Source organism: Edwardsiella anguillarum ET080813, assembly GCF_000264765.2.
Classification (GTDB): Bacteria; Pseudomonadota; Gammaproteobacteria; order Enterobacterales; family Enterobacteriaceae; genus Edwardsiella; species Edwardsiella anguillarum.
Genome location: NZ_CP006664.1, coordinates 3,327,643 through 3,385,313 on the forward strand (window position 1 = coordinate 3,327,643; position 57,671 = coordinate 3,385,313).

General features: G+C 58.0%; 49 protein-coding genes and 2 pseudogenes (2 of these 51 only partly in view). 29 read left to right on the forward strand and 22 right to left on the reverse strand.

Features of this window, described 5'->3' with window-relative positions:
- Positions 1–448, forward strand: the 3' portion of a protein-coding gene (locus ETEE_RS14980; RefSeq protein ID WP_034164329.1) for a helix-turn-helix transcriptional regulator. The gene continues 284 nt to the left of window position 1, outside the view; only the last 448 of its 732 coding nucleotides appear in the window; its start codon lies off the left edge, out of view; its stop codon occupies positions 446–448.
- Here the strand turns inward: ETEE_RS14980 and ETEE_RS14985 are convergent.
- Positions 392–811: a universal stress protein gene (locus ETEE_RS14985; RefSeq protein ID WP_034164328.1), complete on the reverse strand. Its 420-nt coding sequence runs from the start codon at positions 809–811 to the stop codon at positions 392–394. The two genes, ETEE_RS14980 and ETEE_RS14985, sit on opposite strands and share 57 nt — an antisense overlap.
- A 288-nt stretch (positions 812–1,099) precedes the next feature.
- Positions 1,100–2,254, reverse strand: a complete 1,155-nt coding sequence (locus ETEE_RS14990) for an iron-containing alcohol dehydrogenase (RefSeq protein WP_034164327.1) — start codon at positions 2,252–2,254, stop codon at positions 1,100–1,102.
- Between the two features lie 944 nt (positions 2,255–3,198).
- Here ETEE_RS14990 and flhD point away from each other — a divergent pair.
- The 13 genes and pseudogenes from flhD to ETEE_RS15055 all read left to right on the forward strand — a co-directional run bounded on the left by flhD (position 3,199) and on the right by ETEE_RS15055 (position 16,521).
- Complete coding sequence (flhD, locus tag ETEE_RS14995) at positions 3,199–3,546, forward strand: flagellar transcriptional regulator FlhD (protein WP_012848192.1); 348 nt, start codon at positions 3,199–3,201, stop codon at positions 3,544–3,546.
- A 1-nt stretch (position 3,547) separates the two neighbouring features.
- Positions 3,548–4,129 carry a flagellar transcriptional regulator FlhC gene (gene flhC / locus ETEE_RS15000; protein WP_034164326.1) on the forward strand — a complete coding sequence of 194 codons (582 nt, stop codon included), beginning with the start codon at positions 3,548–3,550 and terminating at the stop codon, positions 4,127–4,129.
- A 153-nt stretch (positions 4,130–4,282) separates the two neighbouring features.
- Positions 4,283–5,173 (forward strand): flagellar motor stator protein MotA, encoded by an 891-nt coding sequence (gene motA / locus ETEE_RS15005; protein ID WP_015461304.1) that lies wholly within the window; start codon positions 4,283–4,285, stop codon positions 5,171–5,173.
- Positions 5,170–6,168 carry a flagellar motor protein MotB gene (gene motB, locus ETEE_RS15010; protein WP_034164325.1) on the forward strand — a complete coding sequence of 333 codons (999 nt, stop codon included), beginning with the start codon at positions 5,170–5,172 and terminating at the stop codon, positions 6,166–6,168. Before motA ends, motB begins: the two co-directional genes overlap by 4 nt.
- A gap of 9 nt (positions 6,169–6,177) precedes the next feature.
- A complete protein-coding gene (gene cheA / locus ETEE_RS15015) occupies positions 6,178–8,250 on the forward strand; it encodes a chemotaxis protein CheA (protein ID WP_034164324.1) in 2,073 nt (690 codons plus the stop codon).
- Positions 8,251–8,319: 69 nt separating this feature from the next.
- Positions 8,320–8,814 carry a chemotaxis protein CheW gene (cheW, locus tag ETEE_RS15020; protein WP_034164323.1) on the forward strand — a complete coding sequence of 165 codons (495 nt, stop codon included), beginning with the start codon at positions 8,320–8,322 and terminating at the stop codon, positions 8,812–8,814.
- Positions 8,815–8,992: 178 nt separating this feature from the next.
- Positions 8,993–10,663, forward strand: coding sequence for a methyl-accepting chemotaxis protein (gene tsr / locus ETEE_RS15025; protein WP_034164322.1), 1,671 nt, complete (start codon positions 8,993–8,995; stop codon positions 10,661–10,663).
- Positions 10,664–10,810: 147 nt separating this feature from the next.
- Positions 10,811–12,403 carry a methyl-accepting chemotaxis protein gene (locus ETEE_RS15030; protein WP_034164321.1) on the forward strand — a complete coding sequence of 531 codons (1,593 nt, stop codon included), beginning with the start codon at positions 10,811–10,813 and terminating at the stop codon, positions 12,401–12,403.
- A 56-nt stretch (positions 12,404–12,459) separates the two neighbouring features.
- On the forward strand, positions 12,460–13,335 hold the full coding sequence (gene cheR, locus ETEE_RS15035; protein ID WP_034164320.1) for a protein-glutamate O-methyltransferase CheR: 876 nt from the start codon (positions 12,460–12,462) through the stop codon (positions 13,333–13,335).
- Complete coding sequence (locus tag ETEE_RS15040; RefSeq protein ID WP_034164319.1) at positions 13,332–14,384, forward strand: protein-glutamate methylesterase/protein-glutamine glutaminase; 1,053 nt, start codon at positions 13,332–13,334, stop codon at positions 14,382–14,384. Before cheR ends, ETEE_RS15040 begins: the two co-directional genes overlap by 4 nt.
- 95 nt (positions 14,385–14,479) lie before the next feature.
- Entirely contained in the window at positions 14,480–14,869 is a 390-nt protein-coding gene (gene cheY / locus ETEE_RS15045) for a chemotaxis response regulator CheY (RefSeq protein WP_012848203.1), read from the forward strand.
- 9 nt (positions 14,870–14,878) lie between these two features.
- The gene (gene cheZ, locus ETEE_RS15050; RefSeq protein ID WP_012848204.1) at positions 14,879–15,514 is read left to right on the forward strand and encodes a protein phosphatase CheZ; all 636 of its coding nucleotides are present in this window, start codon (positions 14,879–14,881) and stop codon (positions 15,512–15,514) included.
- 179 nt (positions 15,515–15,693) lie between these two features.
- Positions 15,694–16,521 (forward strand): annotated as a pseudogene (locus ETEE_RS15055) (EamA family transporter).
- Positions 16,522–16,526: 5 nt separating this feature from the next.
- On the opposite strand, the gene chaA reads toward ETEE_RS15055, so the two are convergent.
- Entirely contained in the window at positions 16,527–17,633 is a 1,107-nt protein-coding gene (gene chaA, locus ETEE_RS15060) for a sodium-potassium/proton antiporter ChaA (protein WP_034164318.1), read from the reverse strand.
- 220 nt (positions 17,634–17,853) lie between these two features.
- Between chaA and ETEE_RS15065 the strand changes: the two genes are divergently transcribed.
- A complete protein-coding gene (locus ETEE_RS15065; protein WP_034164317.1) occupies positions 17,854–18,417 on the forward strand; it encodes a DedA family protein in 564 nt (187 codons plus the stop codon).
- A 107-nt stretch (positions 18,418–18,524) separates the two neighbouring features.
- Positions 18,525–18,830, forward strand: a complete 306-nt coding sequence (locus ETEE_RS15070; protein ID WP_034164316.1) for a YceK/YidQ family lipoprotein — start codon at positions 18,525–18,527, stop codon at positions 18,828–18,830.
- Positions 18,831–18,887: 57 nt separating this feature from the next.
- Here the strand turns inward: ETEE_RS15070 and ETEE_RS15075 are convergent, their stop codons facing one another.
- The gene (locus tag ETEE_RS15075) at positions 18,888–20,168 is read right to left on the reverse strand and encodes a M20 family metallo-hydrolase (RefSeq protein WP_034164315.1); all 1,281 of its coding nucleotides are present in this window, start codon (positions 20,166–20,168) and stop codon (positions 18,888–18,890) included.
- An 18-nt stretch (positions 20,169–20,186) separates the two neighbouring features.
- Complete coding sequence (dcuC, locus tag ETEE_RS15080; protein WP_034164314.1) at positions 20,187–21,464, reverse strand: C4-dicarboxylate transporter DcuC; 1,278 nt, start codon at positions 21,462–21,464, stop codon at positions 20,187–20,189.
- 139 nt (positions 21,465–21,603) lie between these two features.
- Here dcuC (ETEE_RS15080) and ETEE_RS15085 point away from each other — a divergent pair, with 139 nt between their 5' ends.
- Both ETEE_RS15085 and ETEE_RS15090 read left to right on the forward strand, forming a co-directional pair.
- Entirely contained in the window at positions 21,604–22,530 is a 927-nt protein-coding gene (locus tag ETEE_RS15085) for a LysR substrate-binding domain-containing protein (protein WP_034164313.1), read from the forward strand.
- 33 nt (positions 22,531–22,563) lie between these two features.
- Entirely contained in the window at positions 22,564–22,887 is a 324-nt protein-coding gene (locus tag ETEE_RS15090) for a hypothetical protein (protein WP_034164312.1), read from the forward strand.
- Between the two features lie 45 nt (positions 22,888–22,932).
- Here ETEE_RS15090 and ETEE_RS15095 read toward each other — a convergent pair whose 3' ends face one another.
- From ETEE_RS15095 to iadA, 5 genes are all read right to left on the reverse strand, one after another.
- Positions 22,933–23,661, reverse strand: a complete 729-nt coding sequence (locus ETEE_RS15095; RefSeq protein ID WP_034164311.1) for an acid phosphatase — start codon at positions 23,659–23,661, stop codon at positions 22,933–22,935.
- Positions 23,662–23,781: 120 nt separating this feature from the next.
- Complete coding sequence (locus tag ETEE_RS15100; protein ID WP_034164310.1) at positions 23,782–24,624, reverse strand: fumarylacetoacetate hydrolase family protein; 843 nt, start codon at positions 24,622–24,624, stop codon at positions 23,782–23,784.
- A gap of 40 nt (positions 24,625–24,664) precedes the next feature.
- Complete coding sequence (locus ETEE_RS15105) at positions 24,665–26,023, reverse strand: 2-hydroxycarboxylate transporter family protein (RefSeq protein WP_034164309.1); 1,359 nt, start codon at positions 26,021–26,023, stop codon at positions 24,665–24,667.
- Positions 26,024–26,312: 289 nt separating this feature from the next.
- A complete protein-coding gene (dcuC, locus tag ETEE_RS15110; protein WP_034164308.1) occupies positions 26,313–27,782 on the reverse strand; it encodes a C4-dicarboxylate transporter DcuC in 1,470 nt (489 codons plus the stop codon).
- Positions 27,783–27,786: 4 nt separating this feature from the next.
- Positions 27,787–28,935, reverse strand: a complete 1,149-nt coding sequence (gene iadA, locus ETEE_RS15115) for a beta-aspartyl-peptidase (RefSeq protein WP_034164307.1) — start codon at positions 28,933–28,935, stop codon at positions 27,787–27,789.
- A gap of 271 nt (positions 28,936–29,206) precedes the next feature.
- Here iadA and ETEE_RS15120 point away from each other — a divergent pair, with 271 nt between their 5' ends.
- Positions 29,207–30,106, forward strand: a complete 900-nt coding sequence (locus ETEE_RS15120) for a LysR family transcriptional regulator (protein ID WP_034164306.1) — start codon at positions 29,207–29,209, stop codon at positions 30,104–30,106.
- Positions 30,107–30,139: 33 nt separating this feature from the next.
- Here ETEE_RS15120 and ETEE_RS15125 read toward each other — a convergent pair whose 3' ends face one another.
- The 4 genes from ETEE_RS15125 to ETEE_RS15140 form a co-directional block, all read right to left on the reverse strand.
- Entirely contained in the window at positions 30,140–32,302 is a 2,163-nt protein-coding gene (locus tag ETEE_RS15125) for an FAD-dependent oxidoreductase (protein WP_034164305.1), read from the reverse strand.
- 527 nt (positions 32,303–32,829) lie between these two features.
- Positions 32,830–33,381 carry an ankyrin repeat domain-containing protein gene (locus tag ETEE_RS15130; RefSeq protein WP_034164304.1) on the reverse strand — a complete coding sequence of 184 codons (552 nt, stop codon included), beginning with the start codon at positions 33,379–33,381 and terminating at the stop codon, positions 32,830–32,832.
- Positions 33,382–33,444: 63 nt separating this feature from the next.
- Positions 33,445–34,992, reverse strand: coding sequence for a catalase (locus ETEE_RS15135; protein ID WP_034164303.1), 1,548 nt, complete (start codon positions 34,990–34,992; stop codon positions 33,445–33,447).
- 818 nt (positions 34,993–35,810) lie between these two features.
- Positions 35,811–36,350 (reverse strand): DUF2058 domain-containing protein, encoded by a 540-nt coding sequence (locus tag ETEE_RS15140; protein WP_034164302.1) that lies wholly within the window; start codon positions 36,348–36,350, stop codon positions 35,811–35,813.
- Between the two features lie 277 nt (positions 36,351–36,627).
- On the opposite strand from ETEE_RS15140, the gene dbpA reads away from it, so the two are divergent.
- From dbpA to ETEE_RS15170, 6 genes are all read left to right on the forward strand, one after another.
- Positions 36,628–38,001, forward strand: coding sequence for an ATP-dependent RNA helicase DbpA (dbpA, locus tag ETEE_RS15145; RefSeq protein ID WP_034164301.1), 1,374 nt, complete (start codon positions 36,628–36,630; stop codon positions 37,999–38,001).
- Between the two features lie 978 nt (positions 38,002–38,979).
- Positions 38,980–39,621: a GNAT family N-acetyltransferase gene (locus ETEE_RS15150; protein ID WP_034164300.1), complete on the forward strand. Its 642-nt coding sequence runs from the start codon at positions 38,980–38,982 to the stop codon at positions 39,619–39,621.
- 30 nt (positions 39,622–39,651) lie between these two features.
- Positions 39,652–40,260: an NAD(P)H oxidoreductase gene (locus ETEE_RS15155; RefSeq protein ID WP_005294013.1), complete on the forward strand. Its 609-nt coding sequence runs from the start codon at positions 39,652–39,654 to the stop codon at positions 40,258–40,260.
- 42 nt (positions 40,261–40,302) lie between these two features.
- Positions 40,303–41,424, forward strand: coding sequence for an alkene reductase (locus ETEE_RS15160; RefSeq protein ID WP_034164299.1), 1,122 nt, complete (start codon positions 40,303–40,305; stop codon positions 41,422–41,424).
- A 135-nt stretch (positions 41,425–41,559) separates the two neighbouring features.
- A complete protein-coding gene (locus tag ETEE_RS15165) occupies positions 41,560–42,012 on the forward strand; it encodes a cupin domain-containing protein (RefSeq protein WP_049703754.1) in 453 nt (150 codons plus the stop codon).
- Positions 42,013–42,058: 46 nt separating this feature from the next.
- Positions 42,059–43,534, forward strand: coding sequence for an MFS transporter (locus tag ETEE_RS15170; protein WP_034164298.1), 1,476 nt, complete (start codon positions 42,059–42,061; stop codon positions 43,532–43,534).
- A gap of 10 nt (positions 43,535–43,544) precedes the next feature.
- Here ETEE_RS15170 and ETEE_RS15175 read toward each other — a convergent pair whose 3' ends face one another.
- The 8 genes from ETEE_RS15175 to ETEE_RS15210 form a co-directional block, all read right to left on the reverse strand.
- Positions 43,545–44,450 carry a LysR substrate-binding domain-containing protein gene (locus ETEE_RS15175; RefSeq protein WP_034164297.1) on the reverse strand — a complete coding sequence of 302 codons (906 nt, stop codon included), beginning with the start codon at positions 44,448–44,450 and terminating at the stop codon, positions 43,545–43,547.
- 75 nt (positions 44,451–44,525) lie between these two features.
- Positions 44,526–45,749 (reverse strand): cytosine permease, encoded by a 1,224-nt coding sequence (locus tag ETEE_RS15180; protein WP_034164296.1) that lies wholly within the window; start codon positions 45,747–45,749, stop codon positions 44,526–44,528.
- Between the two features lie 24 nt (positions 45,750–45,773).
- Positions 45,774–46,166: an allophanate hydrolase-related protein gene (locus ETEE_RS15185; protein ID WP_034164295.1), complete on the reverse strand. Its 393-nt coding sequence runs from the start codon at positions 46,164–46,166 to the stop codon at positions 45,774–45,776.
- Positions 46,167–46,184: 18 nt separating this feature from the next.
- On the reverse strand, positions 46,185–47,144 hold the full coding sequence (locus tag ETEE_RS15190; protein ID WP_034164294.1) for a carbamate kinase: 960 nt from the start codon (positions 47,142–47,144) through the stop codon (positions 46,185–46,187).
- Positions 47,141–48,562, reverse strand: a complete 1,422-nt coding sequence (locus ETEE_RS15195; protein WP_034164293.1) for a YlbE family protein — start codon at positions 48,560–48,562, stop codon at positions 47,141–47,143. Before ETEE_RS15195 ends, ETEE_RS15190 begins: the two co-directional genes overlap by 4 nt.
- A complete protein-coding gene (gene fdrA / locus ETEE_RS15200; RefSeq protein WP_034164292.1) occupies positions 48,559–50,121 on the reverse strand; it encodes an acyl-CoA synthetase FdrA in 1,563 nt (520 codons plus the stop codon). The genes ETEE_RS15195 and fdrA overlap by 4 nt, the downstream gene beginning before the upstream one ends.
- A gap of 100 nt (positions 50,122–50,221) precedes the next feature.
- Positions 50,222–51,079: an oxamate carbamoyltransferase subunit AllH family protein gene (locus ETEE_RS15205; protein WP_034164291.1), complete on the reverse strand. Its 858-nt coding sequence runs from the start codon at positions 51,077–51,079 to the stop codon at positions 50,222–50,224.
- Positions 51,080–51,084: 5 nt separating this feature from the next.
- Positions 51,085–51,753 carry a cysteine hydrolase family protein gene (locus tag ETEE_RS15210; protein WP_034164290.1) on the reverse strand — a complete coding sequence of 223 codons (669 nt, stop codon included), beginning with the start codon at positions 51,751–51,753 and terminating at the stop codon, positions 51,085–51,087.
- Between the two features lie 300 nt (positions 51,754–52,053).
- On the opposite strand from ETEE_RS15210, the pseudogene ETEE_RS22010 reads away from it, so the two are divergent.
- The 4 genes and pseudogenes from ETEE_RS22010 to ETEE_RS15230 form a co-directional block, all read left to right on the forward strand.
- Positions 52,054–52,227, forward strand: a pseudogene (locus ETEE_RS22010) (transposase); the annotation flags it as partial.
- A gap of 514 nt (positions 52,228–52,741) precedes the next feature.
- Positions 52,742–55,651: a BapA/Bap/LapF family large adhesin gene (locus ETEE_RS21550; RefSeq protein WP_158407650.1), complete on the forward strand. Its 2,910-nt coding sequence runs from the start codon at positions 52,742–52,744 to the stop codon at positions 55,649–55,651.
- An 80-nt stretch (positions 55,652–55,731) separates the two neighbouring features.
- Positions 55,732–57,144, forward strand: coding sequence for a TolC family outer membrane protein (locus ETEE_RS15225; protein WP_081926433.1), 1,413 nt, complete (start codon positions 55,732–55,734; stop codon positions 57,142–57,144).
- On the forward strand, positions 57,141–57,671 hold the start of the coding sequence (locus ETEE_RS15230) for a type I secretion system permease/ATPase (RefSeq protein WP_049703756.1). It continues 1,605 nt past the right edge of the window; 531 of the gene's 2,136 nt are visible here — the first part of the coding sequence; its start codon is at positions 57,141–57,143; the stop codon falls past the right edge of the window. The genes ETEE_RS15225 and ETEE_RS15230 overlap by 4 nt, the downstream gene beginning before the upstream one ends.

Below are 57,671 nucleotides of genomic sequence, written 5' to 3' on the forward strand. Positions count from 1 at the left end.
GATTACGGTGATGACGGATATCACCCATCCGACGGTGCTGGCGGCGGTTCACAGCCTGGGTCAGGTGAGCCTGATCTCCAAACGGGAGCCGCTGCCCCGTCTCGCCGAGGCCTACCGGCACTCGTTGCGTCAGGCGTATCTCAGCCCGCGGATGAAACGCAAGATGCAGGCACAGCCTGAGATGGCCGGCATGTCGTTTCCCGAGTGGAAGGTGGTGGCCATTCGCAGCCGCGGCGGCGATAACTATCAGGTCGCCAGCTACCTTGGGATCCACCATAAGAGCGTTAACTATCGCCAGCGCTGCATCATGCAGAAGCTGGCATTTGCCAGTAAGCCGGAGTTTTTGCGCTTTCTCAGCGCAATGAGCGATAACCCGGTGCATGCTCCCCGCTTACAGCGGCACCAGCAGCACATCGGTGTGGGTGCGATCGATCAGAGCCCCTGCTGAGCTGAGCAGGCGCTTGATGAAGCCTGCGCAGTGGTTGCCGCAGATCAGCAGATCGACGCGCTGGCGGCGACAGGTGTCGATGATGCAGTCGATCAGCTCCCCGTGGCCGATGTGGGTGTGGGCGATAGGGTAATCGGCCCGGCGGCAGAGCTGCTCCAGAAACAGGGCGGTCTCCTCGTGCAGCAGGTGACGCGTCTGTGCGAGCAGGGGGCCTGCGTAGCTGCCGCACAGATCGGGCTCATTGCACAGCGTCAGCAGGCTGATGCTCGCACCCGACGGGCGGGCGATGGCAATGGCTTTATCCAGCAGAATATGGCTGTCCGGATCCGGGGCAACGGCGACCAGAATCGTATGGTAGCTCATGGGGTTCCTCCTCGTGATGGGCTGGCCTCCGATGGGGCGAATGGCCAGCGCGGCCGGATCGGCGGGGGTATCCGGTTAGTTGCCGTGCGGCATCCCCGTCGCGCGGGTCTTGGCGCCGCGTTGCGCCGCGCCAATCGAAAGAGGCCGCATCCGCGTCAGGCGGTTTTTGACGGCGACGGCGTATGACGGTCGGCGTTAGCCTTTCTGCGTTAGCGCGCTTTCTATAGTATAAAATGCGCGGCGCGGGCGATGTGGCGTCTATCACAGCGTCTCCCGCGCTGGACGGACTCAGTAGCTTAGGCTCAGAATACGACGGGCCACCGTCTCATCGATGTTCTGCCGCTCGCCTAGCGGCAGCAGTTGAAAACGCCGCAGGTTATCGATAACGGCATCGATGCAGCTCTCCTCAAGACCACAGGCGCTGAGCCGGGTCTGCATCCCCATATCGCTGAAGAAGCGCTCGGTATGCTCGATGGCCGAGGCGATTCGCTCCTCTTCGCTGCCGCTGCACAGTCCCCATACCCGCTCGGCATACTGCAGCAGCTTCAGGCGTTTATCCTGCTGCTGCACCCGCATGACGGCCGGCAGCAGAATGGCCAGCGTCAGGGCATGATCCATTCCGTACAGCGCGGTCAGCTGGTGGCCGATACGATGGCTTGACCAGTCCTGCGGCACCCCGGCGCCGGCCATGCCATTCAGCGCCATACTGGCGCCCCACATGACGCTGGCGCGGACGTCGTAGTTATGGGGCTCGCTGAGCGCTCGCGGTCCCTCCTCCAGCAGCGTCAGCAGCAGCCCTTCGGCCAGGCGATCCTGAACTCGGGCGTAGACCGGATAGGTAAGGTATTGCTCCATGACATGGACGAAGGCATCCACGACGCCGTTGGCAACCTGGCGCGCGGGCAGGGTATAGGATTTGTGGGGATCCAGCACGGAGAAGCGCGGGAACAGCGCGGGATGGGAGTAGCCAACCTTGGCGCCGAGGCGGCGATGACTGACGACGGCGGTCGGGTTCATTTCTGACCCGGTGCCGGGCAGGGTCAGAATGCAGCCCAGCGGCAACACCCGCTGCGGCGGCAGCTTTTGGCACCACATCTCCCAGGGATCGCCCGGATAGTGCGCTGCGGCGGCGATAAACTTGCTGCCGTCGATCGCCGAGCCGCCGCCGATGGCCAGCAGAAAATCGATGCGCTGCTCGCGCACCTGCTGTACCGCCCTGAGCAGCGTCTCCAGCTGGGGGTTGGCTTCGATGCCGCCAAACTCGCCGACGATGCGGGGCCCCAGTACGCGCCGGACTTCGTCCAGGTAGCCAAACTGGCGGGCGCTGTTGCCACCGTAGGTGAGCAGAATGCGCGCCTCGGCGGGAATATGCTGCGGGATATCTGCGATGCGTTCGCCGCCAAACAGAATGCGGGTGGGATTGTAGTAGTCAAAGTTGAACATGTGCGGGGCTCCTCAGTCGTGGCAGGGGAATACGGTTTTCCCTGACGGATCGGTCGTGTCCGTGATGTGCGACGAACGCCGGCGTAGCCGGGCGTGATAGCACACAGCCTACCATGCCCCCTCTTGGGCCCACAGGCGTGAAATGTGGCAATGCGCACTTTTGGTCATAAAAACCATTAACCACGCGCGTAATGTCTACGGGTAGCGCAATTTATTCTGTTAAATGATGAATACCGAGAATAACCTCGTTGAATAGTTATATCGATATTACTGAATAAAGAGAAATAGGGACTCGACGACGGGATGGATATACCCGCATTAATTGAGATATATCAGAATTTAGCTCAGGAAGTATTCTATGGCGCCACTTCACCTATCAAGGCTATCTATTTTTATTCTATGGTTTTGCTCATCGTTTAGTTTTTTATGTGACCGTTGAATTATTATTCAGAGTTTAAATCTGATAATATACATTACTGCAATATTAAAAACTGAAAATGCAAAAATCAGTTTATTTTTTCCACAAAAATTTTGCTTGCTATTCAAAAAGTTAAACGGATAGCTCGTGCAGATTGCGCGCCAGGTTAAAATGTGAGCCAATACAGCAAAAGTCATACTTTTCCTGCTGTTTTTTGTGATATGGATCACACTTTTCTCAAATTTGACGCTTTGCCGCGTTGTACATTTCGGTCATTCAGGGGTAGAGTTGCAGCGTTTTAAGAATAGTCTTAATGGCGTCTGTTATTCACCCTCAGGGTGCCTAACCTCCATTTGTATATCAAAAGTACAACGTCGGGTCATATAACACGCAGTAAACATGGCCGTTATGCTCCAATTCACATTAGTTGAGCGGTTATCAGGTACCTCGTTCTCCTGCGCTTCGCGCAGTTATAGTAAAGGTACGTTTCATTGTGTTGGCCGATTGAGTCAAGCAGGGTGAGATAATGAGTACCTCGGAAATACTCAAGCATATTTATGACATTAACTTGTCATATTTGTTATTAGCACAGCGATTAATTCATGACGACAAAGCCTCCGCCATGTTCCGGCTGGGGATTGACGCTGAAATGGCGGAAACGTTGGTTCAGCTGACGCTGCCGCAGATGGTAAAACTGGCTGAAACCAATCAGTTAGTATGCCAGTTTCGCTTTGAAGATCATCAGACGATCCAACGCCTGACCCAAGAGTCGCGCGTGGACGATCTGCAACAGATTCATACCGGAATTCTTTTGTCCAGCCATCTGCTTCAGCAGCTGTCGGCGGACGGAAATGATTCGGGGAAACGGGGCTGACATGAGCGAAAAAAGCATCATTCAGGAAGCACGCGACATACAGCTGGCGATGGAACTTATCTCTCTGGGGGCGCGTCTGCAGATGTTGGAGAGCGAAACCCAGCTGAGCCGGGGACGCCTGATCAAGCTGTACAAGGAGCTGCGCGGCAGTCCGCCGCCGAAGGGGATGCTGCCATTCTCCACCGACTGGTTTATGACATGGGAGCAGAATATTCACTCTTCCATGTTCTATAATATTTATGCGTTTATGTTGACCAGCGGCGCCTGCCACGGGGTAGAGGCGGTGATCCGCGCCTACAAACTCTACCTGGAGCAGTGTCCGCCGGCGGATAGCGATCTGCCCGTGTTGGCGCTGACGCGCGCCTGGACGTTGGTGCGCTTCGTCGAGAGCGGCATGCTGGAGCCTGCCCACTGCAACAGCTGCGGTGGCAGCTTTGTTGCCCACGCTCATCAGCCGGTGCACAGTTTTGTCTGCAGTTTGTGCCAACCGCCGTCGCGAGCGATAAAAAGACGTAAACTTTCTGAGAATCCTGCCGATATCTTTCCACACTTGCTCGGTGAGCAAGAGAAACGTGTGGTGTAACTGATTGAGGCAATCAGTCCAATAGCGTGCGGTGCAGCGGTAGTGCTGCCGCACGCTGTCTTCGGGCAGCATTCTGTCATCGACCTTCCTCTTTCCGGCTTTGCGCCGGCAGATTACATCCGACTGTTCACTCCGATCATGTAAGGAATTCACGTGCTGATTCTACTGGGATATGCCGTTGTGCTAATCGCGGTTTTTGGCGGTTACACGCTTGTTGGGGGCCATCTGGGAGCGTTGTATCAGCCATCTGAGTTATTGATTATCGGGGGAGCGGGCATCGGCGCTTTCATCGTAGGCAACAATGGCAAGGCGATTAAGTCGACGCTGCGTACCCTGCCCAAGCTTGCCCGCGGCTCTAAGTACAACAAGGCGTTGTATATGGATGTGATGGGGCTGATGTATCAGCTCCTGGCCAAATCGCGCCAGCAGGGCATGCTCTCCCTGGAGCGGGATATCGAAGATCCTAAGGCGAGCGAAATTTTTTCTAATTATCCCCGCCTGATTGCCGATAACACTCTCATTGAGTTTATTACCGACTATATGCGGCTGATTATCAGCGGCAACATGAACGCCTTTGAGATCGAGTCCCTGATGGACGAAGAGATCGAGACCTTCGAACAGGAAGCTGAGGTGCCGGCAGGCAGCCTGGCTGCGGTGGGCGACTCCCTGCCCGCGTTCGGTATCGTGGCGGCGGTGATGGGGGTTGTTCATGCGCTGGCTTCGGCCGATCGCCCCGCGGCGGAGCTGGGCGCGCTGATCGCCCACGCCATGGTCGGGACGTTTCTGGGTATCCTGCTGGCCTATGGGTTTATCTCCCCGCTGGCTTCGCTGATGCGTCAGAAGAGCGCCGAAACCACCAAAATGATGCACTGCATCAAGACGACGCTGCTCTCCAGTCTGAACGGCTATGCCCCGCAGATCGCGGTGGAGTTTGGCCGTAAGACGCTGTACTCCACCGAGCGGCCGTCGTTCATTGAGCTGGAAGAGCACGTGCGTCAGGTGAAAACCCCGGCGAAACAGGCGGCAACGGAAGAAGAAGTATGAAGGGCGGTAAACACCCGGTCATTCTGGTCAAAAAGAAACGCGGCGGCCACGGTCAGGCCAGCCATGGCGGCGCTTGGAAGATAGCCTATGCCGATTTTATGACCGCCATGATGGCGTTCTTTCTGGTGATGTGGCTGCTGGCGATCGCCAGCCCGCAGGAGCTGACCCGCATCGCCGAATATTTTCGTACCCCGCTGAAGGTTGCCCTGAGCGGGGGACAGCGCTCCAGCGATAGCTTTAGCCCGATCCCCGGCGGCGGCGATGATGTGACGCAGAAAGAGGGCGAGGTGCGTAAGTTTGCCGAAGATCCCGATCCGCAGACGCGCGCCGAGCAGATGCGCCTGAAGCGACTGCGCGAGCGTTTGGAGCAGGTGATCATCAACGATCCGCGCCTGAAGGCGCTGCGACCACACCTGATGATCAACATGATGGATGAAGGGCTGCGGATTCAAATTATTGACAGCCAGAACCGCCCCATGTTCCAGAACGGCAGCGCCCAGGTTGAGCCCTATATGCGCAATATTCTGCGCGCTATCGCCCCGATCCTGAATGAGCTGCCGAACAAGATTAGCCTGTCCGGGCATACGGACGATCTGCCCTACGCCAACGGTGAGCGTGGATACAGCAACTGGGAGCTCTCGGCCGACCGCGCCAATGCCTCGCGGCGCGAGCTGATCGCCGGCGGGCTGGCGGGCGACAAGATCCTACGCGTGGTCGGCATGGCCGATACCATGAATCTGCGCAATCTGGCCGGCAATGCGGCGGTCAACCGCCGGATCAGTATTCTGGTGCTGAATAAAGCCGCACAGAATCGGATTGAACACGAGGATGCGGAAGGGGGAGACGCCGTTGATATGCGTCAGCCGACGGCCTCGGATCAGTGGCAGCGCATCGGCGCCGCCAGCGGCCAACCGGCGGTAACGCCCTTTATTCCGACGCCGATGGCGCCAATGAACGACCACGTCAAAATACCGAGCGCGATAGACAAGAGGTGACCTGTGAGCATGGATATTAGCGCGTTTTATCAAACGTTCTTTGATGAAGCGGATGAACTGTTGGCTGATATGGAACAGCACCTGTTGGCGCTGGATCCTCAGGAGCCGGATAACGAACAACTGAACGCCATCTTTCGCGCTGCCCACTCGATCAAGGGGGGGGCGGCCACTTTCGGTTTTACCGTACTGCAGGAGACCACGCATCTGCTGGAGAACCTGCTCGACGGTGCCCGCCGTGGTGAAATGCGGCTGAGTACCGAGATCATCAACCTGTTTCTGGAAACCAAAGATATTATGCAGGATCAGCTCGATGCCTATAAGTCCGCTCAGGACCCCGATGCCGATAGCTTCGAATATATTTGCCAAGCGCTAAGACAGCTGGCGCTAGAGGCTAAAGGGGAGGCGCCTGCCGCCGTGGCCGCGCCTGCACCTGCGCCGGCCGCAGAGCCGGCTACGCCTGTCGCGGCGGCGAGCGCCGCGCCGCAGGGCGGACTGACCATCTCGTTAACCGGGCTCAAGGCGGCGGAAATCCCTCTGATGCTGGAAGAGCTGGGCAATCTGGGCACGGTACAGCAGCATCAGGAAAGCGACAGCTCGCTGGATGTGGTGCTGGATACCACGGTCAGTGAGGATGATATTACGGCGGTGCTGTGCTTTGTGCTGGAGCCGGAGCAGATCCACTTTATCCGCCCGACGGCGGAGGTCGCGCCGCAGGTCAGCCTAGAGGAGTCGGCCCTGCCGCCCGCCGAGGTCGTCAGCGAGGCGCCGGCGGACGCACCGATTCCTGAGCCGGCCTCTGAGCCCGCGCCCGCGCCAGCGACGCCGGCGGATGCGACGACCGCCGCCGCGCCCCATGTCCCGCGCCACAACCCGCGCGCGGCTAAAGGGGCAGAGAACAGCACCAGCATCCGCGTCGCCGTGGAGAAAGTCGATCAGCTGATCAACCTGGTCGGCGAGCTGGTGATCACCCAGTCGATGCTGGCGCAGCGCTCCAATATGCTGGATCCGGTCGATCATGGCGATCTGCTCAACAGCCTGGGCCAGCTTGAGCGCAACGCCCGGGATCTGCAGGAGTCGGTCATGTCGATCCGCATGATGCCGATGGAGTACGTCTTTAGCCGCTTCCCGCGCCTGGTGCGTGACCTGGCCAGCAAGCTCGACAAGCAGGTAGAGCTGACGCTGCTGGGCAGCTCTACCGAACTGGATAAGAGCCTGATCGAGCGCATTATCGATCCGCTGACCCACCTGGTGCGCAACAGCCTGGATCACGGCATCGAATCGCCGCAGGTACGCCAGGCGGCGGGCAAGAGCAGCGTCGGCAATCTGACCCTCTCTGCGGAGCACCAGGGGGGCAATATCTATATTGAGGTCATCGACGACGGCGCCGGGCTGAACCACCAGAAGATCCTGGATAAAGCGCGCTCCCAGGGGATGGCGGTACACGACAACATGACCGACGAAGAGATCGGCCTGCTGATCTTTGCGCCGGGCTTCTCCACCGCCGAGAAGGTCACCGATGTCTCCGGGCGCGGCGTCGGGATGGATGTGGTGAAGCGAAATATCCAGGAGATGGGCGGCCACGTTGAGATCGCGTCGCGTGAGGGGAAAGGCACGACGATCCGTATCGTCCTGCCGCTGACCCTGGCGATTCTGGACGGCATGTCGGTCAAAGTCAGCAACGAGGTTTTCATTCTGCCGCTGAACGCCGTGATGGAGTCGCTGCAGCCGAACGATGAGGATATCTACCCGCTGGCCGGCGGCGAGCGCGTGCTGCAGGTGCGCGGCGAATACCTGCCGCTGGTAGAGCTGCACCGCGTCTTTGACGTCGCCGATGCCAAGACCGACGCTACTCAGGGCATTGTGGTGATCCTGCAAAGCGCCGGACGCCGCTATGCGCTGTTGGTCGATCAGCTGATCGGCCAGCATCAGGTGGTGGTGAAAAACCTGGAAACTAACTACCGCAAGGTGCCGGGCATTTCCGCGGCGACGATCCTCGGCGACGGCAGCGTGGCGCTGATCGTCGACGTCGCGGCGCTGCAGAGCATTAACCGGGAAAAACGGGTCGCCGGCGCGGCCGCCTGACTCTTAACCATGCAACCGGCGCCGCCGCAGGCGGCGCTGATGACGATGAATAAATAAAGGTGAACTGACATGACTGGACTGGCTTCCGTAAGCAAACTGGCGGGTGAAACCGTAGGCCAGGAATTCCTGGTATTTACGCTGGGGGATGAGGAGTACGGTATCGATATCCTCAAGGTGCAGGAGATCCGTGGCTACGACCAGGTTACCCGTATTGCCAACACGCCCTCCTTTATTAAAGGGGTGACCAACCTGCGCGGTGTGATCGTCCCGATCATCGATCTGCGGGTGAAGTTTTCTCAGCAGGACGTCAGCTATAACGAGAATACCGTGGTTATCGTGCTGAACTTCAGCCAGCGCGTCGTAGGGATTGTGGTGGACGGTGTCTCCGATGTGCTATCCCTGAGCGCGGATCAGATCCGTCCGGCGCCGGAGTTTGCGGTAACGCTGTCGACCGAGTACCTGACCGGCCTCGGCGCGCTCGGCGAGCGAATGCTGATCCTGGTGGATATCGAAAAGCTGCTCAGCAGCGAGGAGATGGCGCTGGTCGACAGCGTCACCGCCTGATATCAGGCCCGCCGCGGCGGCGGCGGGCCGGTGCCCCGCGCGATTCACGGGACTCATGATTAGTACAATATGCTGCTATAGTGGACAAAAAAGATGATTTGACTGTCCTCCTCGCCATAAAGTTTTATCGCCGCGCGCCGATATCTCTGACATCTGATGCAGCAAAAATGAGACGCCCATGTTAAACCGCATAAAAGTAGTTACCAGTTTGCTACTGGTGCTGGGGTTATTTGGCATTTTGCAGATGACTTCCGGAGGAGTGTTCTTTGACGCCCTGAAAAGCGACAAGGAAAGTATTACCGTTTTGCAAACCATTCGCCAACAGCAGGCCGCGCTTAACGCCAGCTGGGTAGCTTTGCTCCAGACACGCAATACCTTAAACCGTGCCGGGATCCGCTATATGGCCGATCTGAATAAAACCGGTTCCGGTGCCACCGTACCCGATCTGATGCAGCTGGCCGGCGCCGAGCTGAAAGAGGCGGAGCGCGAGTGGGAGCGCTATCAGGGCCTACCGCGCGATCCGAATCAGAGCGATGAGGCCGCGCAGGCCATGAACCAAAGCTACGATACGCTGCACAGCGCGCTGGGGGAGCTGATCCAGATGCTCTCCGCCGGCCGGATTAACGACTTCTTCGAACAGCCGACGCAAAGCTATCAGGACAGCTTTGAAAAAGCCTATGAGGCCTATCTGGCGCAGAACGACCGCCTATACCATCAGGCCGTGACATCGAATAACGACTCCTACCATATGGCGCTGTGGATCCTACTGGCCGTGATGGTGGTCGTGGCCGCGGTGATTGTGCTGGTGTGGATGGGGATCCACCACACGCTGATCCGCCCGCTCAACAGCCTAATGGGCAATATCCGTCAGTTCGCCGTCGGCGATCTCTCCGGGCGTATCGAGGTACACGGCAGCAACGAAATGGGGCAGCTGGCCGACAGCCTGCGCCATATGCAGACCGAGTTTGTCCGCACCGTCAGCGACGTCCGTCAGGGGGCCAATGCCATCTACAGCGGCGCCAGCGAAATCTCTGCCGGAAATAACGATCTCTCCTCGCGTACCGAACAGCAGGCGGCCTCACTGGAAGAAACCGCGGCCAGCATGGAACAGCTGACGGCGACCGTGAAACAGAACGCCGAAAACGCCCGGCAGGCCAGTCAGCTAGCGCTGAGCGCCTCCGAAACGGCCCAGCGCGGCGGTAAGGTTGTCGCCAACGTCGTGCAGACCATGCATGACATCGCCAGCAGCTCGCAGAAGATCGCCGACATTACCGGGGTTATCGACGGTATCGCCTTCCAGACCAATATCCTGGCGCTGAACGCGGCGGTAGAGGCGGCGCGTGCCGGTGAGCAGGGGCGTGGCTTTGCCGTGGTGGCGGGCGAGGTGCGTAACCTGGCCCAGCGCAGCGCCCAGGCAGCGAAAGAGATTAAAGGGCTGATTGAGGATTCCGTCAGCAAGGTCGATACCGGCTCGGTATTGGTCGAAAGCGCCGGCGATACCATGGGCGACATCGTTAACGCGGTGACCCGGGTCACCGACATCATGGGTGAGATTGCCTCGGCCTCTGACGAACAGAGCCGCGGCATCGAGCAGGTGGGTCAGGCCGTTTCCGAGATGGATCGGGTGACGCAGCAGAACGCCGCGCTGGTGGAAGAGTCCGCCTCTGCCGCCGCGTCGCTGGAAGATCAGGCCAGCCATCTGAATCAGGCCGTCGCGGTATTCCGCATTGAGCCGCAGGGCGAGGCGGAGCCGGTGGTTCGCGCCGCGCCGCGCAGCAGCGCCGCCGCCGCGCCGGCGAAAGCCAAAGCGTCGGACGATAGCAGCAGCGATAACTGGGAGACGTTCTGACAACCCGACCGGCTCTCCGCCTCTAACGGCGGGGAGCTGACTGCCAGTGCCGGGCGCCGCGAGGCGCCACAGGCATATGGGGAGCCAAAATAAAAATGACAACCGAGCCGGTACCCTACACGCTGCCGGCCAACGAGGAAGCCTATCGTGTTTAACCGAATCCGCATATCGACCAGTCTGTTTGCGTTGGTGCTGGCATTCTGCTTTTTGCAGCTGTCATCCAACGGAGTGTCGTTTATGGCCATCCGTTCTGACAGTGATAACTATGCCCGGGTACAGATATCCAACGATCAGCGCGAAACGCTGGGACAAACCTGGGTTGCCCTGCTGCAGGCGCGCAACACGTTGAACCGCGCCGGTACCCGCGCGGCGCTGCATATCCCTCAGGATCAGATCGACGCGCTGATGCACCGGGTGCGCGCCATGCTGAAAAAGGCCGATGACTCCATGCAGCAGTATATGGCTTGCTCAGACAGCGATGAGGAGGATCGCGCGCTGTCTCAGGAGGCGCTGCAGCATTATCAGGCGCTGCGCACGGCGCTGTTGCAGCTGGTCAGTCTGCTGGAGAAGGGGGATCTGCAGGGGTTTATGGATCAGCCGACCCAGCGGATCCAGGATCAGTTTGAAGCCAGCGTGGCGAAGCTGACTCAGCACGTTGAGGGCGAACTGAAGCAGGGCGCCGAGATCAATCGCAGCTCCTATCATCTCTCCATGGCGCTGAATCTGGCGGCCGTGGTGCTGCTGGCGCTGGTGATGCTGATCGCTATCTGGTGGCTGCGCAATATGCTGCTGGCGCCGCTGACCGTCATGCGCGCCCATTTTGAGCGCATCGCGCGCGGCGATCTATCGGCGGAGATCAAGGTGTATGGCCGTAATGAGATCAGCCAGCTGTACGCCAGCCTGCGTAACATGCAGCAGGCGCTGGCCGGGACGGTGCTGTCGGTACGCCAGGGGACGGACGCCATCTATACCGGGCTGCAGGAGATCGGCGCCGGTAACAACGACCTCTCTTCGCGCACCGAGCAGCAGGCGGCCTCGTTGGAAGAGACGGCCGCCAGCATGGAACAGCTGACCGCCACGGTGAAACAGAACGCCGACAACGCCCGCCAGGCGTCACAGCTGGCGCAGGAGGCCTCCCATACCGCCGGTGAGGGCGGTGAGATCGTCAGTCAGGTGGTGCGGACCATGCATGATATTACGCAAAGTTCGCAAAAAATCGGAGACATTACCGGGGTTATCGATGGTATCGCCTTCCAGACCAATATTCTGGCGCTGAACGCGGCGGTAGAGGCGGCGCGCGCCGGAGAGCAGGGGCGTGGCTTTGCGGTGGTCGCGGGTGAGGTGCGCAATCTGGCCCAGCGCAGCGCCCAGGCGGCGAAAGAGATCAAAGGGCTGATCGAGGAATCGGTCAGCCGGGTAAAACAGGGGTCGACCCTGGTAGAGAGCGCCGGAAACACCATGGATAACGTGGTGCGTTCGGTGGTGCGGGTGACCGATATCATGGGCGAAATCAGCTCCGCATCGGAGGAGCAGAGCCGGGGCATTGAGCAGGTCGCCCAGGCGGTAACGCAAATGGATCAGGTGACGCAGCAGAACGCCGCACTGGTAGAGGAAGCAGCATCGGCAACTCAGTCTCTGGAGGCGCAGGCTGATGTCCTGTCGCGCGCCGTCGCCACGTTCCGTCTGAGCGGCGATGTGGCGCAGATCGATCTGCAAGGACAAGCCAACGGCACGAGCTGATGGGCTTTCCGCTCGGCGGAAAGCGAAATTGAAGTAGGTGAGTTAACTGGTGAGTGATGACGAATTTATTACTACAGGCAGCACAGGGGGAAAACAACGTCTCCTCACTGGCAATGCAACGTCTGACGTTGGGGGATGCCCATTTTCGGCGGATTAGCCAGTTGATTTACCAACGGGCCGGTATCGTACTTGCCGACCATAAACGTGAAATGGTTTACAACCGGCTGGTGCGTCGCTTACGGGCGTTGAATCTGAGCGACTTTGGTGACTATCTGGCGTTGCTGGAGAGTCATCCGGAGAGCGATGAGTGGCAAACATTTGTCAACTCGCTGACCACTAACCTGACCGCCTTCTTTCGCGAGGCGCATCACTTCCCGATCCTGGCGGAGCATGCGCGCGCGCGGCGGCACAACTACTGTGTCTGGAGTACGGCGGCCTCCACGGGCGAGGAACCATACTCGATCGCGATGACCCTGGCGGAGGCGCTGGGGCCATCACCGATGGCGCCGCAGGTGTGGGCCAGCGACATCGATACTCAGGTACTGGAGAAGGCGCAGCGCGGTATCTACCGCCAGGAGGAGGCCAAGCTGCTGAACGCCACGCAGCTGCAGCGCTTTTTTCTGCGCGGTACCGGGCCTCATCAGGGGCTGATCCGGGTTCGCCATGAGCTGGCGCAGCGGGTGCATTTCCAGATGCTGAACCTGCTGGATGCCAAGTGGGATCTGCCGGGCCCATTCGATGCGATTTTTTGCCGTAACGTGATGATCTATTTCGATAAAGAAACGCAGGCTCGCATTCTGCGTCGTTTTATCCCCTTGTTAAAGCCGGGTGGCCTGCTGTTTGCCGGTCACTCGGAGAACTTCAGCCAGATCTCCCGCGATTTCCATCTGCGCGGGCAGACCGTTTACGGGCTGACGAAGGAGAGCCGATGAACAAGATCCGGGTATTGTGCGTGGATGACTCCGCGCTGATGCGCCAACTGATGACCGAGATCGTGAACAGCCACCCCGATATGGAGATGGTGGCCGCCGCGCAGGACCCGTTGGTCGCGCGGGATCTGATCAAAAAATTCAATCCTCAGGTGCTTACACTGGATGTTGAAATGCCGCGCATGGACGGCCTCGACTTTTTGGAGAAACTGATGCGCCTGCGCCCGATGCCGGTGGTGATGGTCTCTTCTCTGACCGGGAAGGGATCGGAGATCACCCTGCGGGCGTTGGAGCTGGGCGCGGTGGACTTTGTCACCAAGCCGCAGCTGGGGATCCGCGAGGGGATGCTGGCCTACAGCGAGCTGATCGCCGACAAGATCCGCACCGCCGCGCGCGCGCGCCTGCCGCGCCAGCTGAAGCAGGGCGAGCCGCCGGCGACCCTCAGCCACGGCCCGCTGCTCAGCAGCGAAAAGCTGATCGCCATCGGCGCCTCTACCGGCGGCACCGAGGCGATTCGCCATGTGCTGCAGCCGTTGCCGCCGACCAGTCCGGCGCTGCTGATCACCCAGCATATGCCGCCGGGCTTTACCCGCTCTTTCGCCGAGCGGCTGAACAAGCTGTGCCAGATCACGGTGAAAGAGGCCGAGGACGGCGAACGTATTCTGCCGGGGCACGCCTATATCGCCCCCGGCGCCCACCACCTGGAGCTGGCGCGCAGCGGCGCCAACTATATTGTGCGCCTGCATCAGGGGCCGCCGGTGAACCGTCATCGCCCCTCGGTTGAGGTGCTGTTTGACTCCGTCGCCCGCTGCGCCGGACGCAACGCCGTCGGGGTGATCCTGACGGGAATGGGCAACGACGGTGCCGCAGGGATGCTGCGGCTGCACCAGGCGGGTGCCTATACCATTGCGCAGAATGAAGCCAGCTGCGTGGTATTTGGCATGCCGCGCGAGGCGATTCAGATGGGCGGGGTCGACGAGGTGGTCGATCTCTCCCAAATCAGCCAGCGTATGCTGGCGCAGGTCAGCGCCAAGCAGGCGCTGCGTATTTAACCGATACCGGACCGCGCCCGCGGGCGCGGTCATTAACCGAATGCCTGTTTTTCAGGTTATTGCTCCCGGCTCAAGGGATTTTTTTAGGAGTTAGTATGGCGGATAAGAATCTGCGTTTTCTGGTTGTCGATGATTTCTCTACCATGCGTCGTATCGTACGCAATCTGTTGAAAGAGCTGGGATTCAACAACGTAGAGGAAGCCGAAGACGGCGCCGATGCGCTGAGCAAGCTGCGCGCCGGCGGGTTCGACTTTGTGGTCTCTGACTGGAACATGCCCAACATGGATGGTCTGCAGCTGCTGCAGGCGATCCGTGCGGACGGCACGCTGAACAAGATGCCGGTGTTGATGGTAACGGCCGAGGCGAAGAAAGAGAACATCATCGCCGCCGCGCAGGCCGGGGCCAGCGGCTACGTGGTGAAGCCGTTTACCGCCGCAACGCTGGAAGAAAAACTGAATAAGATTTTTGAAAAGCTCGGGATCTAAGGAGTCACGATGAACGAACATCCGATGCCAGCCGCCGATGCCGGCGATATTATCGCCAGGATTGGCCAACTGACGCGTATGCTGCGTGACAGCATGAAAGAGCTTGGACTGGATCAGGCCATCGCTCAGGCAGCCGAAGCCATTCCGGATGCCCGCGACCGTCTGGACTATGTGGTGCAGATGACCCGTCAGGCCGCCGAGCGCGCCCTGAGCTGCGTTGAAGCGGCTCAGCCGCGCCAGACGCAGATGGAGAAGGGATCCAAAGAGCTCAAGCAGCGTTGGGATGCCTGGTTTGAAAATCCGATCGAGCTTGAGGATGCCAGGGCGCTGGTAACGGATACCCGCCAGTTCTTGAGCGAGGTGCCGGAGCATACGGCCTTTACTCACAGCCAGCTGTTGGAGATCATGATGGCGCAGGATTTCCAGGATCTGACCGGCCAGGTGATCAAGCGCATGATGGACGTGATCCAGGAGATCGAAAAGCAGCTGCTGATGGTGCTGCTGGAGAATATGCCGGAGCAGCCGCCCAAGCCGAAGCGTGAAAACGACAGTCTGCTGAATGGCCCGCAGATGAACCAGAACGGCCCGGGTGTGGTCGCCAACCAGGAGCAGGTCGATGACCTGCTGGACAGCCTGGGATTTTAAGCGCGATAGCGGCACCGTCGTGCGAGCGTCAGGCCACCCTAGGGTGGCCTGTTTTCTTTGGGGACCGCCATGACAGCGCGTGTTGCGCCGATTATGCTGGGAGAGCGTAGACTCCAGCCCGGGCGGGTGACAATGCCGCGCTGATTCACTGTTTATAGAGGGAAGGGATACCGTCGCAGATGACCATCTCGGTGTTTATTGCCGTTCTGTTTGCCGCGCTGCTGCATGCCAGCTGGAATGTGCTGGTGAAAGGCTGCGCGGATCGCTTTGTCAGCGTCGCGCTGGTGGCGCTGTTTGCCGGGCTGACGGCGTTGCCGCTGCTACCGCTGTGCGCCGCGCTGCCGGCGGCGGCCTGGTACTGGCTCGGTCTGTCGGTGCTGTTTCACACCGTCTACGGCCTGTTTCTCAGCCGAGCCTATAGCCATGGCGATCTTGGGACAGATGTATCCGCTGGCCAGGGGCTGCGCCCCCCTGTTGGTGATGCTGCTCAGCCTGCTGCTGCTACGGGAGAAACCCCCGCTTTTGGCGAGCGCCGGCGCGCTGATCCTGATTGGCGGGGTGTTGCTGATGGCCCTGCGCGGCGCGGCGCTGCGTGACGCTGCGTGACGCGCTGATCACCGCGCTGTGTACCGCCGGCTATACCCCGACCGACGGCGCCGGCGCCCGGGCGGCGGGGGATGTGCTGGGATATACCCTGTGGCTGTTTGCGCTCAATGGGGCGGTGATGCTGGTATGGCTCTGGCAGCGTCAGGGGCGGCGCACCGGCTATCTGATACGCTGCGCCTGGCACCGGACTGGCCAGGGGCGCGATGTCGCTGCTGGCCTATGGCATCGTCATCTGGGCGATGGCTCAGGCGCCGATCGGCATCGTCGCCGCCCTGCGTGAGAGCAGCGTGCTGTTTGCGCTCCTGCTGTCGGCCCGCCTGCTGCATGAGCCGCTGGGGCGGGCACGGGTGACGGCCGCGCTGGTGATCCTCTGCGGCGTGCTGCTGACCCGCCTGGGGTAGGTCAGCTACAGAAACAGGGTCATCAGGTAGGCGACGAACAGCGCCAGATGCGCCGCGCCGTTGAGCACATTGGTGCGGCCGGTGTTAAACGAGACCTGGCACAGCATCAGGGTGGCCAACATCACCACCGTCTGCGGCTCACCCAGCCCGAACAGCAGCGGCTGATCGGTCAGTAGGGCGATCAGGGTTACCGTCGGCACCGTTAACGACAGGGTCGCCAGCACCGAGCCAAAAAACAGATTCATGGCGCGCTGCACCTGATTGGCCAGCACCGCCTTCAGGGCGCCCAGCCCCTCGGGGGAGAGGATCAGCAGCGCGACCAGAAAGCCGGTCATCTGCTGCGGCGCGTTCAGAGCGCCGAGCAGCCCCTCCAGCGGCAGGGCGTTCAGCTTGGTGACCGCGATGACGGCGATAAGGTAGGCGACCAGCCAGGCGGCGTGCCACAGATTACGGTGAGATGAGGGCTTACCGTGGTGCGGATCGCTGGGGTCGTCGCCTTCATCCTCATGCTCGTAGACGAACAGACTTTGGTGCGTGCGGGTCTGGATCAGCAGAAATACGCCGTACATGGCGGCCGATAGCAGCGCGACCACCAGCGACTGGCCATGGGTAAAGTTATCGCCCGGCAGGGTCATCGGCAGCACCAGTACAATGATCGCCAGCGGGATCAGCGCGATCAGATACTGCTTGATCCCGCCCAGATTGACATATTGGGTGGCGAATTTGTGACCGCCGAGCAGCAAGGAAAATCCGACCAGCCCGCCGCTGACGATCATCACGATGGAGTAGAGCGTATCGCGCATCAGCTCCGGCGCGGCTTTGCCGCTGACCATCAGGGCCGAAATCAGGCTGACCTCCAGTATCACCACTGACAGGGTCAGGATCAGCGAGCCATAGGGCTCGCCGAGGCGGTGGGCCAGGACATCGGCGTGACGCACCACGCTGAAGGCGCTGGCGAGGATCGCGATCAGCGCCAGCAGGTTGATCGCGGCCAGGGCGCCCAGCGTGGCGGGCTGCGTCACCGCCAGCACCCCCAGCGCGATCAGCGGCAGGATCAGCTGATACTCGCTGTGGCGGGTATTGTGGTGGCTGGTTTTTATATGAGACTTCATGGATGGCACCCTCCTTTGAATGACTGCGCGCGCACCGGCCGCGGGGGCGTAATACCGCCCCCGCTGACATTATCAAAAAAAACGATATCAAATAACAGTTTTTATGATTATTCGCATTTTTATTCAGCCAGAATTTAAGTATGGCCTATCGGATGCGCCGGCGTGACGCCGGATGTTTTTTCGGTATGATAGGCGCCCTGCGCAGCACTAAGGATGAACCATGATCGATGCAGCACGCTGGATAAGTGAATATGGCTATGTCGCCGTGGTAATCGGCAGCATTCTCGAGGGGGAGACTATCGCCTTTCTGGCCGGGGCCGCCGCCCATAAACACCTGCTCGCCTATCCGTGGGTGGTGTTGCTGACGATGGTCGGTGCGACGCTGGGTGATACCACGCTCTACTTCGTCGGGCGCCACTTTGGCACGCCTATTTTACGGCGTTTTCCGCGTCAGCAACAGAAGATAGCCTATGTACAGCGCCAGGTGCGCCGTAATGAAAGCTGGCTGATCCTGGGGATGCGCTTTGCCTATGGCTTTCGCACTATTGGCCCGATCATTATCGGGTCTGCGGGCGTTAAACCGGGAAAATATATCCTGTTTAATCTGCTCGGCGCGGTCCTGTGGGCGCTGACCATCGTCAGCCTTGGCTATGGCGCCAGCGAAGTGCTGCTGCGGATCTTTGCCGACCCGCAGCAGCGCCTGTGGGCCGGCGGCGGGCTGCTGGCGGTGGCGGTGCTGCTGGTGGCGCTGCTGCGCTGGTACCGCGCGCGCCGCGGGCGGTAAAATCGTGAGCCGCTGCAAAAAAATGCAGCGACGGATCGGCGTCGGGTATCCTGCGCCGGGGATCCCGATTATTATCGGCCCAGGACGGACTATTCAGGGAGATATTGATGAAACAGCGACCGTTAACGATGGCCGTGGTACTGGTGGGGACGGCGATGCTGGCGGGATGCGGCAGCATCATGGGTCGCACCACCATGCAGGAGGGGCATACCTACTACGCCGGGGTGCACAACGATATGGCGCGGGTGAGCGGCAGCGGCAACTACGACTACGATTTTATGACCCGCAGCCGGGCATTTATCGATCTGCCGTTTTCGCTGCTGGCCGATACGCTGTACGCGCCGGTGGACTATTTCCACGGCCCCTATCGCGACCAGCCAGCGCGCGCGGACGCGCAGGAGACGCCGCGCTGAGGGCATGCGGCTGAGCTATTGAGTCAAAGCCATCGCTGGGCGATGGCTTTCGCATTATTAGGCCGACTGCGCCGTGCGGCAGAGGCGGCTGACGCAGGCGGTAAACAGCGCGCAGCCGCGCGACAGCACCGCGTCGTCAAAGTCGAACTCGGACTGGTGATGGCCCGCGCGCAGATCGGCGCCCAGCACCACATAGGCCGCCTGGCCGCCGTGCGCCTGCACCCGTTCGACCAGCAGCGTGGCATCCTCGCTGCCGCCAAAGCTGGCCTCTCCGATCCGCAGATCCAACTGCTGGCTAGCGATATCCGCCACCAGCGTCATCAGCGCCGCATCGTTGTGCAGATCGACGGCGCTGCCCATCACCTGATGCTCTACCCGCAGGCCAAAGCTCTGCGCTGCGCCGTCGGCGATGCGCAGGGCCTGCTGTGCCATGTAGTCATTAATGGTGCGGTTGGCGCCGCGCACCTCCAGCTGCATCTCGGCGTAGGCCGGGATCACGTTACGTCCTTCACCGGCGCGCAGGGTGCCAACGTTGATGCGCGACATACCGTCGCCGTGGCGTGGGATCCCCAGCAGCTGCGTGACGCAGTGACAGGCGCCGGCCAGCGCGTTGGCGCCGCCCTGGGGCATCATCCCCGCGTGGGCCGGCGCGCCGAAAAAGCGCAGGTCCAGCTTGGTGGTGCAGAGGAAGTCGCGCGGATCGACGACGATCTCCCCGCTGGGAACCCCCATGCCGATATGGGCAGAGAGGAAGTAGTCGACGTCGTCGAGCAGTCCGCCCTCCGCCACCGGCTTGGCGCCGCGCACCCCTTCCTCCGCCGGTTGAAACAGCAGTTTTACCGTGCCGCAGAGTCGATCGCGCAGAGCGCAGAGCGCCTGGGCGACGCCGAGCCCGATGGCCATGTGGCCGTCGTGGCCGCAGGCGTGCATGCAGCCGGGGTGGCGTGAGGCAAAGTCGGCGGCCCGCGGTGGGTGCTGCGGCGCGTCGCTCTCAGTGACCGCGACGCAGTCAATGTCGAAGCGCAGGGCGACGGTGGGGCCCGGCCGTCCGGTTTCCAGCAGGGCGACGCAGCCGGTTAAATCCCCCATCTCCTCCAGCAGGGCGTCGCTGACCGGATAGCGGCGCGCCCGCGCCAGCCCCTGTGCGACCTCCTCGTCGTTACGTCCCTGGATATGCTCTCGGGAGAGAAAGGCGCTGCCCGGCAACACCCGGTAGCCTATGGCGCGCAGTATCTCTATCAGCCGTGCGCTAGTGATGAATTCACTCCATCCGGTTTCAGGAATTTGATGGAACATACGGCGCCAGCGGCGCAGCTGTTCCTGATCGGAAACGGTCATCATGATCTCCCTGTGTGATTAAAGGAAAAACAGCGCCACGTACAGCACAGCGACGATAGCGCCCGGCGCGGTGCGCTTGGCGATTTCGACCGGGCTGACGCCGGCCAGGCCAGCGCAGACGATGGCGGCACCGGCGAGCGGTGACATATTGCGACCCAGGGCCGATGCGAGCATGACACCGGCGCCCAGATTATTGATTTCATATCCAAAGTCACCGGCGTGCGGGGTGACGGCCTCATTAAAGGCAAAGGCGGTGGCGTCACCGGTGCCGGTGATCAGCCCCATCAGGAATGGCCCTAAGGTGCCGCCCCAGCGGGCGAACTCCGGCGAGTCGGTCAGCAGCTGGATAAATGCCTTGATCAGGCCGACGGCGTTTAACCCTTCGATGAAGACGGCTGCGGCGATGATGATGCCAAGGATGTTGGCGTAAGAGGAGCCCATGCCGTCAAAAAAGCTTTTGGTCAGGGCGCTGGGGCTGACCCGGGTGATCAGCAGCGCGTAAAGGGAGCCGATGATCATCGCCGCCGGGACGCTCATCTTGCTGCTGCCGAGCCAGCCCAGGCTGGAGCAGACCAGCAGCAGCACCGGCAGAAACGGAGCCAGGGTCTGCAGATAGAAACGTAGATTGCGTACCGGATCCGCCTGTGCCGCCTCGGCATCCTGCGCCACAGGGCCTTCAGGGCGGTAGTTAAGGCCGTTGCTGGCAAAGGCCACCAGCGTCAGGCAGACGGCGCAGATAGCGGCGCAGATGACGGTGGTCGGCGCATGGTAGAAGACAAAGTCCATCAGCGGCGTTTTAGAGATATGGGAGATAAAGGCATTGTGGGCCACGCCGGGATTCAGGTAGGCCCCCAGCGTGCCGGAGAGTACGGCGCCGCCGGCGATGGCCGGATGCACCCGCGCGGCGATCAACAACGGGATCAGCGTGGCGCCCACCGCAGCGGAGACTCCGGCGGCGGAGGGGATGGCAATACAGATGACAAAGGTGACGGCCACGGCCGTCGGCACCAGCAGAAAGCCGAGTTTACTCAGTCCGCGGGTCAGCAGGCGCACTAGACACATATCGCAGCCGGTAAATTTCATCACATAGGCAAAGCCCATGCTGCTGCAGATCGATTCGATCAGCCCAGAGGTGGTCATTCGGGTACTGAACGCATTAAAGGCATTCATCGGCGCCAGAGAAATAATACATAATAGAATGCCAGCGCCGATAAGCGTAGTGCGGGTATCGTACCGTTTAATCAATAAAACGACCGTAGCAATTAATACTACGACGCCTAATATTACCGTCAGCATAAATGCCTCCCCCCAGATTTATGGTTTGTTTTATAGTGGATAAAGTCAGTATCATGGCTATTGATTTAACGCAAAAATTGATGGCAGGGTAATATGCTATTAGTTTCACGATGATAAAAAAAACTGATAGGGTGGGGCGATGCGCTATTTGCCAAAAATACAACAGCTGAAGGTGTTTAATGAGGTTATTCGCAGCGGAAGTATCCGGGCAGCGGCGCGTAAAATGGATCAGTCTCAGCCCGCTTTAACCCGTACACTCAAAGAGTTAGAGCATCATATGGGGGCGACGCTGTTGATCCGCAGCAACGAGGGCGTGACGCTGACCGACGCCGGAAAATCCTTTGCTATTCGGGCACACCTGATCCTGGAAGAGCTGGAAAAGGCGGCGGAGGAGGTGGAGCAAATAACCAAAAACGGCCATGGACACGTCGCCTTTGGTATTTCATCTTTATTCGGAATAACTGTGTTAAATAAAGTGTTAAATGATTTTAAACAGGGATTTCCAGCAACCGTAATTAATGTTAAGGAAGCGCAACTTTCTACATTGTTACCCAGTTTACGTGATGGGCGGCTCGATTTTGCACTCGGGACATTGACAGATGAGATGCCGCTGGGGGACTTTATTTCGATTCCCCTGTTCGATGCGCCATTTTGTATTGTTGCCAGAAAAGAGCACCCATTAGCTAATTGTTCTGAGCTGGAGGCGTTGCGTCAGGCGAAGTGGGTAATGCCAGAAACTGATATGGGATATTATCATAACATCCGGCGTATTATTCCTTTTGACCATCCGGATAATCCGCACTACCCCATTCTGACGGACTCCACAGTGTGCATCATGAATCTAGTGATGAACGGTGACTATCTGACCATTCTGTCGCGCGCGCGGCTGCGCGAGGCCCGCTTCGGCGGCGTGCTGACGGCGCTGCCGATCGGACTGCAGTTTCTGCCGGTGGGGCACTATGGCTTGATCTACCCGCGAAAGCGTCCGCTGACGCAGGCCTCACAGGCGCTGATTGAACAGTTTCGCTGGCACTGCCAGCACCATGACTGGCAGCACCCGCAGTGAGGGGCGCTGCCGCACTTTTTTGCAGGAGGCTATATGGATTTTTCCACCGCATATCACAGGTTTCAGCAGAGTTTGGACGGAACGGACAGCTACGTGGCCCTGAGCCGCGATATGCAGGCGCTGATGACGCAGGATGCGCAGAACGCTAGCCTGTATTACACCGTCTATCGTTTTGCCCGTCAGTATGTGCTGCTGTATGAAGATCAGGCGATCGATCCCGACTTTGCCCAGCACGCCAAGCGTACGCTAGCGGGGTTTCTAGCGACGCTGGAGGCGGCCTTAAACGGGGCAGAGGCGCCCTACAGCGCACTCAATCGGGTGGTGACGGCGTATCTGGCGGGCGATCGCATCTTCTGATCTTGGCGCGGCGACCCCGGCGGCGCAGGATCGCGCCGCGCGCGTTTAGCGTCGCTGCAGCCGTGCGAACTCGGCCTTCGCGGCGGCCAGGTCTCGCTCAAACTGCGGCTGGGCGTGCAGGCTGGCGACAAACGCAGAGCCCAGCAGGCGTCCCTGATCGACGTCACTTTGCCAGTGCGCGCCGCAGATCACCCGGCTCTGACCAAACTGGTAGCCGCGCTGCAGCAGCGCGTCCTGCCGGGCTGGATTGATCTCTGCCAGCACCAGCGCCACCGCCCAGCCCAGCGTGGCATGGCCGGAAGGATAGGAGCCGGAGTCGGCCATCTCTTTATCATATTGAGGGGTACAGGTCTGCCCGTGATAGAAGACGAACGGGCGCTGGCGCATATAGTGATGCTTGGCGGAGCGCAGGGTCGGGTTGTGGCTGTCCGCCATCATATTGCTGAGCAGGCGGTAGATCGCCGGCGTCGCCGCTTCGCTGATGGGCATGCCAAAGGCCGGGGAGAACAGCTCAAGGATCGCCTTGTAGTTACCGTCGCGGGCGGCCTGTTCGACGCGTTTGGCATCATAGACGGCCCCCGTAGACTGGTAGATGGCCTTGTCCTGCAAAAAGGCGACAGAGTCATAGCCCGGCGGCGGCGGCAGTATCTTGACCGCGTTCGGGGCACTCTGTGGCGTCAGGTAGACGTCATGGCCGGCGGCGAATACCTGGCCGACCAGCAGTAGCGCGGTAGAGATAAGCAGCAGCCGATGCCGATAGCCTGTAAACAACATGATAGATCCTCTTGCTAACGCGGGTATGCCGTACCGGATCGCCCGCTGATGGACGCGCCATGGATGGCGCGCTTTCCCGCCGTCGGCGTAGGGGCTCGCGCTCGCCCACGCCGGCAGTGCTCAGAGCGTGCCTTCGGCTACCCGATTCGTCAGATGACCGACCCGCTCGATATCGACCTCAATGCAGTCACCGGGGTGCATAAACAGCGGCGGCGTGCGCTTTTTACCTACGCCGCCCGGCGAGCCGGTGATGATAACATCGCCGGGGCTCAGGACGGTAAAAGTGCTGATGTACTCCACCAGGCGACTGATGGGGTGGATCATCGCGGCGGTGCTCTCCTCTTGTACCATACTTCCGTTAAGCCAGGTGCGGATGCGCAGATGCTGGGGATCGGGGATCTCATCGCGGGTCACCAGCCAGGGACCAAAGGCGCCGGTACGGCTCCAGTTTTTCCCGGCGGTGAACCAGCTGTGCTGCCAGTCCCGCACCGAGCCGTCCATATAGCAGCTGTAGCCGGCGATATGATCCAGCGCGCGGGCGTGGGGGATCGCGCTCCCGCCGCGGCCAATAATGACCGCCAGCTCGCCTTCGTAGTCAAACTCCTGCGACTGCAGCGGTTTTAGCAGCGGCGTCATGTGGCCCGCCTGCGAGTCGGCAAAGCGGATAAACAGGGTCGGCGCCGGATCCTGCTGGGCGAACTCCCGCCGCTTATCGGGGTAGTTCATGCCGACGCAGAGGATCTTCCCCGGATTGTCGATCACTGGTAAGAAGGTAATCTGCTCATAGTCGAGATCCGCCGGATAGTGCTGCAGCATCCGTGCCTCCTCCAGCGCCTGGGCGCTCAGCAGGGCCTTTAAATCGGCATAGTAGAGACCGAGACGGCGCCCGAGATCGATGATGCCATCCGGGCGGGCAATGCCGTAGCTGCGCTGCCCTTGGTACAGATAACTGACAAGTTTCATGATAGGAATAATGTAATGGTTTATAGAATAGTGGGCGCTATCAGAGTAGCACTTTGCCTAAAAATAGCAGGGCCAGCGTGACATTAATCGCGCCGCCGATGCGGGTGGCTATCTGGGCAAACGGCATCAGCGACATACGGTTGCCCGCGGTGAGGATCGCCACATCGCCGGTGCCGCCCTGGCCGCTTTGGCAGCAGGAGACGATCGCCACATCGATCGGGTACATGCCAATCTTCCTGCCGACGATAAAGCCGGTGGCGACCAGCGTCGCGACGGTACAGACGATCACCGCCAGGTTGGCCAGCGTAAAGGCGTTGACCAGCTCCTGCCACGGCGTGATGGCCACGCCGACGGCGAACAGGATCGGGTAGGTCACGGAGGTGCGGAAGAAATGGTAGACGATCTGCGACCCCTGCATGATGCGCGGGGAGACGCCGTGCGCCAGCTTGATCAGCACCGCGACAAACAGCATGCCGACCGGCGCAGGCAGACCGATAAGACGGTGTCCCAGCATACCGACCATATACAGTAGTACGGCCAGCAGCGCGCCGGAGGCCAGGGCGCTGATATCCAGCTTATCGCTGGCGCGCTCGCTCAGGGCGGCCATCGGCTCCCCGTCATCGCCGTCGCGGCGCGGCATCAGTTCGCCTTCGCCGGTCAGGTGGGGGAAATGTTTACCCAGCATATTCAGGGAGCCGGCGATGATAATCGCCGTCAGGCTGCCGAGCATCACGATGGGGAGAATCCGCCCCAGCGCTACGCCCTGCTGCATATGCAGCAGGGTGGCATAGCCCATGGAGAGCGGAATGGCGCCCTCGCCGACGCCCCCGGCCATGATCGGCAGGATCAGAAAGAAGAAGGTCTGAAATGGCGCCAGTCCCAGCGCATAGCCCACCCCCATCCCGACCAGCATACCGGCGATCTCACCGCACAGCATGGGGAAAAATATCCGTAAAAAGCCCTGTATCAGGGTGGTGCGGTTCATGCTCATAATGCTGCCGACGATAATGCAGCAAATGTAGAGATAAAGAATATTGGTGTTTTTAAAGAAATGGGTGGTCGAGGTAATCACCGGCTGGGGCAGCAGACCGTAATAGACCAGCGCAGAGGGGATAAAGGTCGCGCAGATCGCGGCGGCGCCCATTTTACCGACGATCGGCAGGCGCTTACCAAATTCGCCACAGGCAAAGCCAAAGAATGCCAGGGTAGCAACCATAACTACAATATTATTGGGCAGGCTGTCGTTGATACAGTCGATGGTAATTAAGATACCGGCCAGGACAAATAACGGCAGGGGAATAATCCCCACCTTCCAGTTATCCATCAGATTCCACCACAGCGTTTTTAGCGACGGCGCAGGGCTGGCAAGGGTTGCCAGTTTTTCATTAGATGTAGTCATATTTCAGCCCACCTGTTTTATTGGTGGGACATATATAGCATGCTAATTTTTGATAAAAACGTGATCGTCCCCGGATCCATCGGGGTTATTTAATGTCGTTATTCTGACTTAACTTGTTTAAATAGAATTAAATTTTGGAATATGTTTTTTATTGAGTTAAATCGTCAGGGATCGCGACAGGCGGGGACGGGCGAGGCACAGGATAGGGGAGGCCGACGTCGGCGAGGGGAGAACGCGGCCCCTGCGATGGCAGGCGCCGCGTGGATATCCCCGGCGGGGGATATGGCGTTTAGTCGGCGCTGCCCTGCGCCGTGTCGCGCTTTTTACGCGCCATGGCGTATACGGCGCCGATCATGATCACCATCAGCAGCGCGATAAAGGGCAGTACCGACAGCAGCTGGCCGGAGCGGTAGAAGGTCAGCAGCAGCATAAAGCACCAGCCGCCGAGCATCGGGATTAGGGTGCGGCGCACGATGTCGACCTGTGAGATACCGGCGATACCGGCGACGGCGATGATCACCCCGGCGATCGGCGAGATGGTGCGTCCCATGCCAGCGGAGATCTGTACCGGCAGGATCATCTCTGCCGTGCTGCCGCCGACACGCTTGGCGATATCCGGCAGCATCGGCGCGAAAGAGAAGAAGGCGGCGTTGCCGGAGCCCATCAGGGCGGCGATGGTGAAGGTTAACAGCGCCATCAGCAGTACCACCACGCCGCTGCCAAAGCCGGCGTTGCTGGCCAGATCCAGCAGATCGTGCACCGCCCCGATCGACTTCAGCCCCTCGGCGAAGGTCTGGCCGGCGACGATCAGCGTCACCACGGTGGCGAACACCTTACCCATATTGCTGAAGACCACGCTGAGCCCGGCCATCACCGGCTTGGCGGCACGGAAGCGCAGGTATTCGCACAGCATGGAGAGCGCGACGCTGATCAATACGGCGGTATTCATGTTGATGACGATGGTGCCGACACCCAGTTTGCTGAAGGTCAGCATAAAGAACAGCGGCAGCATCGGCAGCAGCACATAGTGCAGCGGTGCATCGCTCTGCGTCTCCTGCAGCTTCTCCTGATCCAGGCTCACCTCCTCGGCCACGGCGCCATCGCGGCGGTCAAAGTAGCGTTGTACCAGGATATGCAGCAGCGCCACCGCCAGGATGGTCAGCACGGCGACCGGCAGCTGCTGGTGGATAAAGTATTCGGTGATGTCCACGCCCGAGGTCTGCGCCGCCATGATGGAGTTGCCGGAGCCGGGGCCGAACTCGATGGCGCAGGTGCTGGCCAGCACCGCCGCCGCCGCCGCACGGCTACAGCCCAGGCGAGTCAGCACCGGATACAGGGTCGCCATCAACAGCAGGCTTAGCCCGGTGGCGCTGGTGATAAATAGCGACAGCGTTTGGCCGAGGATAAAGGCGATCCCCAGCAGCAGATAGGGGGAGTTGAGGCGCTGCAGCGGGCGTGCCGTTACCCGCACCAGCGCCTGGCTGGCGCCGATGGCAGACATATACATGGCAAAGCCGCCGATCAGCATGATCTGCAGTCCAAGGCCACCGCCCATCTTCTGAAACAGCTGGTTGATGTACTCCAACAGGTCAAAGCCGACCCAGCCGGTCGACTTGTTGATAAAGGTGGCGTCGTTGGTGAAGACGGCGATGGCCATCATCACCAGGCCGCTCAGCAGCAGCACCGCCTGGGGATTATAGTTTTTCAGGATCAGTCGTCCGGCAAACAGCACGGCGCACAGCGCGATCAGTAGGCTCATTCTTTCAGTTTCCTTGTTCAAAGTTACCCGTGGCCAGACACTCTTCTCCCTTCAGCATCAGGCGGCCACGGGCGTATACGCGTTCGGGGCGCAGATTATCATCGAACAGGCACAGATCTGCATCCCCTGCGGGTAAAATTCTGCCCTTCGCGATCCCCAGTGCGTCGGCCACGTTGGCGGTGACCATCGCCAGCGCCTGCGGCAGGGGAATGCGCTGGTCAATCAGCTGCGGCAGCAGCAGCAGGTTGCCGTCCAGCGGCGCGGCGTCCAGTCCGATAATGCTGCCCTGGGCATCAAAGCGCGGCACGCTGCCGTTGCCGTCGGAGCTGATGGTGAGCCGATCCGGGCTGACGCCGGCATCCAGCGCCAGCCGGGCGGCGCAGGCCGGTGGAACAAAGCGGCTGCCGCCGGAGGTAATATCAATATGGCCGCCGGCGCGGGCAAAGGCGATGGCATCGCTGAACAGCGCCTCGGTGCGCGCCACGTGGGTCGGCGAGATATGCTGGATAGGCAGGCCGTGCGCCAGCAGCGCATTGATCTGGGCAAAGGCATCGGGCAGCGCGCCCAGGTGGATGTGCAGCAGCCCGCGTTTGCCCGCCAGCAGTGCGGCAACGCGGATATCGGAGACGATACGCAGCAGCTCCTGGGTCGTCGGGAACGAACCGCGGTGATCGGCTAGCGCTATCTTTACCCCCAGCACTCGCTCAATAAAGGCGATGTCATCGCGAATGGCGCCGGTGATGGTCCGGGTGGGAAGCTCGTAAGATCCGGTGTGCATATAGGCGCTGATTCCCTCCACGTTCAGCGCCTGCATTTTGGCGTACAGATCCTTAGGCGTACGGGAGATGCCATCGGTGCCGAGCACCCCGACGACGGTGGTGGTCGCGGCGCGGATCAGCCGTGATAGGGAGGCCGCGGGCGTCCGGCTGGCGAAGCCGCCTTCGCCGCCGCCGCCGATCAGGTGTACATGCTGATCGATGAGGCCGGGGGCTAGGATTTTACCGCGACAGTCGATAACCTCACGCAGCCCGGGCAGTGCGCTGACCTGCAGGTTCTCCTCGATGGCGACGATCTTCTCGCCGCACAGCAATACGTCCCGGCGCCCCAGGGGCTGTGGTTGATAGACGTCGGCATCTTTAAGCAGGGTAAACATGAGCTTCTCTCCTGTGTTGGACATGGCGATAGCGTGACCCGCCGCGGGGGCGAGTAAATGGCTGTGTCGATATGACGATCGGCGGATCTCCGCAGCGGGGCGGGCGCGACGGCGGATCGCCGCCGACATTCTGGCGATTGCGCAGCGGTAGGGGCGGTTTAGTGCCGCGCATCCCATAGGAATCTATTTTTATAAAATATAATATCACCACAGTTTATATCGCCATTGCTTATTGGGCATGGCGCTATGCCGTCACAACATAGGACGCACGATGGATGTAAAATGGTTGGAGGATTTTATCAGCCTGCAGCGGCTGGGTAATTTTTCGGCGGCGGCGCGGGCGCGTAACGTTACTCAGCCTGCCTTTAGCCGCCGGATCCGGGCGCTGGAGATCTGGCTGGGGGTGCCGCTGTTCGATCGCAGCAGTAACCCTATTGCCCTTACTCCCTACGGCGAAAAGTTTCTCTCCTCGGCCGAAGATATCCTGGCGCGGATCCTTGATGTCAAACTGGACTTCGCCCAGCTGGCGATCCAGTCCGACGAGACGGTGCGTATTGCCAGCCTGCACACCTTTGCCGTCAATATGCTACCGATGCTACTCGACGCCATGGGATCGGCGCTGGAGGGGATCAAGGTGGTCGTCAATCCAGGGCTGCAGGGGATTGATAACCATTTTAATACGCTGTTAGAAAACAGCGCCGATCTGCTGATGGTGTATGACATCGATGGCGCGCGCCCCAGCGCTGCCGAAATGGACTGTCTGCAGTCGCACCTGCTGGCCCATGAAACGCTCATTCCGGTCATCTCACGCGCGCTGGCGCAGCGCCATCCACCGGGGCAGCCGCTGCCCTACCTGGCCTACAGCGACTTCTCCTTTATTGGCCGCGTCGTGGCACCCCTGTGCCGTCATGCGCCGCAGCCGCTGGTGAAATGCTATGAGACCAGCATGAGCGAGGGGTTAAAGCATATGGTGCTGCGCGATCGCGGCCTGGCCTGGCTGCCGCTCTCCATGGTGCATCGGGAGCTGGCGCAGGGGGTGCTATGTAACGCCTTTCCAGACCATCCGCGTCTGAGCCGCTGTCTGCAGATCCTGCTGTATAAACGCCGCGAAAGCAGTCGCCCGGCGGTGGAGCGCTTCTGGCAGGCGGCCACGGGGTGCCGCCTGCCGTAGGTCGCGGAGGGTACGCGGTCATATCGCGTCCCGCTACGGGTGCGGTCGCCCCCGCTGCCAGCGATGATAGCGAGCCAACCAGGCTAACGCCCGCTGCGGCGCGTGGGCCTTTTTCCAGACGCCGGCCGTATATTTATTGGCTTCGCTGTAGGTCGGGTAGGGATGAACGGTCGCCAGCAGCTTATTCAGCCCGATCCCGTGGCGCATGGCCAGGGTATACTCCGCCAGCATCTCTCCCGCCTGCTCGCCGACGATGGTGACGCCCAGCAGGCGATCTTTACCTGGCGGGGTCAACACCGTGATAAACCCCTCGGTAGCGCCATCGGTGATGGCCCGATCGAGATCCGCCAAGGCAAAGCGGGTCACCTCATAGGGAATGCCGCGCCGCCGCGCCTCGGATTCGTTTAGCCCCACCCGGGCGACCTGGGGATCGACAAAGGTACAGCGTGGGATCACCGCATCGTCGATGCGCCAGCGCCAGAGGCGGCCAAACAGGGCATTGACGCTGGCGTACCAGGCCATATGGGCGGCAAGGTGGGTAAACTGTTCGCCGCCCGCCACGTCACCGGCGACATAGAGGGTGGGGCACAGGCTCTGCAGATAGGCGTTGCTACACAGCTGCTGCGCGCTCTCGATCCCCAGCTGCTCCAGTCCATATCCCGTCAGGCGGGGGCGTCGTCCTAGCGCCAGCAGCAGGTCATCAAATGCCAGGGCGATCTCTTGACCGTTTCGACTGACGATCAGGCGTTTGCCTAGGGCGTCCCGCTCAATGCGTAGCGCCTGGCAGTCAGTGAATAGCGTAATGCCGTCAGCGCATAGGCTGCGCTGTACCCGTTCACTGACCTCCACATCCTCTTTGGGCAGAACGCGCGGCCCCCGCTGTACCAGCGTGATGCCGGCCCCCAGCCGCGCCAGCGCCTGGGAGAGTTCACAGCCGATGGGGCCGCCGCCCAGCACCAGCAGGCGCGGCGGCGGCGCGTCTCTCTGCGCCAACGCCTGCCACAGCGTATCGCTGGTCAGGTAGTCATCGGGCTGCAGCCCGGGGATGTCTGGTACGATCGGTTCCGCGCCGGCGGCGATGACGATGGCGCGAGTGCTGATGATCCGCCGGGTGCCGTCGGCCTGGTCGACGGCTACCTGCCAGGGCGATATGACGCGGGCGCGTCCGTTTAGCACTTCGACCCCCAGCGCCGTGTAACGCTCGACGCTGTCATGGGGGGCAATATTTTGGATGGTTTCCCGCACCCGCGCCATCACCTGTGTAAAGTGCAGCGCCGGCGGCGTGGCCGGTAGTCCGTAGCGATCGGCGTGGCGCATCTGATGTGCCAGCGTGGCGCTGCGGATGAGCGCCTTGCTGGGTACGCAGCCGGTATTTAGGCAGTCGCCCCCCATCGCGTCGCGCTCTATCAGGGTGACCTTGGCGCGGACGGTCGCGGCGATATAGGCGCTGACCAGACCGGCGGCTCCGGCGCCAATGACCACCAGATTACGCTCAACGTGGCGCGGCCGCCGCCAGCGACGATAGTAGCGTCGCTGCGCAAACTGACGAACCCCAAAATGGGCCAGCCAGGGAAACACGCCGAGCAGGGTAAACGAAAGCAACAGCGTCGGTGAGACGATAGCGGCCAGCGAGTCAATGTCGGCCAAGCGGGTGCCCGCGTTGACGTAGATCAGCGTGCCCGGCAGCATCCCCAGCTGGCTGACCCAATAAAAGCGTCGCGCGGAAAGGGGGCTGAGCCCCAGCAGCAGATTGATGAGAAAAAAGGGCATCAGCGGCACCAGGCGCAGGGTAAACAGGTAAAAGGCGCCGTCGCGCTCCAGCCCCTGGTTGAGCGTGGCCAGACGCTCGCCCAGCCGGCGTCGCAGCGTATCGCGCAGCAGAAAGCGCGAGGCCAAAAAGGCCAGCGTTGCGCCGGCGCTGGAGGCAAAGGAGACCAGCAGGGTTCCCTGCCAGAGGCCAAACAGCAGCCCAGCGGCCAGCGTCATGACCGCGGCGCCGGGGAGAGAGAGCGCGGCAACCAGAAGATAAAGAGCGAAAAATGCCGCAGCGCTCTGCCAGGGGGCACGGTGACGCAGCGTCTCCATGGCGGCCTGGTGCTGTTTTAGCGTCTCGAACGTCAGCCAGCGCTGACCATCCAGGATGAAGAAGGCCAGGATTAACAGCAGCAAGAGGAGCAAGATCAGCGTTTTTTTCATGGAGACTCCGGAGAGGGTTGCCGGAGCAACGTGCCGATTGACCGACTGTTTTAACATTGAATATACATTTGGGCTCGGCAGCGTCAATTAATTTTGTATCACATGATACAAAACAATGGGTAATATATTGATAATAAACTTGAAATTAATATAGCCGTGAGCTGGTCAGGCATAGTCTGGCCATGGGCGGAGCACGATGGCATCCGCTCTCGATCGGGCTACGGGGACTGAAGGCAAGGCGAACGATTACCCCGTGTCGTGGCTACCTGCGCTTAACGGGCTATGTTGAGCGCTGTCGTCGATGCCGCGTATCGCGGGTAGCGCCGGGCTGAGCCTTGTGCGGCGGCGCTTTGTCTTTTTTATATATAATAAATAGCCTAGATAATGCGCCCGCTTGGCGGGCGCCTTTTACCGGCGGTTCTTTTCCATGGTGAGATACCCAGGGGGTAACTCTGGCCAAGGCGCATTGCGCGCTCTCCATAGGGCGGCGTCGGTGAGATACCGTGCGACGGCGAGGACGCAGGGGATTATTTCCCCGTATTAATCTCGCCCGTGGAAAGGGTAGCAACGCTGTTGCCGTGAGTGTCCGTGATAGTCATATCCGCCCCACGGGCCTCGAGTTTGGCAAGCAACTCATGCTGCTGGAACAGTGATGCATACATCGCTGCCGTTTGCCCTGCTTTATTTTGAATATCCGGGCTGCATTTGGCTGCAATCAGCCTCCGGGCAATACTGATTTCACCTTTAAAAATGGCTCCCATCAACGCGGTATTTCCGCGATTATCCCGCAGGCAAGGATCTGCCCCAGCATGGATTAAACGCGTTACAATTTCTTGATGGCCATGGTAGGCCGCTAAGATCACGGCGGTATAGCCATGGCTATCTTGTACATTCATGTTGTAGCCGGTGGAAATAAAGTCATTGATGACCGCGATATTGCCATCGCGAGCGGCATTCCACAGATAATCGTTTAGCTGTTGCTTAACCGATAGTGAGTCGGGGGTCGGCTGGGAAAATGTTGGCGCACTGGATAGCGCCAGTAGGCTGGATAAGAGAAAAAACAGAGCGCGTATTTTCATTATATGGCCTTATCAAGTGATATAAATAGCCCGCGTGATGACGCGGGCTAAGTCGATTAAGATTTAATCTTGGAGCTTATCAGCCAAGTTTTTTACCGTTGGCAAATCGCCGTTAGCGACGCCGGTAAGGCGAGTGCCGTAGTCCTTATCCGCTTTATAAAAATAGGATAACATAATGTTTTTACTGGCAGTGTCAGCGCTAGCCAGGGAGGTTCCCAGGCTGTTGATGAGGTCATTTTGCTCTTTTTTACTGTATGAGCGATAAAGCTCTCCCGCCTGTTTGAAATTTTGCTCGCGCTGGATTTTACTTTGCTGCGTGGTGCCTGACAGGGGCGTTTGGCTATAACGGCTGGACACCAACTCTTCCCGCGGGTAAATACGGCTCGGCTGGTAGTTAACCCCTTTGTCTAGCGTATGCCCGCTGTTGAGTTGCCCATCCTGATTGCCATTATTGACGGCGGTATGAGGCTTGTTTATCGGTAGGCTAAGGCCATTGGCGCCGATACGGTAAAATTGTGTATCGGCATAGGCGAACAGGCGTCCTTGCAGTAGCTTATCTTCCGATGGTTCAATGCCCGGGATGAGGTTTGAGGGCGCCATCGCCACCTGCTCGGTTTCCTGGAAAACGTTATCGGGGTTCTTGTTAAGAACCATTTGGCCAATTTTTCGCTCCGGCACATCTGGCCAGATCTTCGTAGCATCAAGCGGATCGAAATCGAAGTTCTTTAGGTCTGCAGGCTTGAGAACCTGGATGTACAGATCCCACTTTGGATAGTCGCCACGGTTGATTGCAGTAACCAGATCCTGAGTCATATGGCTATAATCTTTACCTTGGATCTGTTCAACCTGCTGTGGGTCCAGGTTCTTGATCCCTTGAAGCGTTTTCCAGTGAAACTTCACATAGTGGACTTCACCTTTGTCATTAATCAGCTTATAGGCATGTACACTGTTACCGTCCATATTGCGATAGGATAATGGCGTACCCTCGTTAGAGTAGAGCAATGTTAAGGTCCGGGTTGACTCAGGCAGGTGCGAGAAAAAGTCAAAGCGTCGTGCATCATTATCAAGATTTGTACGGGGATCGGGTTTAAACGCGTGCACCATATCTGGAAACTTGATTGCATCACGGATAAAGAAGGTCGGAAAGTTATTGCCCACCAAGTCCCAATTGCCCTCGGCAGTATAAAATTTTGTCGCAAAGCCTCGCGGATCGCGCAGGGTTTCCGGCGAGTGGGTTCCATGTACTACGCTTGAGAAGCGGACAAAAACAGGAGTAGTGCTCCCGGGAGTAAAGACTTTGGCAACGGTTAAATCTGAAATATCAGCTGTTGGCGTAAATACACCGTGAGCGCCAGTACCGCGAGCGTGCACCACGCGTTCTGGAACACGCTCACGATCAAAACGCTGTAATTTTTGTAAGAGCTGTACATCCTGTAGCAATACTGGGCCATTAGGGCCGGCAGTTTGTGAGTTTTGATTATCTCCGACGGGCGCTCCATTATCCCGGGTTAAGGTATCAGCCAATACGGAAGGACTGATCGCTAAGGAGGTTAAGAAAAACAATACCTTCTTTTTTGAAGTTAATATCTTGATTTTATTGACTGTATGCATGGCACTCTCCTCGGTTGTTTTGGTGCGTTGTGATTATTTATTGAGTTGTGTTTTTTCTAAAATTGAAAATAAAATAGGGAATGTTTGATAACCACTATTTTATACATTTATATTGTATTTTTTTGATAACGAGAACGAGTGTATCGATATCTTAATGTTTATTTTATTATGCAAGATGCTAATGTGCTTTATAATAAAACGCTATAATTTATAACCAGCTGGATGTTTACTATTTGATCATTTTTATCATTGTAGATGGCCGGTTACCATATTTGTTAGCTAATCATATCTATTGATTTGATAGGGGGTAACGAATATAGCCTGGTTTAAATATGCACAGGGAATTATCCGAAATACGATAGCATAGGGGGGAGACTGAAGAATAGTCTGCGAAAACTCACCTCATTATAAAAGTGAGTGCATTCCTTATCTGGATCACCTGAGATTGAGCAAGCGTATCGTTTTACCTGGGTGGGTACCGCGCCACGAATAGGGTGACGCGAGGCGTAGCCTAAGATAACCGGAGGAGAGCGCGTTTGCATGATAATGCCATAAGAGGCGGAATACGGTTCTCTCTAATGGCATTGGCATTACCCGCAGCGTGATAGACGTACTGATGCCGGACAGCGATGATGATGGTGCGTGAGGAAGAGGGCGTCGCGCCGCTGACGCGAGTGGTCAACCGTTGGGGCAGGGTCAACGTCGCGCTACGGTGATTCATGAGCACCGCGGCGTATGCATACTATATGCTGATAAGTGTATGCATCTCGCCAGGATGCATATTACCGACCATTACACCGTGGCGCTCGATGACTGACTTACCACATCAAATCATCAGGGATCTTAAAGTCGGCATACGGATCATCCTCATCCTGTGCCTCTTGGCTCAGGGCGCTGTTCAGGACAATGCTCTCGGCATCCCGCTGCGCGATTTTATCGGCAACGCTGGCCGGGATAATGACGTACTCATCGTTGTCGCTGCCGTTAACGGCCAGACGGGCAATGGCGAGGCGGCCGCTGACCAACTGGTTTTGCGTCAGCTTATCCACCGTCATTTTTTTGATGATGCTGCCATCTGTAAAGTTAAAATCGATATCGCCTCTTTTCAGGCTGACTCGGTTCATTTCAATCAGCTGCTTAACCTGGGCTTTGATCTCTTTAGCGATGGTCGCCTGCTTCTGCTGTTCGCTCAGCTGCTTATCCCGTTCGAGTTGTGCCTGCTTTTTTTCCTCTACGGCCTCGCGCGCCTCGCGGGCCTGAACCCGTGATTTTTTAGCCGTTCTCTGGACCTTGGCCATCTTTTTACTGGTCACAAGCCCCGCTTTTAGCATCTGCTCTTGTAAGGTAAGTTTTGTCATCTTCGTTTCTGGCTCAGTCAGGTTATCCAGGAGAGTATACCCGTAATTCTCGGGGCTGTGCCACGTTACCGGGTAAAACCACTCTTTGGCGGGTGTTCCCGGGGCATTTTGCCCAAGATCCAACCGGTCAGGGATGGGGTACGGCGGCGGAAAGGGGTAGGGGTGATGTCCGGATGAAAAATCCACACGGCACCATCGGTATTGAATGGTATCATTATCCTCCGACGCCCTGGCAATAACGCCCGGACGGCCTTTTTTATCCGCTGAGACTATCACTGTGACATCGTTTGCTGAACTAAATGCCCTTCCCGAAGAACAACTCAACAACCTTAATGAGCTGGGCTACCAGACCATGACGCCGGTGCAGGCGGCGACGCTGCCGGCCATTCTGGCGGGAAAGGATGTCCGCGCGCAGGCGAAGACCGGCAGCGGTAAAACGGCGGCGTTTGGCCTTGGCCTGCTGCAGCATATTGATGCCAGCCGGTTTATTACCCAGTCGCTGGTGCTGTGTCCGACCCGTGAGCTGGCCGATCAGGTGGCGGCCGCGCTGCGCAGGCTGGCGCGCTATATGCCGAATATCAAAGTGCTGACGCTGTGCGGCGGAGTCCCCTTCGGCGCGCAGCGCGATTCGCTGGCCCATGCGCCGCACATCATTGTGGCAACACCGGGAAGGCTGCTCGATCATCTAAAAAAAGAGACCGTCAGCCTGGAGGCGCTGCAGACGCTCATCCTGGATGAAGCGGATCGGATGCTGGACATGGGCTTTGCCGATGCGCTGGACGAAGTGATTTCCTGGGCGCCGGAAACGCGCCAGACGCTGCTGTTTTCCGCGACCTGGCCTGCGGAGATCGCCGCTATTAGCCGCCGAATTCAGCGCGATCCGCTGACGATTGAAATCGATACCGATGGCGAGCTGCCCGCGGTGGAGCAGCGTTTCTACGAGGTCTCCCGCAGTGGTAAGCTAGGCCTGCTGCAGACGCTGTTAAGCCAGTATCAGCCGGCCTCTTGCGTGGTGTTCTGTAATACCAAGAAAGATTGTCAGGCGGTTTATGATGCGCTGGAGGGTTGTGAGCAGAGCGTGCTGGCGTTGCACGGCGATATGGAGCAGCGCGATCGCGATCAGACGCTAGTGCGTTTCGCTAACGGCAGCAGCCGGGTGCTGGTAGCGACCGATGTGGCGGCCCGAGGGCTGGATATTAAGGCCCTGGAGATGGTGATCAACTACGAGCTCTCCTGGGATCCGGAGGTTCACGTGCACCGAATTGGCCGCACAGCCCGCGCCGGCGCAAGCGGGCTGGCTGTCAGCCTCTGTGCACCGGAGGAGGCGCAGCGCGCCAACGCGCTGGAGGAGATGCTCGGCGTCAGACTCCAGTGGCAGCCTCAGCCGGACGGTGTTCGCATCGTCGCCCTGGAGGCGGCGATGGCGACCCTGTGCATCGATGGCGGTAAAAAAGCCAAAATGCGCCCGGGCGATATCCTGGGGGCGCTAACCGGTGAACTGGGGCTGGACGGTGCGGATATCGGAAAAATCGATATTCAACCGACTCACGCGTACGTCGCCGTGCGTCGAGCGGTGGCCCGCCAGGTTTGGAAGCAGCTGCAGCAGGGCAAAATCAAAGGGAAGGCGGTGAAGGTCCGACTGCTGAAGTGATGCCGCCTGATTGCCGCCGGAGTGGGTGACCCTCCGGCGCGTGTTTTTAAGGGGGCGCTTGCGGCCGCGCTGACCGCGATGTCAAAAGCATCCGCGCCGCGGATATTTTAGATTTTGCGCCCCGAGGAGGGACTAAAAACACCTTGGGCGGCAATAGATTTTATTTTGGCGTTAAGTCATGAATAGAATTACTCTATTTAATTTAAAGTTTTTGCATGCGGTGTAATACATTCCTATACGTGCGCTATTCCCCTGATTCTTTGACGGGGCACACGCGCTGACTTCGTATTGTAACTAACATCCGTGCGTTTTCCATTAAACGCCAGCGCGACTGATTCACTACTCGTTGTTTAAGTTAAACCTCGCAATTTGCATATTACGGGGTTCAAGAGCGGCGCTTCACATAACTCATATTCATGACCGGGAACCTTCACAAAGGCAGCGTTGTGACGCGGTGCCACCCCCTGCTTGCTCCCTTCGCGCCCATGATACGTCTCTCCGGCGTTGACTCTAGGGATTAGCCGGAAAGACCTGCCCACCGGAGGTATCCCGTTATGGCCTCATTCCTCCCCCTGCCGGATCGATCAAACGGCCCGTGACGTCCGAGGAATAACCAAGCGATGGCTTGCGCCGCTGCCTCCGACTGATCGCCGCGTTTTATGAGCCAGCTCTCTTTCAGGCGATCGGCCTGCGCGCGCTCGTCGGCGCACAAGGCCGCCGTGAACCTTCTGATTCTTTCCCGCTGATATTCCTCAATATATTTGTATGTGTGATATGTAATGCATTGATTTTATTTTAACTTTATCGCGATGAACAATTTGAGCGACTGCTCACTTTAGGTGTTGAGCGGACGCTCAATCGTGTGTATAGTGCCCACATTACTCGCGTGTGCTTGGTTAGACTCGCAGCCTGAGCGCCGGTGCGGCAAAACGGTGGGCTGGACGAGGGACAACCTAACAATAAGGAAATGCTACGGTGATGAATCCCATTGAGATAGCCGAACTCTCGCAGATCGATGACGATGCCTATGCCCAACTGACCACGTTGATTATTAACACATGGGAGTATGATGATTGGCTGGAGGACGAGCAGGTCTCGCCGATGGCCGAGTATTTTTTAAATGACATCATTCTCTCGTCGCAAAAAATGTATGTGGCGCGCTGCGCGCAGCAGATCATCGGTATTATTACCGTCGGCCAATCGCCCGACTTTCTCTATGAGAGTCAATTTAGCTATAAGCGATTGACGGCGATGTCGGCGTTGATCGCCCGTGATGGTAAAAGTGAGGTGTTTGCACAATATATTGATACGTTACGGGTCAACGAGATGTTATTGCAGCGTACGCATCGTCACTATCATGCATCATTGAATTTCTTTGCCATCGATGCCCAGTTTCGTGGTCTTGGACTCGGAAACCGTTTGTACCATCAATTTATTACCTATCTACAGGCACAAGGCATCGATACCTTTTTTGTCTTTACGGATAGCTCGTCGAATTATCAATTTTACGAGAAGAAGGGGCTGCGCAAGGTAGCGAGTGAGACGTTCTATTGGCAGGATGAAGATGAGGTCGAGGAGTATTACCTGTATGAGGGGCATGTTGCGGCGACCACGTGTTGAATAATTAATCCAGGAATCTGAGGGAACAAGATGAAAAAGATCCATATGATTTGGGCTAATCCACGTGCCGATAGTTTAACTGCCCAGATCGCCGCGCGCGTAAAAGATCGGGCGAGTGCCTATGACATGAGCGTGCGGGAGACGGATTTATATCGTGTAGGGTTTGATCCCCGACTAGGCGAGGCGGATGAGCCCGATTGGCATAATCCAGGTAAGATCTATTCACCCCAGGTGCAGCAATTAGCCAGCGAGCTATCCCCGAATGATTTAATGATTATCATCTTTCCCGTCTGGTGGTACGCCATGCCGGCGATATTAAAGGGATATATCGATCGGGTCTGGAACCATGGCATCACCTATGGTGCCGGGAGTTCACCACCGGCGAAAAAAATCCTCTGGGTTGCCTTGGTGGGGGAGACCGAGAGGGGGTTTATTAAGCGAGCTAATGACCAGCATATGGCACAACACCTTAATGCCAATGTCGCCAGTTTTAATGGCGTAAAGGCGTCGGAGGTGCTGTTTCTGTATAACACCATTGCTGAAGAGGTGGTTGATTTGCCCGGCCATTATCATGCCCTTATCGAACAAGCCGAGCAGGCGCTGGAGCGGCACATCTCGGCCTATATTTTATCTCCGTAGTGTCAGCGTGTTTTTTACTATTTAATTGGATTAATTTGATTTATGCAGAATGATACCCTTTTTTCTCCGCTGCGCTTAGGCGAACTGAATTTAAAAAATCGGATCGTGCTACCGCCGTTAACGCGCTGTCGCAGTGAGCAACCCGGTAATATTCCTGGTGCGCTGATGGCGGAGTATTATCAACAGCGTGTCGGCGCCGGGTTGATGATTACCGAAGGAACACAGATCGAGCCTCGTGGTCAAGGATATGCCTGGACACCGGGGATCCATAGTGCTGAGCAGATCGCCGGTTGGCGCCAGGTGACGGAGCGTGTGCATCAACAGGGTGGGCTGATCTTTTGTCAGCTGTGGCACGTGGGACGCGTCTCGCATGTCGCGTTACAACCGGATGGTCAGCCGCCCGTTGCGCCCTCGGCGTTGCCCGCTACGTCGGTGCGGGTCTTTATTGAAACGGCGCCAGGTGAAGGCAAACTGGTACCGCCCTCGGAACCACGCGAACTCACCACCGCCGAGGTGAAGGCGTTGGTTACGCTGTATAAGCAGGCCGCGATCAATGCCAAACAGGCGGGGTTTGACGGTGTTGAGATACATGCCGCCAATGGTTATTTAATCAATCAGTTTATCTCTGAGCACACAAACCAGCGTCGCGATGAGTATGGCGGCTCGCTGAACAATCGCCTACGTTTCTTGCGGGAGATCGTGCAGGCGGTGAGCGAGGTCTATGACAGCCAGCGTATCGGGGTGCGTTTCTCGCCGCTGTTCAGTTCGACGGATGAGGATCGCGTCTATTTGGGGTTGGTGGAGTCCGATCCCCAGGCAACCTATATCGCCGCTGCGCAGCTTTTGCAGGATTTACGTATCGGTTACCTCTCTATCGCCGAGCCCGATTGGCAAGGCAGTGAGGGATTGCCATTAACGTTTCGCCGCGCGCTGAGGAGGACGTTCTTGGCGCCGATTATGTATAGCGGTCTGTATACGGCGGACAAGGCGCGGCAGATGCTGGCCAGCGGTGTCGGCGATATCTTTGGTTTTGGTCGAACATTTATCGCTAACCCGGATTTACCGCGCCGCCTAGCGGCGGCGCTTCCGCTGAATGCGGTGGACGCCACGACTTTATATGGCGGTGGGCGCAAAGGGTATCTCGACTACCCCCCTGTATCGTGACGCGTAGCGTCCGAAAGTAATTTGGGTGAGGCTATACCGCATACTGCGAGCCTCCCGCCATGCGGATGAATCGCCGCGCTATAGCTTGTATCTGGCCTGATGAGTCCCCCGGTCATTATTTAAAGGAGTTAAACAATGAAAACATTATTTTTGGCGTCGGTTACGATGTTGTTCTCGCTGGTAGGTTATGCCTATGCGGCGCCCGCGTCTGCTGTACCGGCTGGCATCTTGGATAAGGCGCGTCCCGATATGACCCTGGCGCAGCTGGAGGAGTGGGGCGATCTCTCGCTACTCCAGGCAACCCTCCTTGAGGGAGATGGGAAAATCTATGGTAAATATCTTATTAATGACCCGGAGCGTAACATCGATGCGGGTTATTTTGCCGTGAAAAAGAATAAGTTCAGTATGACATTTCCTTTTTCAGAGTTAGCAACCGTGCTGCAGGGGAGTGTGACCTTGACCAATAGCGCGACGGGTGAACGTAAGACTTATCACCCCGGGGATAGCTGGATTATTCGTAAGGGGACGCCGATCGTCTGGGAGACGCACTCTGCCGAGTTTATTAAATACTATTTCAAGGTCGAATAAACCAAGCATCGATCTGCACCCATGCCTATGCATAGAAAGGTTTTTTATGTTCTCGTTAAAAAAGATAACGGTGTTATTCGTTATCATCTTAGTCTACTTGCCCGTGTCGCTGGATGCGACTATTTTGCATGTCGCGGTGCCAACGTTAAACCATAGCCTGAATTTAACCAGTAATCAGCTGCTGTGGGTGATCGATATTTATGCCTTATTGATGGCAGGGTTATTGTTGCCGATGGGCAGCCTCGGCGATCGCATCGGTTATAAGAAGCTGATGCTGGCCGGCGTGCTGATCTTCGGTTTAGCGTCGTTGGCGGCGGCGTTCTCTCAGAGCGCGCAGATGCTGATTGCTTCCCGTGCTCTGTTAGCGCTGGGAGCCTCGATGATCTTACCGGCGACGCTCGCCTGTCTGCGCGATGTCTTTACCGATAGCGACGAGCGCAATATGGCGATCGGCGTGTGGGCCTTTGTCGGCGGCGGCGGTGCGGCATTGGGTCCACTGGTCGGTGGTTATATCCTGAATCACTATGATTGGACGTTGGTATTTTTGATCAACATTCCCATCGTGCTGTTCTCCATTCCCTTGATCATCTGCCTGTTGCGGCGTCAAGAGAAAAATAATCGGCAAAATATTAATCTGCTTCAGGCGCTGGTGTTCATTAGCGCGATCATCGCTATCGTCTTCGGCCTTAAGCATGTCTTTGCGGCATTGACGTATGTTAACCTGGCGGTACTGGTCATCGGTCTGTTAGTGATGTATGGCTTCATTCGATTCTCCCTGCGGAGTGAGCATCCGATGATCGACTTCTCCCTGTTTGGCAACCCGATGGTGTCGACCAGTACCGTGGTGGTGGTATTTTCGATGGTGGCGGTGGTGGGATTTGAGCTGCTGATGGCGCAAGAGCTGCAGTTTACCCATGGCTATTCGCCGTTACAGGCGGGCCTCTTCATGTTCCCCTTTATTCTGTCGTTTGGTCTCTCCTCTTTCCTGGTGGTGATGCTGTTAAACCGACTTGGCTTTAAACTCACGGCCTGTATCGGATTAGTCGTGGGGGGGGCGGCCCTGCTGAGCCTGGCGTTGATCGATGTGACGGCGGCCTATGTTAAGTCGACGCTGTTGATGGTTCTGCTGGGGGTCGGCCTGGAGATGGCGTTCCTGTCGGCCACTTCGACCATCCTGGCGGCGGCGCCGAAGGATAAGGCGGCGGCGGTGGGGGCGATCGAAGGGATGGCCTATGAGCTGGGCACCGGTCTCGGGGTGACCCTGTTCGGGATCCTGCTTTCGCTGTTCTATGTCGGCAATCTGCGTGAACGCCTAGGCGAGATGGCTCCCACCGAGTTCGGTAGCTCGTTGGGGGAGACTATTCAGGCGGTCGCACGCCTCAGTCCCGCTGATCGGGAGGCTGTTCTCAACATCGCTAGCGATGCCTTTCTGTCGGCGCATAGCGCGGTGCTGATCATCGCCAGCCTGATCCTGTTTCTGTTGGCCGCGCTGTCGTGGCGCCTGATCCCCGCGAGATCGTGAGGAGGAGCGCTTAGCCACCGCTCAGGCGGGCGATGATGCTGGGATGTTGTAGATAATCCATACACCAGTTACCCACCTTACCCATGCCATCGGAGCGCGCCGCCAGAAAGAGTTTGGTGGCGTGCTTGTGCTCCCGCATCGGTTTTTTCAGGATGCGGCCGCTATTCAGTAACGGCAGCGCCAGATGGTGGGGAATATAGCCGATGCCGACATTCTGTTCGATCAGCGCGATGGCGGTGGTAAAGTCCGGGACGAACAGCGGCTTTTGTCCTTCAAGCAGCCAGGCCTGCAACGGAGGAAAATTGATCGCCGTATCGCGGATACAGACCGCCGTATGGTGGCGTAGCTCGGCGTTCTCCAGCGGATGGCGCGCGGCGGCCAGCGGGTGGAGCGGGCTGACCACGAAATCCCACTCCATTTGCCCACACGCCTCGCTGATGATGCCCTCACTACTGGGCACGGCGTGGGGGGCGCCGATGACCAGATCGGCACGGCGGCTGTAGAGGGCGTCCCAACAGCCGTTATACACTTCAAGATTGACCGTGAGAGTGGTGGTGGGAAATTGTTGTTCGAAATCGCGGATAAACGTCACTAGCACGGTATTGGGAATAATATTGTTGACCGCGATGGCGATCTCCCGCTCCACACCGTCGTGGATCAGCACGGTGTTGCGTCGCAACGCCTCCATGTCGCCGATGATGGTGCGGCTATGTTCAATAAAGTAACGCCCGGCCGGGGTGAGTTCGATATAGCGCCCCTTGCGCAGGAATAGCGTCGCACCGAGCGCCTCTTCACTCTTTTTGATGGTATAGCTGATGGCCGATGGCACCTTATTCAACTGCTCGGCCGCGCTGGTGATGCTTTGATGGCGGGCGACTAGCTGAATGATACGTAGGGTTTCGTCGGAGATGAACATAGGGCTTCCCTGTCGGCAAAGAGCGGCTGAACCCGGTATGGGTTCAGCCGTGATAGCGCCTAGTATACGCGGGAATTAACGCCGTTGGTTGACTCGACTGAGCAGCGCATAGGCGACACAGGCCACTAAAATGGAGTCGAGCGAGGGAATGGTCGTCAGGGTGAAGGCCCCCTTCACCGTGAGGAAGCCGACGACGGCGCCGAGGATCCAGGCGGCGAAGGTCAGCAACTTAACGGCAGGCTCCTGGGTAAGCACCGTCTCCTGGTAGCCGTTTTGGCGGTAGAGGAAGAAGTCTGCGATATAGATCCCGGCGACCGGAGGGGTGGCGATGCCGAGGAACAGCAGGAAGGGAATGAACCACGCCATGATATCCAGGCTGCCGAGGAGGGTGGAGAGCACCCCCAGCGCCACAGTGATCTGCCACTTAGGCAGGCTCGGCCATAGGGTGGAGAGCACCAGCGTGCCCTGGAACAGGTTGCCGGCGTTCCCCGTGATACAGGCGAAGATCAGCAGCAGGGCGGCGGGTAACACCGCACCGAATACCGCCATCGCGCCCAATAATGAGCCTTGACCGCTTAGCGCGCTCGGTGTTGCACCGGCCCAATATAGCAGCGGGTAGGCGACCAGGAAGGCGATGATGGCGGCGATCAGCGCGTGCTTACGATCGTGGACGAAGCTACCGAAGTCGGGCAGGGTGGCGACCAGCACGATGATGGTGCCGACCACTGTCGAGACCGCTACGCCGGTGTTCATGCTGGCGACGGTATCCGGCACGCTCGTCGTGCTCTGGGTGGCGATATACAGGATATAGCACAGCATCAGCGCGATGATCGGCACCGCGATCTGCGCGACGCGGCCCAGCACGGCGAAACCAAAGGCCGTCGAGGCGACGAAGATCACGCTGCCTGCCGCGACGAGCAGCGGTACTGGCAACGTCAGGCCATGTTGCGCCAGCAGATCATGCACCGAGTGACCGAACATATTGGCGGTGACGGTGATCCAGCCGAACAGGCTGATCGCCATCAGTACGTTGATGGCGATGGCGCCCCGTTCGCCGAAGGCATACTTTACGATGCCATAGGTGGGGAGACGCGCCTTCTCGCCGACGCTGATGGTGATCGCCGCCAGGACGGTCAGGATCAGCCCGCCCAGCAGTACCACGGTGATGAGGTTGCTGCTGGAGAGTTGATTCCCCAGGCTGGAGGAGGAGAGTAACACCGGCGTGACCGCGATCCCCAGGAGGATCATCGCGATGTGAAAGCCCGATGCGGTGTTGAGATTCGCTGCTGTTTTACGCATAGCTTGTTCCCTCTAAAAGGCACGTTACACGGTGTGGTAGTGTCCGGTGTATTTGCGCCAGCTGCCCAGGTCGGTGATTTCACGCTGTCCTTCGGTGAGCCAATTCTCCGCCAATACGCCTAAGACCTCGCTGCCATCGGCAAGCTTGACCTTACCGATGGTCAACCCGGCCGGTTCGCTCATCAGCAGTTCGGCAAAGCTGGCCAACGGCAGTGCCCAGATCTCCAGTTCGACCTGTGTGCCGCCTTGCACCACGCGGATCATCCCTGGATGGCGATCGTTAATGCTCCATAGGCGGTAGTGGGCGTCGGTGCGATCCTCACGGACGAAGACGCCGCCCGCCTGTTGCATGTTCTTGTTGAGTTCCAGGCCGCGCATTAGGGTGCCATTAACGGCCAGTAGGGTGGTGGTGGTCATGCTGTTCTCCGATGAAATTTATGGGATGATCCAAGTACCGTTCTGCTGCGCCAGCGCCGCTTTAATCGCCTGCGGCGTGGTGATCAGGCCGCGGGCGTTGTTGCCGCGTTGCTGACTGGCGTCGATAAAGTTGAGGATCGCCTCGATCTTGGGCTGCATACTGCCGACGCCGAACTGGCCGGCCTGGAGCAATGTCCGCGCTTGGGCGCGATCGAGGTGATCCAGCCACTGTTGCTGCGGTGTGGCAAAGTTAATCGCGACGCGTTCGACGCCGGTGGGGATCAGCAGGAGGTCGGCGCCGAGCTGGCTGGCGAGCAGGGCGGAGGCGAGATCCTTGTCGACCACCGCCTCGACCCCACGCAGCTGCCGTTGTGCGTCGCGCACCACGGGGATACCGCCGCCGCCGCAGGCGATGACGATGTATCCCTGACGTACCAGTTGGGCGATGGTGTCATGTTCGATGATCGCCAACGGCGCCGGCGAGGGGACGGTACGTCGCCAACCGCGCCCGGCATCCTCCATCACGCTCCAGCCAAGCTGCTGTTGTCGCGCTCGCGCACACGCCTCGTCGAGAAAGCCACCGATGGGTTTGCTCGGCTGGTTAAAGGCCGCGTCGTGCTCATCAACCAGCGTCTGGGTCACCAGGGTGACGACGGGCTTGGCGATGCCGCGCCGCGCCAGCTCGTTGTGTAGCGCCTTTTGGAACATGTAGCCGATGGCGCCCTGGGTGTCGCCGACCGCATAATCCAGCGGGACAGGGGCGATCTCGTCGCTGGCCAACTCGGAACGGCGCAGGATGAAGCCAACCTGGGGGCCGTTGCCATGCGTTATCACCAGATCCCAGCCCGCGTCGACCATATCGGTGATGTGCCGTACGCTTTCCATTACGGCGGCATATTGATCGGGAATACTGTTGCGTCGCTCATCCTGGATCAGGGCGTTACCGCCGACGGCGACGACGGCTAATGGCTTACTCATTGTGCTTCTCCTTGGGCGACGCGTTGGGCCAGGGCGCGGATCGCCGCGTTAAAGCAAGGCATCGGCGCGGTGGTGATCCCCGCACCGATCTGGCCGATGCCCGCCTGCTTGTGGGCGATCCCGGTGTTGATGATGGGCAGAATGCCGCGATCGACCACCTTACGGGCGTCGATGCCGGCGGCGGTGGGGGCGAAGTTGAGCGCCGGCAGGGTAAAGGCGGGGTTATTCCCCAGCGTGATGGCCTGCATACGTCGACTGTTGTTGGTGGCATCGGCCGGGGTGCCGCCGACAAACTTCACGATGGCCGGCGAGGAGGCCATGGCGAAACCGCCGACCCCCGCGGTCTCGGTGATGGCGCTGTCCCCCAGATCGGCGGCGGCGTCATCGACGCCATAGCCAGGGAAGAACAGTCCCTCGACGGCGTTGGCCGGGGCCTGGAACCACTGATCGCCGGTGCCAGATAGACGGATACCGAAGTTCACCCCGTTACGTGCCATCACCGTCACCAGTGAGCTGAAAGGCACCCCGGCGGCGGCGTCCATCATCGCCTTACAGGCCGCCATCGACAGGTTGAGGAAGAAGTGATCGTTGGCGGTGATAAAGGCGACGCTACTTTGCAACTGAGGCAAAGGCAGGTCGCAGGCCAGCAGGGCGGGCAGCAGGCGCTTGATCAATAGCCCGGTGGCGGCGGCGTTGCGGTTATGCACCTCGTCACCCATGTGCAGCGCCTGCGCCATCAACGGCTTAAGTTCCAGCTCACCCAGCTGGTGGATGGCGGCCTTGAGCGCCGGAGCCAACTGATCGCGCATCCAGCTTAGGCGGGTAAGCACCTCCTGGCTGTTGGCACCGAAGCGCAGCACCTTGCCTAACCCCTCGTTAAAGTTGCTGAAGGTGCGCTGGCCGTTGCTTTTATTTTCCACCACCCATAACGGCATCGACGGGCTGATGATCCCCGCCATCGGTCCGACAGCGTGGTAGTGATGGCAGGGTTCGAGGCTGATTTCGCCCGTCGTGATCTGGCGTTCGGCCGCCTGGTGGCTATCGGCCCAGCCTTCGAACAGGATGGCGCCGATGATCGCCCCCTTGACCGGGCCACACATCGCCTGCCAGTCGATCGGCGGACCGGCATGCAGAATGCGCTTCTGCTGCGCCAGCGCCGGGATCGCCTCGTGCGCGCTCATGACGTCGATCAATACCGGCTGTGCCTCGAGGTAACGCGCCATGGCGATCTGGTTGGCCTGCTCGACGAGCGGGTGCGCCAGCAGGGTGGCGAGATCGAGACCGGTTGCGATGTCGCCCTGGGCGGGCGGCTGCCAGTTGAGGGCGATCACCTCGCCGCCGACCTGCTGGATGGTGTTGGCAAAGCTTTGTAGCCCGGCATTGATGACCTTTAACGGCTGACTAAATAAGGTGTTCATGCGCTTACTTCCTTTTTCTTCTGAGCTTGAATGTGTGCGACGTAACTGGCCCATTGGGCAGCCTGAGCATTGCAATCGGCGACCAGGATGCCGGCCTGACGGAGCGCCTGGATCTGCTGGCTGCGGCACTGCGGATCGGCCTCGGTGCCGCAGACATGGGCGATCAGCAGCGGAGCGTGCTGCCGGTCGATCTGCGTCAGTTGCTCCAGCAGCGCCTGCGCCGGGGCGTCGGCGGCGCCGTAACCCAGCACCAGGTCGAAGAGCACCACGGCGCAGCTGGGATCGCGCAATTCCGCCAGCAGGCGTTGGTTGCGCAGCGTCGGATCGATCATCGGATGGGGCTTGCCACGGGTGAAGTCATCGTCGCCCATGTCGATCAGGGTATGGTCATGACTGCGCCAGATGTCGCTCAGGGGGGCGTTGCCGGCGATCGGCGTGTTGGAGTGAGCGATCAGCCCCTGTTGTTGGCAGATGAGCTGCGCTTCGTAACAGAAGGTACCGCCGGCGAAGACGCCGCGAATGGCCTGACGTTCGGCGCTGAGCCCCTGGCTGGCCTGTTGCAGTGAGGCCATCTGCGCTGCGGATAACGTCGGCTGCGTCAGCGGCAGCGCCTGCTGGTTGAGTAGCGCAACGGCGATATCGGCGGCGCTGGCCAGGGTCGGCGCGGCGGTGACATTCGGGCGAGTGATCGTCTCGGGTGCGGCGCCAAGGAAGTTGACCACCACCGGTTTCGCCGCGGATTGGGCCTGCGCCAGGATGCGTTCGGCGACGGCGCGGGCCGGCGGCTTCGAGATCAACACGATGACTTGCGTGTCGTCATCCTCCGCCAGCGCCTGCAGGCCGAACAGCATGGAGAGGCCGCCGATCGCCTCGCTGAGATCGTGCCCGCCGGTGCCTAATGCCTGCGAGATGCCCGCACCGAGCTGATCGAGGCGGCAGGTGACCTCCTGTAGCCCGGTTCCGGAGGCGGCGACGAGGCCGATCGCCCCGCGGCGCACCACGTTGGCGAAGCCCAGCGGTGTGCCGTTGACGATGGCGGTGCCGCAGTCTGGCCCCATCACCATGCGTTGGCAGGCTTGGGCATGCAGCTTGATCGCCCGCTCTTGCTCCAGGCTGACGTTGTCGCTGAACATCATCACGTTCATGCCAAGGTTTAACGCCTTCAGCGCCTCGGCGGCGGCGTAATCGCCGGGCACGGAGATCAGGGCTAAGTTGGCGTCCGGCATCACCTCCCGGGCCATGGCGAGGCTGACCAGTTCTGGCGTCTTGATGCCCTCGCCGCCGCTCTCTTCCGGCTTGCTGTTCAGGCGTTGCTCCGCCAGCAGCAGGGCGTCGGCACAGGCCTGCGTGTCGCCCTGTACGGCGATGATCAGATCGTTAGGCCCGGCCTGGATATCGTCGCCCAGCCCGGCATCGCGCAGTTGCCCCAGGTTGGTGGGCGTGCCCATCACCACCGAGGCCTGATGAATCCCAGGTAGCTTACTGATTTGTGAAGAGATTTGCATCAGGGAGACCGAGTCCTGATACAGATTGTTGAAGACGGTGTAATTCACATTCATTGCGTTATATCCATTGTTTCTGTCGCCTAAATTCGCTGAATTTGGGCAAAACGAAGCCGCGCAGCGAGCGAAACGGCTGCGGAGGACTCCCGGGTATCATTCACTGCACGGCGTTAAGCGTTCGCATGCCGTGCAGCAGGCCGGCCAGACAATCCACGCCGGAGGTGGCGCCGAAGCGCATGACGCGCTCGGCAGCGGCGTGGAGGGCAGCCGGCGCTGTATTCGTGCTCAGCTGACTGAGCAGATGGTAAATCGGTTGTGAGAAGTGCCCCTGCAGGGCGCGGCTCAGGTAGTGTGCGCTGATGTCGGTGGTCAGGGTTAAATGTGCCTGAATGATGCCGCGTAATCGCTCACGATGGGCCGCCAAGGTCGGGGAGAGTGGCCACCAGGTGAGGGCGGCCAGGTAACCCAACAGGTAGTCATCACCATCCGGCGTCAGCCCTTTGCCATAGCCAATCAGACAGGGCACTTGCCGCTCAAGGCGCTCCGGCGTCTCCTGAGGAATAAGCGCGCCTGAGCGCGTCAGTGGCTGCCACGCGAGATCGCTGACACAGGTGTGTGCCAGGCCGTATTGCTGTAACTGCGCACACAGCCGCGGGTAGTGCGTGGCAAACGCCGCCGCCGTAAGCGGCCGGGTCGCGCTGCGCGCCGTGGGTCGCCAGACGGGCGCGTGACGCAGATCGATCTCGAAACGCTCCGCCAATAAGCGGCCCGCCGTCAGCCTGACGGGGGCGTGCCGGACGGCCATATGCCGCCACTCCCAGCCTACCGGCAGGGCGACCCGCAGCGCATCGGGTAAATCGGGGTAGCGCTGGCCGCACAGTAGCGTGAACAGCGCTCCTTGGGCATCGCGCAGATTGAGCGCGTGTGCGAAGCTGCTGTGTACCGACAACGACTGCGCGCTACGCTCGGCGGCAAGATAGCCACACGAGAGCGCGGGAAGCAGCGGCGGCCTCATACAACTTAGCCCTGTAACCCGGCGATGATGGAGTCGGCGTCGCTGACCCAGCCGAAGATCGCCCCCTGCGCCTTGATCATCTCCAGCGCGGATTTCTGGAACTCGGGGAAGTAGGAGCCGACGCAATCGGCCGGGATGATGCACTGATAACCGCGATCGTTGGCTTCACGCACGGTGGTATTGACGCACACCTCGGTGGTCACCCCGCAGACGATCAGCGTCTTGATGCCATGGTTTTGTAGGATCAGCTGCAGATCGGTCTGGTAGAAGGCGCCTTTACCCGGCTTATCGACCACCGGCTCCCCGGCGATAGGGTAGAGCTCTGGGATGATGTCGTGGCCTGGTTCGCCACGCACCAGGATGCGACCCATCGGGCCCGGCTCGCCGATGAAGGTCTTTCCGCCACGGGTGAGCTTGGCGGCGGGGCAGTCGCTCAGATCGGCGCGATGCCCTTCGCGGGTATGGATCACCAACAGCTGATGGGCGCGCGCGGCGGCGAGCACTTTTTGGCAGGGGGCAATGGCGCTACGCACCAGCGAGACATCATTACCGAGCGCCTCGCCAAAGCCGCCGGCCTCGACGAAGTCACGCTGCATGTCGATCATCACCAGCGCGGTGCTCTGGGGATCGAAGGGCAGGGCGAAGGGTTGAGCCTGGAATGCCTGTTGCGTCATGGTACTTCTCCTGTGCGTTGAATTAACCATCCGTTATCTCTGGAGGCGAGTATTCCCGACAATAGTGCGTTGCGACAGGAAAATAGTTTGCCGCACAGCGGCAAAATTTTTGCAGCGAGCGGGCGGTGGCATGCCAGGGTGTGAGGGCGCTCATGGCGAGGTTCGTAGCATCAATATAATCGATGATGAATATTTTTTAATTCAAAAAATTAGTTGATGGAGTGTGATGCCCCCCACCTATTTCATCGATGTGCGCAGGGGGAGAGCATGCCAGAAAGAAGAGCCTGCGCCGCCTGACGTGGTCTGAGTCTACGCCAGCACTCAAATGGCGACAGGCCGGCGCTGATGAACATGACTAAAAGGGGAGGCAAGCATCTGCGCACTCTTCTTATTCATGGTATCCATGCTGTTGTCATGGGTAACGAGAATAATAGCGATGGGTATCTGAATCAGTGGATTAACAAGATGAAGGGATAGCGTGATTTTAATAAGACGGTATTGGTTGAATTATATTACTTTATCTTGGCTAATGTGTAATGGTGTGAGGGGGGGTATAATCTGAAGTCAGTGACTTGATATCTTCAGTTTTTCTACAATAAGGTGATTACGTCTGATGTGTATTATTATCGTGCTTCTCAAATAAACTATTAACCACATGTCAAATATGGTCATTTTTGTAATTAACAATTAACTGAATAATATCAGTAATTTTATTTATTATATAGCAGCAATAGTTATTTATAATAATAAAAATTTATTAAATATTTATTTTGTGGATGAAAGTTCTGTTTTTTAATTTCTTTATGGTGATATGTTTTTTTAGTCATCTTTCTGTGATGCTGAGAGGTAAATACCTATTTTTTTTGTGGTTGAATGCTTTGGTTTAATAAGTGTATAAAGCTGTGGATCTTCATTATTGTTTTTTGCATTACGGAGTTGATGACTCCACTCGGCATATTTTACACATGTGCTTAGTACGTAATGTAGATTGTATCTAATTGAGAATAAAAGTTTATATATGGATGTAGAGCTAATGGATGATATATCTACCATCGATAGGAGTAGCGGTGAAATACTGAGCGTCAATGGGCGTGTAATAACACTCTCACACCCGAGTATTATTACGCTCTCTGCAGCGAAAGAGAATGTTGTTCTCTTTGTTCGTGAAGGTCGGAATCTTGTTGTTGCGTTGAAATCAGGGGGTAAGATAATACTCGTCGATTTTTACCCTGAAACAGGAGAGGACTCTGACAATGTACTCGTCATTAAGGATGAAGATGGCGCTTTATGGTGGGTAGAGCATCCTGGAACGGCTTTTCAATATACTACATTATTGCCTGATATTGAAAGTCTGATGTTGCCTCAGGATAATTCATCGATAGCTTCTGGATTAGTTGGTTTTACCGGACTGGGGGGAGGATTGGCCGGACTGGCGGCGCTTGCTAGCCGGGGAGAGGGAAGCCGTTTAACAAACAACAGTGACTCCGACGCCGAGGGCGGCGCGGGCTCCGATAGCGACTCCGACAGCGAGGGTGGCGCGGGCTCCGACAGCGACTCCGACGCCGAGGGTGGCGCGGGTTCCGACAGCGACTCCGACGCCGAGGGCGGCGCGGGCTCCGACAGCGACTCCGACAGCGAGGGTGGCGCGGGCTCCGATAGCGACTCCGACAGCGATTCCGACAGCGAGGGTGGCGCGGGCTCCGATAGCGACTCCGACAGCGAGGGCGGCGCGGGCTCCGACAGCGACTCCGATAGCGACTCCGAGGGGGGATCGGGCTCCGACAGTGACTCCGACGCCGAGGGCGGCGCAGGCTCCGATAGCGACTCCGACAGCGAGGGTGGCGCGGGCTCCGATAGTGACTCCGACGCCGAGGGTGGCGCGGGCTCCGACAGTGACTCCGACGCCGAGGGTGGCTCGGACTCTGACAGCGACTCCGACTCCGAGGGTGGCTCGGGTTCCGATAGTGACTCTGACTCCGAGGGCGGCGCAGGCTCCGACAGCGACTCCGACAGCGACTCCGACAGCGACTCCGAGGGGGGATCGGGCTCCGACAGTGACTCCGACGCCGAGGGCGGCGCGGGCTCCGACAGTGACTCCGACGCCGAGGGCGGCGCGGGCTCCGACAGTGACTCCGACGCCGAGGGCGGCGCGGGCTCCGACAGCGACTCCGACTCTGAGGGGGGCGTAGGCTCCGACAGCGACTCCGACTCCGAGGGGGGCTCGGACTCTGACAGCGACTCCGACGCCGAGGGCGGCGCGGGCTCCGATAGCGATTCCGACGCCGAGGGCGGCGCGGGCTCCGACAGTGACTCCGACGCCGAGGGGGGTGCGGGCTCCGACAGCGACTCCGACTCTGAGGGGGGCGTAGGCTCCGACAGCGACTCCGACTCCGAGGGGGGCTCGGACTCTGACAGCGACTCCGACGCCGAGGGCGGCGCGGGCTCCGATAGCGATTCCGACGCCGAGGGCGGCGCGGGCTCCGACAGTGACTCCGACGCCGAGGGGGGCGCAGGCTCCGATAGCGACTCCGACGCCGAGGGCGGCGCAGGATCCGATAGCGACTCCGACGCCGAGGGCGGCGCGGGCTCCGACAGTGACTCCGACGCCGAGGGTGGCGCGGGCTCCGACAGTGACTCCGACGCCGAGGGTGGCGCAGGCTCCGATAGCGACTCCGACAGCGATTCCGAGGGGGGGGCGGACTCGGATAGTGATACAGAATTGGATTTGAAACTCTCTGATGATAATGCAGTACTAAATGGGGAATCAAAATCTTATACCGTTGATAACGGAACGTCGTCGCAGACGAGTTTCGCGGTGGTATCAATTGGGTTAGGCGATATCCTTGATCTCTCTGTGATCGATATTAAAAAACAAGCTAAGGTTTCTGTAGAGGAGGGGACAACGCGTTCGATTACTCTACAAGGAAAAGGTGGTGGTGTTAGTATCGGTTCCGTTTTTGACCTATTAATTTATAAACTTAATCCAGAAACAGGTAATTACGATAAGTATCATGTCGAGAAGAATTTCCTTAAGATCCTTTTACTCGGAGGCGTCGGTGATGAAGTGGAGATTACCTTACCCGCGGGGGACTATGTGTTCCTATTGGATCAGACTTCCGGTATCGCGGTTGCGACGGGGGTAACTCTGGATTTTCTCACCGACGTGACAATAGGGATGGAGGTGTTTGGTGAGAGTATCAACGGTAATGTCATTAGCGGTAGTGAAGATGGTGCGGGGATGGATATTGTCCCTGAGGGTACCGTTGTTAGCAGTGTAAATGGTATTAAGTTGTCGGGAAGCGGTGAGACAACAATTGTTGGAAAATATGGTTTCCTCACTATTGATTCGCAAGGTAACTATAGTTACACCCTTAATGATGGGATCAAGCCAGAGAGTATTCAGGATGCAGAGGTTTTCGTTTACGAGGTGACGGCTCCAGATGGTTCGAAGAGTGAGGCAAAATTAACGATAGATATTAAGGTCGACGGTAGTGGGGGCGGGCCAGAGTCGACTTTAGGCAAGGGGGAAGAGGCTGAGTTATTACAGCCAGTTGATGACAATGTGGTGCTAGATGGGGAAGTAGATATAGCATTGGCTGAGACGATCTTGCTAGATATCAGTGAGACAATCGATCATGAGACGTTTGATTTTGTTTTATCTAGTGAAGATAACGGCGAAACTATACATCTCGCAGATATAGAAATTAATAACTTATTATCCGATGCTGGAGATAAAAATTCTATCTCTTCAATACCATTTGATGGAACTGAAGAGGTTTCGATGCTTAATGTTCAAGCAGCCAGTTATCCAATGACTTCTGCTGTGTTAACAAATACTGTTGATAGCACAGTTAATAGTATTGACTATATTATTGATTTTGATTCTCCTGAAGTTTAAATCAGTTGTGTTTAGTGGCATGGCGCAGTAAGCGTGGCACACGGATGTGCTAGTATATATATATTTGGATGTTAGAATAAATGGCTTTGAATAAATTCCATTATGGATTGTTGTTGTGGGTGCTATCTAGTGGAAGTGGTTGGGCCATAGATAGTATAAAAAAGACAGATGTCATCTTGTCGCAAGAGGAATTATCTGCAAATACATCCTTACGGTTGAGTAATAATTCAAGGATACAGGATGTGGTGTCTCCTGTTGCGCTAGATATCACTAAAGCCGTGTGGCGGGCGGTTCAATGGCATCCCAGTATTGCCGAAGTTGCAAGTAAGATATATGAGTCTAGTGAAAGAGTAAATATCGAGCGGGCAAAGTATTATCCTCGGGTTAGTTTAGGTATGAATAATGAGTTGCTTAATTCTTCGTCAGGGTTTAACTATGACCCAGCCATTGACTTGAGTTTGACTCAGGTGCTGTATGATTTTGGTAAGATAGATTCATCGCTACGTGCAGCGAAAGCGAAGGTGGCTCAAACTCAAGCCGAGTTATTGTTAAGAGTTGATACTGTTGCATATGATACGGCGAAGAGTGTAGTTCAAATTCAGGGCTATCAGAAATTAATTGATATCGCTCGGGATCAAGTTATAGCGCTGGAGAGTATTATGATGTTGGCTCAACAGCGCTACCGTGAAGGCGCTAGTTCATTTTCTGATGTTGTACAAACTCAGACCAGAATTGAGGGGGCTCGTTCTACCCTGTTACAATATCAGGCTAACTTAGAGCGCTGGCAGGCTACGCTAGCAAATTTTCTCGGTTGGGGGCACGTTAATAGTGTGGCAGATGAACTTCCTTGGGCCTTAAGTAATTACTGCCAGATTGCATCTTTAGATTATAAAATAGTTCCTGCGGCTTTACTCTCTACAGCACAATTAAGATATGCACAAGCTAATCTAGATACTGCCATGGCTCAAATGACGCCAACGATAGCTTTGGTTCCAAATGTAACGCACTATATCAAAGATAGTGGCATGGTATCACGTGGTTACGATAGAACACAGTTTGCTTTGAGAGTTAAGGTAGATATGCCCTTATACCAAGGGGGGGGGTTATCAGCCAATCGTAATGCCGCGCAATATATGATTCAATCTGCACGTGCAGCGTTGAAAAATACTGAGTTAAACATCTCTAGACAATTGAATGAATCGAAAAATGAAGAAATTACGCTATCACGAACTTTGATAACGCTGAGTAAACAAAAAAAGTTAGCTGAGGAAACTTTTAGGTTATATAAGAAGCAATATCTCCAATTGGGTGGGCGAACATTACTTGATTTATTAAACGCTGAGCAGGAAATATATCAGGTATCTTTTTCGGAAATTGAAATAAATAATCAATTGAATATACTTCAACTCGATTGTCTCTATAGTACTGGAAATATTAGATCAGCATTTAAATTAAATAATACAATTATCCAGTCTGTGGAGGTTCAATCATGAGTGAATTTGATGGACAAATACTATCTAAGGAAGTAACTTCTGATAATAAAAAGAAAATGAATGCATGGGCCGATGCGATAAGTCAGATTGCCTTATTTTATCGGATTACTCATTCACGGGGAGTGCTATATTCCATTACACAGTGGCAGAGTGGTTTACCTCTGATGTCTGCTCTGACGAATCTTGCGCGACAAGCGGGACTATCTGCACGTTTACTTGATCAGTTGGATCTCGATGTTTCACTATGGCGCTTGCCTCTCGTTGTTGAGTTATCGGATCAGCGTATCGCAGTGATTACTCGTTTTGATGGTGATGATTCGGTAACGCTAAATTTTTCAGATGATAGTCAGCAAAATGTCGTCTCATACCATGAACTATTGAGTGAAGTACGGAGTGTGGTCTCTTTTCGCCCATTAGCAAAGGGTAAAGATAGTCGGGTGGACGCTTATGTGACGGCATTTAAACCAGATTGGTTGAAGCGCTTACTCGCTCATGATTGGAGAACATATGGATATGTGGTTTTATCA

What these genes read in the sequence shown, in the direction of transcription:
- cheY (WP_012848203.1), top strand. Translation starts at nt 14,480, where the DNA reads ATGGCGGATAAGAATCTGCGTTTTCTGGTTGTCGATGATTTCTCTACC.
- ETEE_RS15075 (WP_034164315.1), bottom strand. Translation starts at nt 20,168, where the DNA reads ATGACCGTTTCCGATCAGGAACAGCTGCGCCGCTGGCGCCGTATGTTC.
- ETEE_RS15195 (WP_034164293.1), bottom strand. Translation starts at nt 48,562, where the DNA reads ATGAACACCTTATTTAGTCAGCCGTTAAAGGTCATCAATGCCGGGCTA.
- cheZ (WP_012848204.1), top strand. Translation starts at nt 14,879, where the DNA reads ATGAACGAACATCCGATGCCAGCCGCCGATGCCGGCGATATTATCGCC.
- ETEE_RS15175 (WP_034164297.1), bottom strand. Translation starts at nt 44,450, where the DNA reads ATGTTCATCTCCGACGAAACCCTACGTATCATTCAGCTAGTCGCCCGC.
- fdrA (WP_034164292.1), bottom strand. Translation starts at nt 50,121, where the DNA reads ATGAATGTGAATTACACCGTCTTCAACAATCTGTATCAGGACTCGGTC.
- ETEE_RS15150 (WP_034164300.1), top strand. Translation starts at nt 38,980, where the DNA reads ATGAATCCCATTGAGATAGCCGAACTCTCGCAGATCGATGACGATGCC.
- ETEE_RS15210 (WP_034164290.1), bottom strand. Translation starts at nt 51,753, where the DNA reads ATGACGCAACAGGCATTCCAGGCTCAACCCTTCGCCCTGCCCTTCGAT.
- motB (WP_034164325.1), top strand. Translation starts at nt 5,170, where the DNA reads ATGAAGGGCGGTAAACACCCGGTCATTCTGGTCAAAAAGAAACGCGGC.
- ETEE_RS15105 (WP_034164309.1), bottom strand. Translation starts at nt 26,023, where the DNA reads ATGACTACATCTAATGAAAAACTGGCAACCCTTGCCAGCCCTGCGCCG.
- ETEE_RS15040 (WP_034164319.1), top strand. Translation starts at nt 13,332, where the DNA reads ATGAACAAGATCCGGGTATTGTGCGTGGATGACTCCGCGCTGATGCGC.
- ETEE_RS15225 (WP_081926433.1), top strand. Translation starts at nt 55,732, where the DNA reads ATGGCTTTGAATAAATTCCATTATGGATTGTTGTTGTGGGTGCTATCT.
- ETEE_RS15095 (WP_034164311.1), bottom strand. Translation starts at nt 23,661, where the DNA reads ATGTTGTTTACAGGCTATCGGCATCGGCTGCTGCTTATCTCTACCGCG.
- tsr (WP_034164322.1), top strand. Translation starts at nt 8,993, where the DNA reads ATGTTAAACCGCATAAAAGTAGTTACCAGTTTGCTACTGGTGCTGGGG.
- ETEE_RS15205 (WP_034164291.1), bottom strand. Translation starts at nt 51,079, where the DNA reads ATGAGGCCGCCGCTGCTTCCCGCGCTCTCGTGTGGCTATCTTGCCGCC.
- ETEE_RS15185 (WP_034164295.1), bottom strand. Translation starts at nt 46,166, where the DNA reads ATGACCACCACCACCCTACTGGCCGTTAATGGCACCCTAATGCGCGGC.
- flhD (WP_012848192.1), top strand. Translation starts at nt 3,199, where the DNA reads ATGAGTACCTCGGAAATACTCAAGCATATTTATGACATTAACTTGTCA.
- ETEE_RS15085 (WP_034164313.1), top strand. Translation starts at nt 21,604, where the DNA reads ATGCGCTATTTGCCAAAAATACAACAGCTGAAGGTGTTTAATGAGGTT.
- cheW (WP_034164323.1), top strand. Translation starts at nt 8,320, where the DNA reads ATGACTGGACTGGCTTCCGTAAGCAAACTGGCGGGTGAAACCGTAGGC.
- ETEE_RS15090 (WP_034164312.1), top strand. Translation starts at nt 22,564, where the DNA reads ATGGATTTTTCCACCGCATATCACAGGTTTCAGCAGAGTTTGGACGGA.
- cheA (WP_034164324.1), top strand. Translation starts at nt 6,178, where the DNA reads ATGGATATTAGCGCGTTTTATCAAACGTTCTTTGATGAAGCGGATGAA.
- ETEE_RS15165 (WP_049703754.1), top strand. Translation starts at nt 41,560, where the DNA reads ATGAAAACATTATTTTTGGCGTCGGTTACGATGTTGTTCTCGCTGGTA.
- ETEE_RS15120 (WP_034164306.1), top strand. Translation starts at nt 29,207, where the DNA reads ATGGATGTAAAATGGTTGGAGGATTTTATCAGCCTGCAGCGGCTGGGT.
- ETEE_RS15125 (WP_034164305.1), bottom strand. Translation starts at nt 32,302, where the DNA reads ATGAAAAAAACGCTGATCTTGCTCCTCTTGCTGCTGTTAATCCTGGCC.
- ETEE_RS14990 (WP_034164327.1), bottom strand. Translation starts at nt 2,254, where the DNA reads ATGTTCAACTTTGACTACTACAATCCCACCCGCATTCTGTTTGGCGGC.
- ETEE_RS15160 (WP_034164299.1), top strand. Translation starts at nt 40,303, where the DNA reads ATGCAGAATGATACCCTTTTTTCTCCGCTGCGCTTAGGCGAACTGAAT.
- ETEE_RS15130 (WP_034164304.1), bottom strand. Translation starts at nt 33,381, where the DNA reads ATGAAAATACGCGCTCTGTTTTTTCTCTTATCCAGCCTACTGGCGCTA.
- ETEE_RS15065 (WP_034164317.1), top strand. Translation starts at nt 17,854, where the DNA reads ATGATCGATGCAGCACGCTGGATAAGTGAATATGGCTATGTCGCCGTG.
- ETEE_RS15140 (WP_034164302.1), bottom strand. Translation starts at nt 36,350, where the DNA reads ATGACAAAACTTACCTTACAAGAGCAGATGCTAAAAGCGGGGCTTGTG.
- ETEE_RS15180 (WP_034164296.1), bottom strand. Translation starts at nt 45,749, where the DNA reads ATGCGTAAAACAGCAGCGAATCTCAACACCGCATCGGGCTTTCACATC.
- ETEE_RS15190 (WP_034164294.1), bottom strand. Translation starts at nt 47,144, where the DNA reads ATGAGTAAGCCATTAGCCGTCGTCGCCGTCGGCGGTAACGCCCTGATC.
- flhC (WP_034164326.1), top strand. Translation starts at nt 3,548, where the DNA reads ATGAGCGAAAAAAGCATCATTCAGGAAGCACGCGACATACAGCTGGCG.
- ETEE_RS15135 (WP_034164303.1), bottom strand. Translation starts at nt 34,992, where the DNA reads ATGCATACAGTCAATAAAATCAAGATATTAACTTCAAAAAAGAAGGTA.
- ETEE_RS15155 (WP_005294013.1), top strand. Translation starts at nt 39,652, where the DNA reads ATGAAAAAGATCCATATGATTTGGGCTAATCCACGTGCCGATAGTTTA.
- cheR (WP_034164320.1), top strand. Translation starts at nt 12,460, where the DNA reads ATGACGAATTTATTACTACAGGCAGCACAGGGGGAAAACAACGTCTCC.
- ETEE_RS15070 (WP_034164316.1), top strand. Translation starts at nt 18,525, where the DNA reads ATGAAACAGCGACCGTTAACGATGGCCGTGGTACTGGTGGGGACGGCG.
- chaA (WP_034164318.1), bottom strand. Translation starts at nt 17,633, where the DNA reads ATGAAGTCTCATATAAAAACCAGCCACCACAATACCCGCCACAGCGAG.
- dcuC (WP_034164314.1), bottom strand. Translation starts at nt 21,464, where the DNA reads ATGCTGACGGTAATATTAGGCGTCGTAGTATTAATTGCTACGGTCGTT.
- ETEE_RS14985 (WP_034164328.1), bottom strand. Translation starts at nt 811, where the DNA reads ATGAGCTACCATACGATTCTGGTCGCCGTTGCCCCGGATCCGGACAGC.
- ETEE_RS15100 (WP_034164310.1), bottom strand. Translation starts at nt 24,624, where the DNA reads ATGAAACTTGTCAGTTATCTGTACCAAGGGCAGCGCAGCTACGGCATT.
- ETEE_RS15170 (WP_034164298.1), top strand. Translation starts at nt 42,059, where the DNA reads ATGTTCTCGTTAAAAAAGATAACGGTGTTATTCGTTATCATCTTAGTC.
- dcuC (WP_034164308.1), bottom strand. Translation starts at nt 27,782, where the DNA reads ATGAGCCTACTGATCGCGCTGTGCGCCGTGCTGTTTGCCGGACGACTG.
- iadA (WP_034164307.1), bottom strand. Translation starts at nt 28,935, where the DNA reads ATGTTTACCCTGCTTAAAGATGCCGACGTCTATCAACCACAGCCCCTG.